Below are 57,365 nucleotides of genomic sequence, written 5' to 3' on the forward strand. Positions count from 1 at the left end.
GCTACGCCATCTCGTCGTGGGAGCGCGGCTACGGCGACATGGTGCTGCGGCCGGATCTGACCACCCTGCGCCTGGTGCCGTGGCTGCCCGGTTCGGCGCTCGTGACCGCTGACCTGTACCGGCCGCCGCAGGTGGGGGAGGCGATCGGGGAGCCCGTCGCCGTCTCGCCGCGGCAGGTGCTGCGCCGGCAGTTGGACCGCCTGGCCGAGCACGGCCTGGTGCCGTTCGTGGGCACGGAGCTGGAGTTCCTCGTGTTCGAGGACGGCTATCGCGCCGCCTGGGCCAAGAGGTACCGCGACCTGACTCCGGCCAGCGACTACAACATCGACTACGCCCTGCTGGCGTCGACGCGCATGGAGCCGCTGCTGCGCGAGATCCGCACCGCCATGGACGGCGCGGGGATGTACTGCGAGGGCGTGAAGGGCGAGTGCAACCTGGGTCAGCAGGAGATCGCATTCCGCTACGCGCATGCGTTGACCACCTGCGACAACCACTCCGTCTACAAGAACGGGGCCAAGGAGATCGCGGACCGCCATGGGAAGGCGCTGACCTTCATGGCCAAGTTCAACGAGCGCGAGGGCAACTCGTGTCACATCCACCTGAGCGTGCGGGGCGTCGACGGCTCGGCGGTGCTGGCGGATTCGGGTCGGCCCAACGGGTTGTCGGAGTTGATGGAGCACTTTCTGGCGGGCCAGCTGGCGGCGATGCGCGAGTTCACCCTGCTGTTCGCCCCCAACATCAACTCCTACAAGCGGTACGCGGCCGGCAGCTTCGCGCCGACGGCGGTGGCGTGGGGGCTTGACAACCGCACCTGTGCCCTGCGCGTCGTCGGGCGGGGACAGGCGCTGCGGTTCGAGAACCGCGCACCGGGCGGCGATGTGAACCAGTACCTCGCGGTCGCCGCGATGATCGCCGCCGGCATCGACGGCATCGAGCGGGCGCTGCCGCTGGAGGACGTCTTCACCGGTAACGCCTACGAGAGCGACAAGCCGCGATTGCCCACCACGCTGGCGCAGGCGGCCGAGCTGTTCGCCGGCTCCGCGCTCGCGGAGCGCGCCTTCGGCGCCGACGTGGTGGCCCACTACGGCAACGCCGCGGCGGTCGAGCTGGCCGCGTTCGGGTCGGCGGTGACGGACTGGGAGCGCGTGCGGGGGTTCGAGCGTGGCTGAGCGTGTGGGTGAGCACGTTCCCGCGGAATCGGTCGGGCGACGGCCGCTGATCGGGATCAGCGGCTACCTGGAGCAGGCCGCGCAGGGGCCTTGGGAGCAGCGCTACGGCATGCTGCCCGAGACCTACCTGGCGGCCGTCGAGGCCGCCGGCGGGGTGCCGGTCATCCTGCCGCCGCAGCCGGCGACGCCGGAGACCGTGGGACGGGTGCTCGACGCGCTCGACGGCCTGGTGCTCTCCGGCGGCGCCGACGTGGACCCTGCGCTCTACGGGGCGCAGGCGGCACCGCACACCCAGTCGCCGCGCCGCGACCGGGACGCCTGGGAGCAGGCGCTGACGACCGGAGCCGTGCAGCGCGACATCCCGCTGCTCGCGATCTGCCGCGGACTGCAACTGCTGAACGTGACCCTCGGCGGCACGTTGCATCAGCACGTGCCGGACATCACGACCACCGACCACGGCGATGCCCCCGGCGACTACGCCCGCACCGAGGTCGCGGTCGTCGACGGCACCCTCGTGCGCGGGGTGCTCGGCGACGGCCGCCTGGGCGTGCACTGCCATCACCATCAGGCGCTCGACCGGGTCGCCGACGGCCTGCTCGTCGCCGCGCGCAGCGACGACGGCATCGTCGAGGCCGTGGAGTCGCGGGACCACCCGTTCGTGCTCGGCGTGCAGTGGCATCCGGAGCAGGACGCCGGCGACCTGCGGCTCTTCACCGCGCTCGTGCACGCCGCAGTATCGTCCGGTCCCGCCCGCCCGCCCGGTCCCGCCCGAGCGTCCGGTCCCGCCCGAGCGTCCGGTCCCGCCCGATCGTCCGGTCCGGCCCGCGCGGCCGTGCAGAGTGCCGCCGCCGGTGGGTGAGTCGTTCACGCTCGTCGACCCGGCGACCGCGGAGCCGTTCCGCATCGTGGAGCTCGCCGATGTCGAGCGCCTGGACGAGGTGGTCGCCCGGGCCGTCCAGGCGCAGCGCGGCTGGGTGGCGCTCGCGCCCGCCGATCGGGCCGCGGCCCTGCGGCGCTTCGCCGCGGTGGTCGACGCCCACGTGGAGGAGTTGGCGGCGCTGGAGGTGCAGAACTCCGGGCACCCGATCAGCAGCGCGCGGTGGGAGGCGGGGCACGTGCGCGACGTGCTGCTCTACTACTCCGGCGCCCCGGAGCGGCTGATCGGCGCCCAGATCCCGGTGGCCGGCGGCATGGACGTCACGTTCCACGAGCCGCTCGGCGTCGTCGGCGTGATCGTCCCGTGGAACTTCCCGATGACGATCGCCGCGTGGGGGTTCGCCCCCGCGCTCGCCGCCGGCAACGCGGTGGTGTTGAAGCCGGCCGAGTGGACGCCGCTCACCGCTCTGCGGCTGGGCGAGCTGGCGCTGCAGGCCGGGCTGCCGGAGGGACTGCTGGAGGTCGTGCCCGGACGAGGCGACCTGGTCGGCGAGCGCCTGGTCGCGCATTCGGACGTCGCCAAGATCGTGTTCACCGGCTCCACCGCGACCGGCCGGCGCGTGATGGCCGGGTGCGCCGCGGGCGTGAAGCCGGTCACGCTGGAGCTCGGCGGCAAGAGCGCGAACGTGGTCTTCGCCGACGCCGACCTGGATGCCGCCGCGGCCGCCGCACCGTCGGCGGTCTTCGACAACGCCGGCCAGGACTGCTGCGCCCGCAGCCGCATCCTGGTGCAGCGCGACGTGCTGACGGACTTCCTGGAACGCCTGGAGCCGGCGGTCACGGCGGTGCGGGTGGGGCCGCCGATCGAGGAGGCGACCGAGATGGGCCCGCTCGTCGCGGGCGCGCACCTGGAGCGGGTTCGCTCGTTCGTTCCCGACGATGCGCCGGTCGCGTTCCGCGGCAGTGCGCCGGACGGCCCGGGATTCTGGTTCCCGCCCACGGTGCTGCTGCCGGAGCGGCAGGACGACCCGGTGCTGACGGAGGAGATCTTCGGTCCGGTCGTCGCCGTGCTGCCGTTCGACACCGAGGCCGACGCGATCCGCCTGGCGAACGCCACGGAGTACGGCCTGTCGGGGTCGATCTGGACGCGGGACCTCGGCCGGGCGATCCGCATGGCCCGCGCCGTGCGTTCCGGGGCGCTCAGCATCAACTCCAACTCCTCGGTCCGCTACGGCACACCGTTCGGCGGGATGAAGCACTCCGGACTGGGCCGCGAGCTGGGCCCGGACGCGCCGCTGGCCTTCACCGAGACGAAGAACGTCTTCTTCGCCGGCTGACTCCCTGACTCGGCAGACTCGACAAACCCCACAGACAGGACGCATCCGATGCCCATCGAACCGATCGACCTGACCGCGCGCCTGCGGGGCCGGGTCGCCGTGATCACCGGTGGTGCCAGCGGCATCGGGCTGGCCACCGCCGAGCGGCTCGCCGCCGAGGGCGCCCGCGTGGTCGTCGCCGACCTGGACGACACGGCTGGGCGCGCCGCCGCCGAGCGTGTCGACGGCTACTACGTGCGCGCCGACGTGTCGGTGAAGGCCGACGTCGATGCGCTGTTCGATGAGGTCGCTGCCCAGTTCGGCTCGGTCGACATCGCCTTCAACAACGCCGGCATCTCGCCCGCGGACGACGACTCGATCGAGACAACCGAGCTGGATGCGTGGGACCGCGTGCAGCGGGTGAACCTGACGTCGGTGTACCTGTGCTGCCGGGCGGCGCTGCGCCACATGGTGCCGCAGGGGCGCGGGTCGATCATCAACACCGCCTCGTTCGTCGCCGTGCTCGGCTCGGCGACCAGCCAGATCTCCTACACCGCCTCGAAGGGCGGGGTGCTGGCGCTCAGCCGCGAGCTGGGCGTGCAATATGCCCGGCAGGGCATACGGGTGAACGCGCTCTGCCCCGGCCCCGTCGACACGCCGCTGCTGCGGGAGCTGTTCGCCGCCGATCCGGAGCGGGCAGCCCGCCGCCTGGTCCACGTTCCCGTCGGCCGGTTCGCGCAGCCGGCCGAGTTGGCTGCCGCGGTCGCCTTCCTCGCCAGCGACGACGCGTCGTTCGTCACGGCCTCCACGTTCCTGGTCGACGGCGGGATCTCCTCCGCCTACGTCACACCGCTCACCGACGCATGAACCGCTTCATCGGTGACGTGATCACGAACCCCCTCGGCCGCGTCGCCGTGGAGGTGCTCATCGCGGTGGTGGTCGCGCTCGTGATCACCGTCGTGGTCGGTGCGGTCTTCCGCGCGGTAGCTCGGCGTCGCGGCTGGCCGGACCAGGCCGTCGGCCGGCTGCGCCGCCCCTTCCGCGTGCTGCTGATCCTGATCAGCGCCTGGATTGCGGTCGACGTGGCGCTGCCGAAGTCGATGCGCCGGGGAGTACCCAGCGACGGCCTGGACATCGACCGGATGTTCTCGATCGCGACCATCGCGGTGGGGGCGTGGTTCGTCGCGAGCGTCGTCAGCTTCCTGGTGGAGCTCGGCCTCTCCCGGTATCGCACGGACGTGGCCGACAATCGCGTCGCCCGCCGCATCCGCACGCAGGTGCTCGTGATCCGCCGTGTGGCGATCGCCGCCATCGTGGTCATCGCGGCCGCAGCGATCCTGCTGACCTTCCCCTCCGCCCAGGCTGCCGGAGCGAGCCTGCTCGCCTCCGCCGGTCTGCTGTCGGTGATCGCCGGCGTCGCGGCGCAGTCGACGCTCGGCAACGTGATCGCCGGCGTGCAACTGGCCTTCTCGGGCGCCATCCGCGTGGACGACGTCGTGATCGCGAACGGCGAGTGGGGCCGTATCGAGGAGATCACCCTGACCTACGTGGTCGTCCACATCTGGGACGACCGCCGCATGGTCCTGCCCTCGACCTATTTCACGACCACGCCGTTCGAGAACTGGACCCGCACCGGCAGCGAACTGATGCAGGCGGTGGAATTCGACCTGGACTGGCTGGTCGATCCGGGCGCGATGCGGGAGGAGATGCACCGGATCCTCGACCGCACGACCCTCTGGGACGGGCGGGTGTCGGTGCTGCAGGTCACCGACGCGGTCGGCGGATTCGTGCACGTGCGCATCCTGGTGACCGCGATCGACGCCCCCACCCTGTTCGACCTGCGGTGCTTCGTGCGCGAGGAGATGGTGCGCTGGCTGCACGAGCACAGCCCGCAGTCGCTGCCGAGGACGCGATTCATGTCGGTCGAGCCGAGCCCGAACGCGCCCCCACGGCGGTCGTCCCGAGCCGACTCCGAGTCGGAGGACCGGTCGCTGTTCAGCGGCGACAAGCGGGCGGAGCAGCGGGCACGGAACCTGACCGGACCGATCACGGTGCCTGATCGCGACGACCTGCCGTGACCGACCTTCCTGACCGCCGAGGAATTCAGGCGATCTCGCAGATCAGCACCGAATCCGGCCCGATTTCACCTGCGTTGCTCGCGATCGCCTGAATGCTTCGGAACTCAGGCAGCGCGAGCGGGGTGACGCCAGCAGGTCAGCGGGGGTCCTTGGCCGGCTTCGGGCCCTTGGCCGCCTTCGGCTGCTTCTTGGCGATCGGGTCGTCGGCGCGCAGCGACTCGATGCGAACGGTGCCGAGCGCGACGACCAGGGTCAGGCCCCACGAGATCCAGGTGAGGATCGTGCGCCAATCGGTCGGCGCCTTGCGCTGCTGACGCAGCGCGGAGGTACCGGAGATGACCGCGGAGATGATGGAACCGTTCAGGAGGTATTTCCGCAGGCTGCCCATGATCGGGCAAGGGTAGGGGAGGACCCGCGGTCGAATGCTGGACAGAAGCTGACAAGCGGATGTGCGGCAGGGCCGGTCGGGTCTGCGGGAGTGCCGCCCAGCGCCGCGCCCCGCCGTACCCGCCTCACGGATCGGTAACGGCCGGGCGAGCCTGACCGATCGGGCAGTACCGTTCCCGCCGTGCCAGCCTCCTCCGCCGATGCCCTGCGGCAGGCGGCGCTCGCCCACTTCGCCACGCACGGCTTCGAGGGCGCCTCCCTGCATCGCATCGCGGAGACGGCGGGGCTCTCGAAGTCGATCGTGCTGTACCACTTCGCGAGCAAGGAGGCGCTGCTGGAGGCGGCGCTGCGGCCCGCGGTCGACGACCTGCGCGACCTGGTGGGCCTGGTGCAGGCACGCAGCACATGGGCACCGCCTTCGTGGGCACAGCCGTCGCGGGCGCAACTGCTGGACGCGTTCGTCCAGTTCCTGTTCACCCACCGACTGGCGGCTGCGACGCTCGTCTACTCCGGCCGAGCCATCCCCGCTGTGCCCATCGTCGCCGAGGCCGACGCGCTCATCAGGCGGCTCGCGACATCGCTGGCGCCTGCGCACGCCGACGACCTGGATGCACTGCGCTTCGGCATCGCGCTCGCCGGCGCCACCTTCGCGCTGCTGTCGGCCGACCGGTGGTCCACCGCTTCGATGTCCGAGCACGATCTGCGGATCGCGATGACCCAGGTGCTCGCCGGCCTCGTGTTCGGATCCGAGTCGGCACCCACGCCCGAGCCCGTCCCATGACCGCGCTGCTGCACCGCCTCGGCCGGGCCGCGCTCACCGCCCGTCGCCGCATCCTCGCGGCGTGGGCGCTGATCTTCATCGCCTTCGTCGTCGGCGGGTTCGGCTTCGGCGGCGCACTCGCCAACTCCTTCACCATCCCGGGAACGGAGTCGCAGACCGCGCTCGACCGGCTCGCAGCCGTCTTCCCGCAGGCGGCCGGCGGCAGCGCCCAGGTGCTGCTCATCGCCCCGAGCGGCTCCCGCATCGACGATGCCGCACCGAAGTCCGCCATCGCCCGCACCGTGAAAGCCGTCTCGGCCATCTCGGGCGTGCAGAACGCGTCCAGCCCGTTCAGCGCCTACGCCACGCGGGCGGTCAGCCCCGACCACCGAGCGGCCATCGTGAGCGTGCAGTTCACGAAGATCGACGAGCAGGTGCCGGGCGCCACCGTCCGCGCCCTGACGAGCACCGGGTCGATCGCACGCGACGCGGGCCTGCGCGTGTCGTACAGCGGGCAGGTCTTCCAGACCGACTCCGTGGCGGTCAGCCCGACGGAGGGGCTCGGGGTGCTGTTCGCCGCCGTCGTGCTCGTGATCACTTTCGGCGCCCTGGTGCTGGCCGGTCTGCCGCTGATCAGCGCGATCATCGGAGTGGCCCTCTCGCTGGCCGCACTCCGCATCATCGCGCTGTTCGCGACCGTCTCCACCTCCGCGCCCACCCTGGCCCTGATGCTGGGCCTGGCGGTCGGCATCGACTACGGCCTTTTCATCGTCTCGCGCCACCGCGAGCAACTGGCCCGCGGCATGACGGTGGAGGAGTCGCTGCCGGCCGCCGTCGCCACCGCCGGCACCGCGGTGGTCTTCGCGGGCACGACCGTGATCATCGCCCTGCTCGGGCTGCTGGTGGTCGGCATCCCCTTCCTCAGCATCATGGGGATCGGTGCGGCGTTCGCGGTGCTGGTCGGCGTCGCCTCGTCCATCACGCTGTTACCGGCGCTGCTGGCCATCGGCGGCACGCGATTCGTGCCGAAGCCCGGCTCCCGCGTCGCCCGGCGGGCCCTCGCGATGCAGGACGGGGGCCGCGGCCGCACGCTCGGCGCGCGTTGGGTGGCGATCGTGCAGAAGATGCCGGTGGTCGCCGTGCTCGCGGTGGTCGGGGTACTCGGCCTACTGGCCGTTCCGGCCCTCTCCCTGCGACTCAGCCTGCCGAACAACGGTAGCCAACCGGTCGGCACGCCCGCCCGCAGCGCCTACGACCTGACGACGAAGTACTTCGGCGAGGGCCGCAACGGCCCACTGCTGCTGCTGGTCGACATCACGCAGGACGACGACTTCGGCACGCACCTGGATCGGGTGCGCGACCGCATCGCCGCCCTGCCCGACGTGGTGGCGGTCGGCCGGGCCACTCCGAACGCCTCCCTCGATACCGCGATCGTGCAGGTCGTACCGGGGTCCGGACCCGACTCGCCGCGCACCGAGCAGCTGGTGCAGCGCATCCGCGCCCTGGAGCCCGCCTTCCAGCGCGAGTATCACCTGCCGGTCGCGGTCAGCGGCGCGACGGCGGTGGGGATCGACATCTCCGACCGGCTCGGACAGGCGTTCCTGCCGTTCATCCTGGTCGTGGTCGGGCTGTCCGTCGTGCTGCTGATGATGGTGTTCCGGTCGCTCGTGGTGCCGTTGAAGGCGGCGATCGGCTTCCTGCTGTCGGTCGGCGCCAGCCTGGGCGTCACCGTCGCGGTCGTGCAGTTGGGCGCCGGCGCCGGACTGCTGCACACCGAGCCGGGGCCGCTCCTCAGCTTTCTGCCGATCCTCGTGATCGCGATCCTGTTCGGGTTGTCGATGGACTACGAGGTGTTCCTGGTCTCCGGCATGCGGGAGAGCTGGGTGCACGGCGGCAACGCCCACGATGCCGTGCGGAAGGGCTTCACCGGCGGCGCGCGCGTCGTCACCGCCGCGGCGCTGATCATGCTGTTCGTCTTCGCCTCGTTCGTGCCCGAGGGCGGCAGCACGATCACGCCGATCGCGTTCGCGCTGGCATCCGGGATCCTCTTCGACGCGTTCCTGGTGCGCATGACCCTGGTCCCCGCGGTGATGACCCTGGTCGGCCGGGCCGGCTGGTACCTGCCGAAGTGGCTGGACCACATCCTGCCGTCCGTCGACATCGAGGGGGCCGGCCTCGTGCGGCAGCGCGCCGACGAGCAGTGGGCGGCCGGCGAGTCCGCTTGGGCGCTCAGCTGCAGCAACCTGCTGCCGGCGGTCGGCTACACCGGTCGGCCGCTGACGCTGCACGCCTCCGCGGGCCGAGTGACCGGACTCGCGGTGCCCGCTGCCGCCCGTCGCGGCGTGGTGGCGACCCTGACCGGCCTGATCGCGCCCGCCGGCGGTCACGTGCAGGCGGCGGGGTACGCCAGCCCCGGCGCGGCGACCCAGGTGCGGCGCGTCGCGGCGGCCGTGTTCGACGACGGGAGCGCGGGCGGCGAGTCGATCGGCGCGCTGATCGCCGAGCGCCTGCGGTACGCGCCCCGCGCGCGACGGGTCGGCTCCGTCGAGTCGTGGCTGAGCCGGCTGCCGGTCGGTCGCGCCGGGCTGCGCACCCGCTTCGACTCGCTGGTCGCCACCGACCGGCTGCTCGCCCTCGCCGCCGTTGCGCTCGCGGGCGGCGCCTCCATCGTCGTGGTGGACGTCGGCGACATCGGAGCGGAGGCGGAGGAGCGACTCGCGGCCGCCATGACCGCGCTGCTCGACCCCGGCACCGCCGCGGTGCTCGTCACCGTGCCACGCACCGCTGACTCCCGCACGCTGCCCGCCGCCAGGACCGCTCCACTGCAGAAGGTCATCGCATGACGCGCACCCGTGTCCGCATCGCCCGGCTCGCCGCCATCGCCGTCGTTCCCGCGATCGTGCTCGGCGTCTTCGTCGGCGCCCTCGCCTCGGCGGACGCCGGCACCGCATCGGTCCCGGCCGCCGTCGTCAACCAGGACGCGCTCGTGCAGACGACGGGGTCCGACGGCAAGGCCATGACGGTGGCGGCCGGCCGCCTGCTCGTGACGGGCCTGACCAAACCGCAGTCATCCGGCGGCGGCGTGAAGATCGACTGGCGCCTCTCGAACGCCGCACAGGCCGCCGACCTGCTGCGCACCGGCCAGGTGTACGCCGTCGTCACGATCCCCGCGGGCTTCTCCCGCTCGGTGCTGTCCCTCAGCACGGCGGCGCCCAGGAGGGCCGACATCGCGATCCGCACCGACGACGCGCACGGCTACGTCGTCAGCCAGCTCTCGCCCGTGCTCGCCGGCGCGCTGACCACCACGCTCGGGTCCACGCTGTCGCAGAACGTCGTCAAGGGCCTCTACGGCGGGTACGGGTCGCTGAAGACCTCCCTGGTGAAGGCCGGGAAGGGAGCCGCGCGGCTCGGCACCGGCGGACGCACGCTGGCCGACGGCCTCGGCGACGCGGCGACGGGCGCCGACGGCCTGGACTCCGGTGCTGCGCAGCTGAGCGACGGCGCCAGCACGCTCGCCGCCGGCGGACGCTCCCTCGGTGCCGGGCTGGACAAGGCGGCCGATGGCGCGCGATCGGCCACCTCCGGCGCCAAGCAGTTGAGCAGCGGGCTCAGCACCTACGCCGCGGGGGTGGACCGCCTCGCAGCCGCGCTGACCGCGCCGGGCGAGACCTCCGCGGGCGCCGGGCTGCAGACGTCGGCCGCGTCCATCGGGCAGATCCTTGCCACCGACACCACCTTGAGCGCCGCGACCCGCGCCGAGCTTGCGGCGGATCTGCAGCGGTTGACCGGAGTCGGCACCGCGCTGAGCGCAGCGGCCGCCGGTCGGCAGCAGCTCGCGACGCAGGTCGGGGCGCTGGCGACCGGTGCGCAGCGGCTGCAGAAGGGGGCCTCCTCCTTGACCGGCGGACTCCGCTCCCTCTCCAGGGGCATCGGAACGAGTGCGGACGGCGCGCGCTCCCTCGGCTCCGGAGCCGAGGGCCTCGCGACCGGCGCGGACGGGCTGGCCGCAGGCGCCGGCAGCCTGGCGGACGGCCTGCGCTCCAGCGCCACCGGCGCCGAGAAGCTGGCCGACGGCGCGCGGTCACTCGGGACCGGTCTGCAGTCCGGTGCCGAGAAGGTCCCGACCGCGACGGGGACCACGCTGACGAAGATCGCCCGGATCGTCGCCGACCCGGTGGGGTCCGTCGCCACCCGGCAGCACGAGGTGGCGAGTCCGGGGCGCGTCGTCTCGGCGCTCATCCTGCCGGTCGGGCTGTGGATCGGAGCAAGCGCCGTGGTCCTGCTGTTCGGATCGGTCCGCCGGCGGCTGCTGACGACCGGCGTCGGTACGGGCCGCCTGGTGCTGGCCGCATTCGTTCGCGGCGGGGCGCTCGGGATCGTGCAGGCGCTGCTGCTGATCGCCCTGCTGCAGCTCACGCTGCCGCTCGCCTGGCCCGCGGCGGGGACTGCGGTGCTCGTGGCGGCCGTGGCTGCGATCGCGTTCTTCGCCGTCCATCAGCTGCTCGGGACCCTCTTCGGCCGGGCGGGTACCGTCCTGTCGATCGTGCTGCTCGGGCTGCAACTGGTCGCCGTCGGTGGCCTCTATCCGATCGAGGTGGTCGGCGGTCCGTTCCAGGTGATCAGCCCCTGGCTGCCCCTGACCGCGGCCGTCACCGCGATGCAGTCGGTGGTCACCGCCGCGGGCGGATCGGCCGTTCCATCGGGGATCGCCCTGCTGCTGCTCTATACCGTCGTCGCCCTGGCGCTCACGGCCGCGGTGACGGCCCACCGCCGCTCTTCGCCGGCGTTCTTCGCACCGCGAGCACTCCCGGCCGGCACCTGAGCACCGATCGCCTGGCCGACGGCGCTGACGACCGAGCACCTGACCGCTGCGCCTGACCGCTGCGCCTGGCCGCCTAGCATCGTCAGGTGGCGTCCGGCGCATTCACGAAGCGGCGGGCGGAGGCACCACCGGGCTTCTTCGAGGCCGAGGCGGCGGGCCTCGCCTGGCTCGCCGAGGCCGGCGGCGCTCGGGTCGCCGGCGTGCTGGCGGTCGCACCCGGCCGCATCGACCTCGAGGTGCTGACAGCAGCTCGTCCCTCTGCAGCGCACGCCCGCCAGTTCGGCCGCGCCCTGGCCGCGACCCACGACGCCGGTGCCGCAGCATTCGGCGTGCCGCCGCCCGGACTCGACGGACCCACCTACATCGGCAACCAGGGCCTCACGACCAGGCGCGAGGGCTGGCCGCAGTGGGGTGCCTTCTACGCCGCAGAGCGGGTGCTGCCGTACGCGCGCCGGGCGGCCGACCGGGGATCGCTCGGCGGAGGGGAGCTGCGACTCGTGCAGCAGGCGTGCGAGCGCATCACCGCGGGCGACTTCGACGACGACGCCGCGCCGGCGCGCATCCACGGCGACCTGTGGAACGGCAACGTGCAGTGGACCGCCGACGGCGCCGTGCTGATCGACCCCGCCGCGCACGGCGGTCATCGCGAGACGGACCTGGCCATGCTCGCGCTGTTCGGGTGCCCGCACCTGGACGACGTGCTCGCCGGATACGAACAGGCGCATCCGCTGGTCGACGGTTGGCACGACCGCATCGAACTGCACCAGCTGCATCCGCTCGCCGTGCACGCCGCCAGCCACGGCCCGACGTACGCCGCACCGCTCATCGACGCCGCGAACAGCGTGCTGCACTCCTGAGCCGGCCGCTCGTGCGGCGTCTCCTCCGGCGACCCCGATCGGTCGTGGCCTACCCTGGAACCGCACCGCCGCCCGCCGTGGTGCTGCACCATCTGCCGCCGCCCAGAACCGACGGCGCCGCGGCCCGTGAAGCGGAGCACCCCCATCGACACGGAGCACCCGATCGAGCACGAGACGAGCCCCTCCGACGGCGCGGGTGACGACTCCGGCGGCGAACACTACTCGTTCGTCGTCATCTCCAACCGCCTGCCGGTTGACCGGGCGACGAAGCCGGACGGAACGCAGGACTGGAAGCCGTCGCCGGGCGGCCTGGTGACCGCGTTGGAGCCGGTGATGCGGTCCAACGACGGTGCGTGGATCGGCTGGACCGGCCTCGCCGACGATCCCACCGCCCCGTTCGATGCGGACGGCCTGCGCCTGATCCCGGTGGAGCTGCACGCCGACGAGGTCGAGCAGTACTACGAGGGCTTCTCCAACGACACCCTCTGGCCGCTCTACCACGACGTGATCGCCCAGCCCAGCTACCACCGTCCCTGGTGGGACAGCTACAAGGAGGTCAACCGCCGGTTCGCCGCCGTCGCGGCCGACATCGCCGCCCCGGGTGCCACGGTCTGGGTGCAGGACTACCAGTTGCAGTTGGTGCCCAAGCTGCTGCGCGAGGCGCGGCCCGACCTGACCATCGGCTTCTTCAATCACATTCCGTTTCCGGCATACGGCATCTATTCGCAGTTGCCGTGGCGCGCCCAGATCGTGGAGGGGCTGCTCGGCGCCGATCTGATCGGCTTCCAGCGCCGCGCGGATGCCGGCAACTTCGCCCGCGCGGTGCGTCGCCTGTTCCACCTGCAGACCAAGGACGGCCGCATCGCCCTGCCCGCGGCGGGGAGCGGCGTCTGGCCGAACTCCGGCTCCGAGCGCGGCCGCACGGTGCGGGCCCGGCACTTCCCGATCTCCATCGACAGCGCCAGCTACGTCGCCCTGGCGAAGCGCGCCGACGTGCAGGCCCGCGCGGCGCAGATCCGGCGCGACCTGGGCAACCCGAGCACGATCATGCTCGGCGTCGACCGACTGGACTACACGAAGGGCATCGGGCATCGCATCGCCGCCTACGCGGAGTTGCTCGCGGAGCAGAAGCTGGACGTGGACGACACGGTGCTGGTGCAGATCGCCAGCCCCAGCCGCGAGCGGGTGGAGTCGTACCGGTCGCTGCGCGACGAGATCGAGCTGACGGTCGGCCGCGTGAACGGCGACTTCGGCACCATCAAGCACAGCGCCATCAACTACCTGCACCACGGCTATCCGCGGGAGGAGATGGTGGCCCTGTTCCTGGCCGCCGACATCATGCTCGTCACCGCCCTGCGGGACGGAATGAACCTGGTCGCGAAGGAGTACGTGGCGGCCCGCCACGACGACGACGGCGTGCTGGTGCTCAGCGAGTTCGCGGGCGCCGCCGACGAGCTGCGGCAGGCGCTGCTGGTCAACCCGCACGACATCGAGGGGCTGAAGCGCGCCATCCTGAACGCGGTGCACATGCCCCGCTCGGAGCGCCGGCAGCGGATGCGGGCCCTGCGGCGCCGAGTGCTGGAGCACGACGTGGAACGCTGGTCCACCGAGTTCCTGTCCGCGCTGCGCCGTGCGCGCGAGGAACGTCACCTGACGGTCACTTCGGTGCCCGAGGATCAGGGCCTCGAGGATCAGGGGCTGACGGATCAGATGTCGGGGAGCGAGGGCTGACGTGCAGGGGGACGGGGACGGAGTGGTACAGGACGAAGTGATCCAGGGCGGTTCGGGCGGCAGTGCCATGGGGCGCCGGCAGTTGAGCGACGCCGTCGCTGCGCTCGCGGCGCGGCCCCGACTGTTGATCGCGCTCGACTTCGACGGCACCCTGGCCCCCGAGGTGGACGATCCGCTGAAGGCTCGCGCCCTGCCCGCCGCGCGGCGGGCGGTGGAGCGGCTGAGCGCCCTGCCTGCCACGCGTGTCGCCCTGGTGTCCGGGCGCTCGCTCGACGACCTGGAGGCGGTCGCGGGCTTCGGCGACGAGGTGCTGCTGGTGGGCTCGCACGGCATCGAGCTGCGCCTCGACGGCCCCGACGACGACCTCGCACTGGACACGCAGGAGCAGGCGTCGCTCGCGGTGCTCGAGGACGTGCTGGAGCAGGTCGCCGACACCCTGGACGCGGTGTGGCTGGAGTCCAAGCCCGCCGGCTTCGCACTGCACACCCGGCTCGCGACGGAACGGAACAGCCGCGTCGCCCATCTGGTGGCGGCGCAGGAGGCGCGGGCGGAGGTGGACGACCTCAAGGTGCGCATGGGCAAGAACGTGATCGAGTTCTCCGTGCGCTCTGCGACCAAGGGCGAGGCGGTGGAGCACCTGCGCCGGTACACGCGCGCGGACGCCGTCTTCTACGCCGGCGACGACGTCACCGACGAGGACGTGTTCGTAGCGCTCGGCCCCGCGGACATGGGAGTCAAGAGCGGCGACGCCGAGACCGCAGCGGGCTTCCGGGTCCCCGGCCCCGAGGACGTGGCACGGGTGCTCGCCCAGCTGGCCGACCTGCGGGCAGGTACCGTCGGGCGGTGACCACGAGCCGGGCGACGACCCTGCGGGTGATCTTCGCGGGCGATCGCGGTCGCCTGCTCGTCGGGCTGCTCTTCGCCGAGTTCGGCACCGCCGTGCAGACGGTCGCCGAGGCGGCGGTGCTGCCCCTGGCGTCGAAGGAGTTGCACGGCGCCGCCTACTACGGCCCCACCGTTGCGGCGCCCACGCTGACGGCGATCGTCTTCATCGTGCTCGGCCCGGCGCTCACCGCCCGGCTGGGTCCGGCTCGCGCACTGCTCGCATCCACCGTCGTGTACGTCGCCGGCGTGCTGCTGGCCGTGCTCGCGCCCACCATGGCATTCGTGCTGATCGGCCGCCTGGTGCAGGGCGCGGCGATCGGACTGCTGGCCGGATTCGGGCTGAGCGCGATCGGCACCCTCTATGAGGACGCCCTGCGCCCGCGCGTCATCGGCCTGTTCTCGCTCAGCTGGCTGCTGCCGAGCCTGCTCGGGCCGGTGCTGAACGCCGCGGTGGCGGGCGTCGCCGGGTGGCGAGGAGCGATGGCGTGGCCCGCGCTCGTGGTGCTGGCCGCGCGGATCGTCATCGGTCGCCGGGCGGCGATGCTGCCCGACCCGGACGCGCCGGCGCGGGTGCCGGCCGGCTCGGCCGTCCTGGTGCTCGGCGGCCTGATCCTGGCCACGATCGCGCCCGGCCTGCCTGCGCCGCTGCACCTCGGTGTCTGGGCGGCGGGACTCGTGACCGCGTTCGCCGGCGGCGTCCTACTACTGCGGCGACTGCTCGGCGGCACCGGCGTCGGCCTGCTACTGATCGGCGTCGTGGCGGGGCTGAATATCGGATTCTTCGGCGGCGAGGGGCTGCTGTCGCTCGGCGTGATCGCGGTGACCGGCGGCGGGGTGCTCGGCGCCAGCATCGCGTACACGGCGGGCGCCGCATCCTGGTCGATCCTGGGGCTGCGGCCGTCAGGGGAGCGCCTGCGGCGCTACACCGGCGCGATCGGCAGTACGGCGATCGCGATCGCGGCTGCTCTGCTGGCGACGGTGACCCTGTCCGCGGCGAGCGGCGCGGCCGCGCTCGGCGTCGTTGTCGGCGCCTGGGCGGTCGCGGGATTGGGGATGGGGCTGGCCTACCCGGTGTTCGCGGCGCGTCCGTTCGACGGCGTCGAGTCCGGGCGGGTGCCGACCGTGTCGGCGGCGGTCGCATTCGCTCAGACGGCCGGGGTCGCCGTCGCGGGCCTGCTCGGCAGCGGCTTCTACTCCGTCACCGCGCAGACCCTGCCGGCGTCCGCGGGAGTCGGCATCGGCTACCTGCTGATCGCAGCCGCCACGGTCGCGACGCTGTCCTGCGCCGTGATCCTGCTGCTGCGCCCGCGCCCATCCGCTTCCGGCGTCGCGCCCCTGCCTGCCTGACCCGCCCCGCCTCCTCCCTCAGCCGTCTCGACAGCAGGACCACGTCTCGTGAGCAGGCTGCTGGTCGACCAGCGACCTGCGGTCGGGACCTGGACCTGCTGTCGGAACAGGGGAACGGGGAACGGGGAACGGGTGATGGGGATCGGGAGGTGGGGGAACGCGGAGCAGCTGCGCTGCGCCGGGACGGCGACGTGGGGCCGATACCCTTGAAACATGCTGGAAACCGATGCGGGACGGCCCCGGGACGACGCGCCGCAGGCCGCCGCGCTGCTGACCGAGTTGTCGACCGCCGCGCTGGCCGACGCCCGGACGGCCGCGCAGCCGATCGACATCAAGCCGCGCTCCCGGATCGTCACCGACGGCGTGGAGGCGATGACCTCGCGGGGCATGCTGCGCGCCGTCGGCATGGGCGACGACGACTGGGAGAAGCCGCAGATCGGCATCGCCAGCTCGTGGAACGAGATCACCCCCTGCAACCTGTCGCTCGACCGCCTGGCCCAGGCCGCCAAAGAGGGCGTGCACCGCGGCGGCGGCTACCCGCTGCAGTTCGGCACCGTCAGCGTCAGCGACGGCATCTCGATGGGCCACGAGGGCATGCACTTCTCCCTCGTATCCCGCGAGGTGATCGCCGACTCCGTCGAGACCGTCATGCAGGCCGAGCGCCTGGATGGGTCCGTGCTGCTGGCCGGCTGCGACAAGTCGCTGCCCGGCATGCTGATGGCCGCGGCACGCCTGAACCTGGCCAGCGTCTTCGTCTACTCCGGCTCCATCGCGCCGGGCTGGACCAAGCTCTCCGACGGCACCGAGAAGGAGCTGACCATCATCGACTCCTTCGAGGCGGTCGGAGCGGTCAAGGCCGGCAAGATGAGCGCGGAGGACGCCTACCGCATCGAGTGCAACTTCGCGCCGGGTGAAGGTTCCTGCGGCGGCATGTACACCGCCAACACCATGGCGTCGGTCGCGGAGGCGCTCGGCATGGCGCTGCCGGGGTCCGCGGCCCCGCCCTCGGCCGATCGCCGCCGCGACGCGCTGGCCCACCGCTCGGGCGCCGCCGTCGTCAACCTGCTGCGCCTCGGCATCACCACCCGCGACATCCTGACCAAGGACGCGTTCGAGAACGCGATCGCCGTCGCGATGGCGTTCGGCGGCTCCACCAACGTCGTGCTGCACCTGCTCGCCATCGCCCACGAGGCGGAGGTGGAGCTGACCCTGGCCGACTTCAACCGCATCGGCGATCAGGTCCCGCACATCGGCGACCTGAAGCCCTTCGGCCGGTTCGTGATGAACGACGTGGACCGCATGGGCGGGGTGCCGGTCGTCATGAAGGCGCTGCTCGACGCCGGCCTGCTGCACGGCGACGCCCTGACCGTGACGGGCAAGACGGTCGCGGAGAACCTGGCGGGGATGGACATCGCCCCGCTCGACGGCACGGTGCTGCGCACCCTGGACAACCCCATCCACGCCACCGGGGGCCTGACGATCCTGACCGGCTCGCTCGCCCCCGAGGGCGCCGTGGTGAAGACCGCCGGCTTCGACGCCAGCGTCTTCACAGGCCCCGCCCGCGTCTACGAGCGGGAGCGTGCGGCGATGGACGCCCTGACGAACGGCGAGATCACCGCGGGCGACGTGGTCGTCATCCGCTACGAGGGCCCCAAGGGCGGCCCCGGCATGCGCGAGATGCTGGCGATCACCGCCGCCATCAAGGGCGCCGGCCTCGGCCGGGATGTACTGTTGCTGACCGACGGCAGATTCTCGGGCGGCACAACCGGCCTGTGCATCGGCCACATCGCTCCGGAGGCGGTGGACGCAGGTCCGATCGCCTTCCTGCGCGACGGCGACCCGATACGGGTCGACATCGCGGCCCGCACGATCGACCTCCTGGTCGACGAGACGGAGCTGACCGCCCGCCGGAACGGCTGGGCACCGCTCCCTCCCCGCTACACCCGCGGTGTACTCGCCAAGTACGGCAAGCTCGTGCAGTCCGCCGCCGTCGGTGCGATCACCGGCTGACCCGACGCAGACAAAAGGTCCACTCATGTCCCTCCCGACCTCCACGCCGCTGCCGTCCGCCCTGCGCTCCGCCGCGCACCGCGTGCAGTCCGCACTCGCTTCACCGCCCGACCCCCGAACCGACATCCACTCGACCCGCGGGCCGGAGCCGGAGGTGCTCACCGGCGCGCAGGCGGTCGTCCGCACGCTCGAGTTGCTCGGCGTCACGGACGTGTTCGGCCTGCCCGGTGGCGCGATCCTGCCGGTGTACGACCCGCTGATGGACACCGAGAAGATCCGGCACATCCTGGTGCGGCACGAGCAGGGTGCCGGCCACGCCGCCGAGGGCTACGCCGCCGCCTCCGGCAAAGTGGGCGTCGCCATCGCCACCTCCGGTCCCGGCGCCACGAACCTGGTCACCGCCATCGCCGACGCGTACATGGATTCGGTGCCGCTGCTGGCGATCACCGGCCAGGTGTTCTCCACCCTGATGGGCACGGACGCGTTCCAGGAGGCCGACATCGTCGGCATCACGATGCCGATCACCAAGCACAGCTTCCTGGTGAAGACGGCCGAGGACATCCCCGCCGCACTCGCGGCCGCGTACCACATCGCGGGGACCGGGCGGCCTGGCCCCGTGCTCGTCGACATCACGAAGGACGCCCAGCAGGCGTCCGCGCCGTTCATCTGGCCGGTCGCGCTTGACCTGCCGGGCTACCGCCCCACGCCCAAGGTGCACGGCAAGCAGGTGCAGGCCGCGGCCGCCCTGCTCGCCGCCGCCGCGCGCCCCGTGCTCTACGTGGGCGGCGGCGTGATCCGCGCCGAGGCAGCCCCGGAGTTGTTGCAGCTTGCGGACGTCACCGGTGCGCCGGTCGTCACCACCCTGATGGCGCGCGGTGCATTCCCCGACACGCATCCGAGCAATCTCGGCATGCCCGGCATGCACGGCACGGTGCCCGCGGTGCTCGCGCTGCAGGAATCCGACCTGCTGATCGCCATCGGCGCCCGGTTCGACGACCGGGTGACCGGCAAGGCGTCGCTGTTCGCCCCGGATGCGAAGGTCGTGCACATCGACATCGACCCGGCCGAGATCGGCAAGATCCGCCAGGCCGAGGTGCCGATCGTCGGCGACGCGAAGGAGGTCTGCCGCGATCTCGCGCAGGCGTTCCTGGCGGCCACCGCGAACGACGCACGGGCCACCCCGCAGGATCGCTACGCGACCTGGTGGACCCGGCTGCAGGGCCTGCAGGCGGAGTTCCCCCTCGGCTACAGCGAGCCCGCCGACGGCCAGCTCTCCCCGCAGAAGGTGATCGAGCGGATCGGTCGACTCTCCGGACCCGAGGCGGTCTACGCCTCCGGCGTCGGCCAGCACCAGATGTGGGCGGCCCAGTTCATCCGCTACGAGCGCCCCAACTCGTGGTTGAACTCCGGCGGCGCCGGCACCATGGGCTACGCCGTGCCCGCGGCGATGGGCGCCAAGGTCGCGCAGCCCGAGCGCGTCGTGTGGGCGATCGACGGCGACGGCTGCTTCCAGATGACCAATCAGGAGCTCGCCACCTGCGTCATCAACGAGATCCCGATCAAGGTCGCGATCATCAACAATTCGTCGCTCGGCATGGTGCGCCAGTGGCAGACCCTGTTCTACGACGGCCGCTACTCCAACACGCACCTGAACACCGGGCACGGCACCAAGCGCATCCCCGACTTCGTCAAGCTGGCGGAGGCATATGGCGCACTCGGCATCCGGGTGGAGTCCGAGGACGAGGTCGACGCCGCGATCCAGTTGGCGCTCGCCACCAACGACCGACCCGTCGTGATCGACTTCGTCGTCTCGGCCGACGCCATGGTGTGGCCGATGGTGCCGCAGGGCGTCAGCAACTCCTACGTGCAGTACGCGCGGGAGCACGCTCCGGTGTGGGACGGCGACGAGGCGCCCGACGGCCAGGACGCCGACCTGGCGACCCCGCCGCTGCCCGTGCCCGACGGCGACGCCGTGCGCGGCACCACGCCCGCGCCCCAGGCATGAACCACGTCCTCTCGCTGCTCGTCGAGGACAAGCCCGGTCTGCTGACCCGCGTCGCCGGCCTGTTCGCGCGCCGCGGCTTCAACATCGAGTCCCTCGCCGTCGGCAAATCCGAGGTGCCCGGGCTCTCCCGGATCACCGCGGTGGTCGACGTGGAGGATCTGCCGCTGGAGCAGGTGACCAAGCAGCTGAACAAGCTGATCAACGTCATCAAGATCGTCGAGCTCGACCCCGCCTCCTCGGTGCTGCACGAGCACGTGCTGATCAAGGTGCGGGTGGACGGCACGACGCGCAGCCAGGTGCTGGAACTGGTCTCCCTGTTCCGCGCCGCGGTCGTCGACGTGACCACCGACGCCCTGGTCATCGAGGTCACCGGCGACACCACCAAGACCGCCGCACTGCTCAAGGTGCTGGAGCCGTACGGCGTCCGCGAGCTGGTGCAGTCCGGCCTTCTGGCGATCGGCCGCGGACCCCGCAGCATCACCGAGCGCGTCCCGCGCCCCTGATCACGCGCCCGACGCGCACCGACTGAAGCAGCCTCACCCCGTCTACCCACCAAGGAGCACACCATGACCGAGATCGTCTACGACGGCGACGCCGACCTCAGCCTCGTCCAGGGCAAGAAGGTGGCCGTCATCGGCTACGGCTCGCAGGGCCACGCCCACGCGCAGAACCTGCGCGACTCCGGAGTCGACGTGGTCGTCGGCCTGCAGGAGGGCTCGAAGAGCCGCCCGAAGGCGGAGGACGCCGGCTTCCGCGTCGAGACGCCGGCCGAGGCGTCGGCCTGGGCCGACCTGATCGTCGTGCTCGCCCCCGACCAGGTGCAGCGCCACGTGTACGCCGACGCGATCGCCCCGAACCTGGCCGACGGCAAGGCCCTGCTCTTCGGACACGGCTTCAACATCCGCTTCGGGTACATCCAGGCGCCAGCCGGCGTCGACGTGATCATGGTCGCCCCCAAGGGCCCGGGCCACACCGTGCGCCGCGAGTTCGAGGCAGGCCGTGGCGTACCCGTCATCGTCGCCGTCGAGCAGGATGCCTCCGGCTCGGCCTGGGACCTGGCCTGGTCCTACGCCAAGGCGATCGGCGGCCTCCGCGCCGGCGGCATCAAGACGACCTTCACCGAAGAGACCGAGACCGACCTGTTCGGCGAGCAGACCGTGCTCTGCGGCGGCGTCTCCCAGCTCGTCCAGTACGGCTTCGAGACCCTGACCGAGGCCGGCTACCAGCCGCAGATCGCCTACTTCGAGGTGCTGCACGAGCTGAAGCTGATCGTCGACCTGATTTGGGAGGGCGGCATCGCCAAGCAGCGCTGGAGCGTCAGCGACACCGCCGAGTACGGCGACTACGTCTCCGGCCCCCGCGTGATCGACCCGCACGTGAAGGAGAACATGCAGGCCGTGCTCGGGGACATCCAGGACGGCACCTTCGCCAAGCGCTTCATCGCCGACCAAGACGCGGGCGCCCCCGAATTCCTCGCGCTCCGCAAGAAGGGCGAGCAGCACCCCATCGAGGAGGTCGGCCGCGAACTGCGCAGCCTCTTCGCCTGGCGCTCCACCGATGACGACTATGTGGAGGGCTCCGTCGCGCGCTAGCGCGGACTCCGCCGTCCACATAGTCGTCTGCGACGACACTGTGCTTATTCAGGGATGCGCAAGCGCATCCCTGGCCGAAGCCTCCGTCGCGCGCTGAAGCGCCGGACTTCGCCCTCGACATAGTCGTCTGCGACGACACTGTGCTTATTCAGGGATGCGCAAGCGCATCCCTGGCCGAAGGGCCCGTCGCGCGCTGAAGCGCCGGACTTCGCCGGTCACGCCGTCTGCTCGGATTCGCGACGCCTGACCACGTTCGCGCGTGGGCAGTTGTCCTGAACCAGGGCAGAAGGGGCCGGTAAGGCGGGTGGCGGCGCCCCTCGGACCGGGGGAGGCGGGCGCCGGAAGCGGTTGCTACCGTCGGATGGTCGGTCGTACCCCGATCGACGCCCCTACCCGACGCACTGAATTCGTCCTGGGCAAGGGGTGCACCCGACCCAGGGAGATCACCGTGCCGCAGATCCGGCGTGCCGGCGTGCCCGGGTTCAGAGCGTCGACGGGGCGTGGAACCGCGATCGTCGGCGTCCTCGTCCTCGTGCTCGCTCTGGGCTTCGCCCAGCCGGCCGTCGCTGCCACCGCAGCAACGCCGCGCTCCGCGGAGAGCGCCGCGACGGCGCAGATCCAGCGCGTCGGCGCCGGGATCATCGGGCTGCAGCACCGCGCCGACGTCGCCCGGCACCGCGTCGCCCTCGCCCGCACGGAGGTCCGGTCAGCACGGACCGCAGCCGCCCAGGCCGCTGAGACCGCCGCCGCCCTGCAGGCGCAGGCCGCCGCAGCCGGCGCACTCACCCGCGACTCCCGCCACCGCGCCGGCATGCTGGCCGTCAGCCTCGCCCGGAGCGACATGAACTCGATGCCGGCGCAGCTGATGCTCGACAGCCGTGGCGCCGACGGGGTCCTGCAGGGCCTCAGTAACCTGTCCCAGCTCGCCGTGCAGAGCCACGCCGTGCTGACGGCGGCCGAGGCCGACCAGCAGCGGGTCACCGACTTGCGCATCGCCGCCGTCCAGACCGTCCGCGATGCCGCGAACCGCCTGGACAGCGCGACCAGATCCTTCCACCGGGCGCAGCGCGCGTCGAAGGCCGCGCTCGACGCCGTGCACGCGCAGGAACGCCTGGTCGAGCGCCTCATCTCCAAGCTGGTCGATCTGCGCGTCGCCAAGGCCCAGGACTGCCGTACGTCCGCCGACACGGCAACGGTGTGCGCCGTCAGCACCGCGGCGCTGTCCGCCGACCAGCACAGCCCGGGTGCGCGAGCGATCCGGTTCGCCCGCAAGCAGATCGGCGAGCCCTACCGGCTCGGCGGCGCCGGGCCGGACGTCTGGGACTGCTCCGGGCTGACCATGGGCGCGTACGCCTCGCTCGGTATCGACATCGGCCCGCACTCGGTCAGTGCGCAGTTCCTCGCCGCGAGCGGGGCCGACGAGCTGGTGCCCTTCGCAGAGGTGCAGCCCGGCGACCTGCTCTTCTTCACGGCCGCGGACGGCGACATGGACCACGTCGCGCTGTACTCGGGCGACGGAATGATGATCGAGGCGCCGCACCCGGGTGCCTCCGTCCGCGAGGTGCCGTTGCGCTTCGGCGGGCTGGTCGCGCAGGTCGCCCACATCCGCGGCTGACCCGCCCCACCCGTCCGCAGGTCAAGAGACCGACCGGAGAAGTCCCTGAGAAGCTGCTGCTCGGTTCCTTGAGGGTCACGGGAGTTTAACGAGCGTGTACCGAGATGGAAACATCCGGTGTCCCGCCGGCTTCTAGCGTCGTCGCATTGATCGGCGTCCGGCCGGTCGCGGACCGCGAATGGATGGCTGGCCATGGTCGACACCGCCTCGAAGGAGCAGGAGCAGGGGTCGCCGCAGCGCGACTTCTCGCACGAGCAGGAGGGCTACAAGAACGGTCTGAAGCCCAGGCAGCTGCAGATGATCGCCATCGGCGGGGCGATCGGCACCGGTCTCTTCCTCGGTGCCGGCGGCCGCCTCGCCTCCGCCGGACCGTCGCTCGCGATCGTCTACGCCGTCTCCGGCGTCTTCGCGTTCCTGATCCTGCGCGCGCTCGGCGAACTGGTGCTGCACCGCCCGTCGTCGGGATCGTTCATCTCCTATGCGCGGGAGTTCCTGGGCGAGAAGGCCGCGTTCGTCTCCGGTTGGATGTACTTCCTCAACTGGGCGATGACCGCGATCGCCGACGTGACAGCCGTGGCTCTGTACGTGCAGTTCTGGAAGGCGTTCACCTCGGTGCCGCAATGGCTGCTGGCCCTCATCGCCCTGCTCGTCGTCCTCGGCGTGAACCTGGTGTCGGTCAAGGTCTTCGGCGAGTTGGAGTTCTGGTTCGCGCTGATCAAGGTCACCGCCCTGGTCGCGTTCCTCGTGATCGGCGTCGTCGTACTCGCCCTGCGCTTTCCGCTGCACGAGGGCGGCCACGCCATCACGACCGGATTCGGACTGCTCGCCGACCACGGCGGCATCTTCCCGAGCGGCCTGGTCGCCACCGTGCTCGTGGTGCAGGGCGTCGTGTTCGCCTACGCCGGCATCGAGCTGGTCGGCACCGCCGCCGGCGAGACGGCCGACCCCGCCAAGATCATGCCGAGGGCCATCAACTCCGTCGTCTTCCGCATCGCGGTCTTCTACGTCGGGTCGATCGTGCTCCTGTCCCTGCTGCTGCCGTACACGGCCTACAAGGCGGGCACGAGCCCGTTCGTCTCGTTCTTCCGCAGCCTCGGCGGCAGCCAGACGGGCGAGATCGCCGCGTCGCTGATGAACTTCGTCGTTCTGACCGCTGCGCTCTCCAGCATCAACGCGGGCCTCTACTCGACCGGCCGCATCCTTCGGTCCCTCTCCCAGTCCGGAGCGGCACCGAAAGTGCTCGGCCGGATGAACGCCTCCGGAGTTCCGTACGCCGGCATCCTGCTGACGGCGGCGGTCGCCCTGATGGGCGTCATCCTGAACCTGTTCGTGCCGTCCAAGGCCTTCGAGATCGTGCTGAACATCTCGGCGATCGGCATCGTCTCCGGCTGGGGCACGATCATCCTCTGCCAGATGCAGCTGCGGAAGTGGTCGCTGGACGGCCGAGCGAAGCGTCCGTCGTTCCGTATGCCGTTCGCGCCGTACACCTCGTGGGCGACCCTGGTCTTCCTGGTGGTGGTCCTCATCCTGATCGGCGTCGACTTCCCGACCGGCACGCTCACCATCGGCGTGTTCGCCGTCATCGCGGTTCCTGCGCTGATCGTGGGCTGGATGCTCTCCCGCAAGCGGATCTTCGAGATCGCCGCCGCCCGCGACGGTGTCACGGGCCCGTTCCCGGTCGTCGCCAGCACGCCGGGCATGGCGGCACAGCAGGCCCGCAACAAGGACGGGGACAAATCGGATTCGGACGCGGAGCGCGACCACCACGAACCCTGAGTTCGCAGCCGACCTGCGAGGTCACCGCAGGCGCCGAAGAACAGACTCCGCTCTGCACCCGATCGGCGTGAGCGCTTGCATGCAGCCCCGAGCCCGCGTCGCCCTCATGGGCGCAGGCGCGCGGCAGACCAGCCGTCCCCGCTTCGCCGGTACTGCAGCCGCAGGTGTTCGCGCGACACGTCGCCCTGCCAGAACTCGATCAGGTCGGGGTGGAGTGCCCACACCGTCCAGTCGTCGGCGACCGCGTCGGGCTCGCGTCGTAACCGGTCCGCAGCCGCCTCGACCGTCGCGTGCAACTCCACGATGTTGTTCAGCGGCTCGCTCTGCCCGCCGGCGAGGGCGACCGCGCGGGCCGATGCGCTGCGGGCGGCGAAGTCGGCTCGGCGCACCGGCTCCGGCTCCGTCGTGACACTCCCGCGCAACCGGATCGCCCGCGCCTGCGCCTGCCAGGAGAAGGTCAGCGCGGCCACCGGGCGGTCAGCCAACTGTCGGCCCTTGGCACTGGACGCACTGCTCGCGAACGTCCACGATCCGTCGTCCGTCACGTCCTTCAGCACCAGCACCCGCGCGTCCGGGACGCCCGCCGCATCCACGGTCGAGAGGGTCACGGCGTGCGGCTCCGGCACGCCAGCATCCACCGCGGCCGCGAACCAGTCGGCGAACAGTCGAACCGGGTCCGCGGGCGGTGTGTCGGCGTCGAACGGCGGCGGCGAACCGGTCAGGCTGCGCGCGCTGCCAAGGGCTGCGCGCAATCGATCGAGTGCATCGTCCACGGACAGATCGTCCCACCGACCCTGAGCCCGAGCCCGGTGTCAGCGACGCGGGGCACGACCGAACGGGAACGCGGCGAACGCGGCCAGACCGGCCAGGGCCACCTGCGCGGCCAGGCGCGGCCAGAACGCGATCGCGACCGGACCGAAGCGCTCCGGGTCCTTTGCCGCGTACGCGTTGGCCGGGAACACCGCCGCGAAGAAGACGATCAGGGCGGTCCCGGCCGCCACGCGGGTTCTCGAGTTGAGCAGGCCGATCGCACCGGCGATCTCGCACACGCCGGTGATCCGCACGAGCGACACCGGTGACAGCAGGCCGCGGCCCCGCAGTCGCGGCGGGATCATCGCGGCCATGCCGCGCGTCCCGGCCGGCACGAAATGGAACGTGCCCATCCCGACCAGCCCGGCCGCCATCGTCGCGCGCACCCTCGCAGCAGCAGCGGGCACGGTGGGCATTGCCCCACTGAACCGGGCCGCGATGTGCGCTCCCTGAACCCCGCCGCGTACAGTGCGGCCATGGCGGTGAGCGACGTGTTCCAGAAGATGGGCGACGAGCAGTTCGTCTCTCTGACCACCTTCCGCAAAACCGGCGCGCCGGTCGCCACGGCGGTCTGGGTCGCCCGCGACGCGGACGCGCTCGTGGTCACCACCGGCGGCGGCAGCGGCAAGATCAAGCGCCTGCGCAACGACGCCCGCGTGGAGCTTCGCCCGTGCACCCGGATGGGCGCGGTGGCCGACGACGCTCCGGTCGCCCACGGCCTGGCCGAGGTCGTCGACGACGAGGCCGGCGGCGAGCAGTTGCGGCAGGCGATCGCTGCGAAGTACGGGCTGCAGTACAAGGCGTTCGCAGGGGCCGGACGCATCGCCTCCGTGGTGCGCTCCGACCGCGCTCCGAGCGTGATGATCCGCATCACCGAGCCGCCCGCATCGGGCGGCCCCACCGCGTGAGCACCGGCCCAGGCGACAGTCCCGCCGGTGGTCCCGCCCCTTCCCGGTCGAACGGCGCGCCCGATGCCGACGAGCCGGGGCCGAGCGAGCCCGAGCCGGAGGAGGTCGAGGAGGCGTTCCGCTGGAACGGCGACGAGGCCGATCGACGCATCGCCCGACCCGCACCGCGTCCCGTCCCGGCCCTGCACGTTGAAGAGGAGCACGAGCCGGGTGGCAGTGCGGCAGGACTCGTCGCGTTCGGCGTCGTCGCCGGGGTGCTGCTGCTGGAGGCGGTCGGCTGGGTCCGGGCCATCCTCGGACCGATCAGCGGCACGATCGACGCCGGTTCCGGTTCGCCAGCCGAGCTGGTCAGCTTCGCCCTGAACATCGTGGTGCGCATCACCGCCGTCGCCGCGGCGCCGGTGTGGCTCGGCTTCGTGCTGTGGCGCATCCCGGCCGGCGCGCGACGCGTGGCCGCCCTCGCGATCGGTGCCCTGGTCCTCATCCCGTGGCCCGCGCTGGTGCACGCGTGACCGCGGCGGTGGCGCGACCGGCCGGGTCGCGCCGGGCGACGCTCGGCGTGCTGCTGCTCGGCGCGATCTGCTTCGCGTGGCAGGTGAAGGATGCGGTCATCAACCTGGTCGCGCTGCTCGGCCTGTCGGCGGCCAGCGGTCGGTCGCTCACCGCTTTCGTCTGGGTCGTGCTGGTGCTCGGCTTCGTGATCCCGATCCTCGCCTTCGTGATCGCGATCGCCGTGACCCGGCAGCGTCCGCCTCTGGTGCTCGCGGGCGCCCTGCTGGTCGCCTTCTGCGCCGCCGAGGCCCTGTCTCTCAGCGTCCTGTCCCTGTTCCAGAGCGCCCTGGTCACCCAACTCGTCGCCTGAGTGATCTGTCGGAGCCGAGCGGCTCTCCGGCTCGGAAGGGTGGGTCGTCGGGGAGTTCGACGGGTGTGCGTGTTTTCACTGTGAGTGCTGGTCGGACGAGTCGGTTGCCGCCCCATTTGTCGTGCCAGCGGATGGTCCCGTCGGGGAAGGTCTGGACGTCGAAGTAGCCCTCGTCCTTCATCTGGTGACTCTTCCGGCAGAGGACTTGCAGGTTGTCGTGTCGGGTCCGTCCGTCGTGTTCGACCCGGATCACGTGGTCAATGTCTGCTCGGTGGGCGGGCAACCCGCAGTCGTCACCGGTGCAGGAGGGGCTGCGCAGGTGGAGAAGTTTCTTCAACCCGGCCGGGATGTAGCGCTCATGGGAATCGATGCCGAGGATCGAGTCATCGATCGGGTCGACCGCTACGCGGGTCCATGTTCTCGTGTGTCCGATGACCTGTCGCGCGGTTTCCGCGTCGATCGCTCCCGTCCCGGCGAGCTCCGCGGGTGCATTCCCGCTACCGGTCGCGGTGTCGGCGGGCACAACGACGAGGACGGTGGCCTGCACTGCTTTCCGGTGCGGTGCCTTCAACGACCCGATCCGTTCCATCGGGTACGCGGGATCGCCCATCTCGGCTGCGGGGACTTCGAGCCCGTGCAGGACCACATCGGTAGCCACGTCGGCCATCAATTGGCCGAGGGTGCGGTGTTCCCCGTCCCGCCCGTGCAGGTCGATGGCGGCTTGTCGGATCCCGTCGTACATGGCGGCGATGTCAATCGCGGTGGAGTGCACTTCCAGGACGGCCATCCCGTCGCTGTCGGGTCTGGCGCTGACCCACCGTCGGGTCGCTGCCTGTTCGTGGCGTTCGATCGCCCCATCCGGGTCGAGCCGGTCCCGGAGGAGCCCGAGTCGCTTCTCGACCACCGTCGCCTTGACGGTCTGGACGAGGTCGGCGGCCTTCGCGTCGAACTCGGGTAGTGCAGCCACCTTCAATCCGACCGTCTGGCGGGCCGCGGCGCGGATGGCTTCTTCGGAGGCGAGCCCGTCGAGGAACACCGCCCACGTGGTGGGGAGCTTCTCCCGCGCAGTGCGCCCATCATCGATGCGCCGCTCTATGGTCTGTCGGGAGACGCGGAGCACGTTGGCCTGGTGCAGGTAGAACGCCCGCACCGCCGCATCATCCGGCCGCAAGGCCCGCCCGGTCTCGGCTTGCTCCTCGATGAGCATCGCGTCGAACCCGGCCAGCATCACCTGCAACCGCATCGCCTCGGCCGTGTTCACCACTCGATCCACCTGCTCCAACGCCGACGTGAACAGAGCCTCACGCGCGTCGAAGGCAGCGAAGCCCGGCCCTGTCGGAGTTGGGTCGCTCCGCCCCTCGTCGGGCGGGTCATCTGCTCCCGCCTGTTGGTCCATATTCGAAACTATACCATATAGCTGTGTTCTAGAATAGAACACGTATTCCAACGTTGGAAGACCTGCTCAACCCACGAATCGACCGCCTAGGGTGACCGGCGTGAAAGCGGTGCACTTCGGTGCGGGCAACATCGGCCGGGGGTTCGTCGGCGATGTGCTCGCCGCCAGCGGCTACGAGGTGGTCTTCGCGGACGTCGACCAAGGTCTGATCGATGCACTGCAGGCGGAGGGCTCGTACACCGTGCGCCAGGTCGGCCGCGAGCACGCGCATCGCGTCTCCGGTATCCGGGCGGTGCACAGCACGGCGGAGCAGGAGCAGTTGATCGACGAGATCGCGACGGCGGACCTCGTCACCACCGCCGTCGGCGTGCGCAACCTGCCGGCCGTCGCCCCGGTGATCGCCCGAGGGATCCAGCGCCGCGTCGAGACGGGGGAGGACGTGATCGAAGGCGACCGCAGGCTGGCGGTCATCGCCTGTGAGAACGCGATCGACGCGACCGGCTTCCTGGAGTCGGAGGTGCGGCTGAACCTGCCGGAGTCCGAGGCCGACGCACTGTCGGCCGTCGCCCTGTTCGCGGGCACGGCGATCGACCGCATCGTGCCCGGCCAGCCCGCCGGAGCGGGTCTGGACGTCACGCTGGAGCCCTTCTTCGAGTGGATCATCGACCGCACGCCGTTCGCGGGCGCCGAGCCCGAAATCGCAGGCGTGCATTGGACAGACGACCTGGCGCCCTACCTCGAACGCAAGCTGTTCACCGTCAACACCGGCCACGCCGTCGCCGCCTACCAGGGCTTCGTGCGGGGCATCCACGCCGTCACCGATGCGATGGCCGACCCGGCGGTGCTGGCGGAGGTGCGGGCCGCCGTCGCCGAGACCCGGGCGCTGCTGATCGCCAAGCACGCCCTGCACGACACCGAGCAGGCGGCCTACGGCGACACGAGCATCGGCAGGCTGGCCAACCCCGACCTGCCCGACACCGTCGAGCGGGTCGGCCGCGGACCGCTCCGCAAGCTGGGCCGCGACGACCGCCTGATCGGGCCGGCCGCGCAGTTGGCCGAACGCGGCCTGCCCCGCGACGCGCTGCTGCGGGCGGTCGCCGCCGCCCTGCGCTTCGATGTGCCGGACGACCCCGAGAGCGCCGAGCTGCAGCGCATCCTGCGCAACTCCTCACCCGCACAGGCGCTGCGCCGGGTGACGGGCATCCCGGTAGACCACCCCCTGCACGACCAGCTGCTCGCGGTGTTCCAGGGCGCCCGTACCGAGTGAGCGGCCCGCAGCCGCACCAATAGACTGCGTTTCGCTCCAGCCGCGCCGGGAGACCCGCGGCCTCACCTCGCGAAAGAGTCAGATCATCGTCGTGTCCACCGAGACCGTGCGCCGCCCCGTCGTCGTCATCGCCGAACAGCTCTCGCCCGCCACCGTCGAGGCGCTGGGACCCGACTTCGACGTGCGCGAGGTGGACGGCACCGACCGGCCCGCGCTGCTGACCGCCCTAGCCGATGCCGACGCCCTGCTGGTGCGCTCCGCCACGAAGGTCGACGCCGAGGCGATCGCCGCCGCGCCCCACCTGACGGTCGTCGCGCGCGCCGGCGTGGGCCTGGACAACGTGGACGTGCCGGCTGCCACGACCGCGGGCGTCATGGTCGTGAACGCGCCGACCTCCAACATCGTCTCCGCCGCCGAGCTGGCCATCGGACACCTGCTGGCGCTCGCCCGGTTCCTGCCCGACGCCCACGCGTCGCTGAAGGCGGGGGAGTGGAAGCGGTCCAAGTTCACCGGCGTCGAACTGTTCGACAAGACCATCGGCATTGTCGGCCTGGGGCGCATCGGCACCCTGGTCGCGCAGCGGCTGGCCGGCTTCGGCGCCACGCTCGTCGCCTACGACCCCTACGTCACTCCGGCGCGCGCGCAGCAGCTCGGCGTCGTCATGCTCTCGCTGCCGGAGGTGATGCAGCAGGCCGACTTCATCACCATCCACATCCCGAAGACCCCCGAGACCACCGGCCTGATCGGCGGGGCGGAGTTCGCCCTGGCCAAGCCTGATCTGCGGATCGTGAACGCCTCCCGCGGCGGCATCATCGACGAGGGCGCGCTCTACGAGGCGCTCAGCACGCACCGCATCGCGGGCGCCGCGCTCGACGTGTTCACCGCCGAGCCGCCGACGAACCGTGCCCTGATCGATCTGCCGAACCTGCAGGTCACCCCCCACCTCGGCGCCTCCACCGACGAGGCCCAGGAGAAGGCGGGCATCGCCGTCGCGAAAAGCGTGCGACTCGCGCTCGGCGGCGAACTGGTACCCGACGCGGTCAACGTGGCCGGCGGCGTGATCGACCCCTACGTGCGGCCCGGCATCCCGCTGACCGAGCAGCTGGGGCAGGTCTTCGCGGCGCTGGCGGACGGACCGGTCACCGCCATCGACATCACGGTGCGCGGCGACCTGAACGACTACGACGTCAGCGTGCTGAAGCTCGCGGCATTGAAGGGGTACTTCTCCGGCGGCGTCACGGAGCAGGTCTCGTACGTGAACGCGCCGCTGCTGGCGGAGCAGCGCGGCATCCAGGTGAGGCTCCTCACCGATCCGGTCAGCGAGGACTACCGCAACGTCGTGGCCCTGCGCGGGGTGACCACGGACGGCCGCACCGTGTCGGTCGCGGGCACCCTGACCGGGCCGAAGCAGACGCCGAAGATCGTCGAGATCGACGGCTACGACGTGGAGGTGCCGATCGCCACCCACCACGTCGTCTTCACCTACGTGGACCGGCCCGGGATCGTCGCCCTCTACGGGTCGCTGTTCGGCGATGCCGGCGTGAACATCGCGGGTATGCAGATCGCCCGTCGTACCGCCGGCGGCACGGCGCTCAGCGTGCTGACCATCGACTCGCCCGCCCCGGCCGGTGTACTCGACTCCATCCGGCACGGAATCGACGCGGCGACCCTGCACGCAATCGATCTGGTCGGCTGAGCCGGCATCCGGCCACGGGATCGCGCGTCGATGCCGAATCCGACCGCGTAATCCGTCTGTCACACGTTCGAGTTACGCTCCCTGCGGGCGCCTCGTCAGCAGGCGCGAAGGTCGTCGGCACACGGTCGTGCCGGTCCCCCGAGAGGAGACGTGTCGTGTCCGAACCGCTCATCAAGCAGGTCGCCGCCGATATCGATTCGCAGGGGAAAGGCCTGAAGCCCGGCGCCATCGGGCTGATCGGCAGCGTCGTCGTGGGGGTCGCCTCCACGGCTCCGGCCTACAGCCTCGCGGCGAGCCTGGGATTCGTCGTCGCGACCGGAGGCGGTGAGCTGCTCGCCGGCGTCAAGGCGCCCGCGATCATCCTGCTCGCGTTCGTGCCGATGTACTTCATCGCGCAGGCCTACAAGGAGCTGAACGAGGCGGACCCCGACTGCGGGACGACCTTCACCTGGGCCTCACGCGCATTCGGCTCGATCACGGGCTGGATGGGCGGCTGGGGCATCATCATCAGCGACATCATCGTGATGTCGAACCTGGCCTACATCGCCGGGCAGTACAGCTTCACGTTCATCGGCGGCTTCGGGCTGCCGGCGGTCGCCGCGCTGGCGAGCAACGTGTGGCTCTCCACCATCGTCGGTCTGCTGTGGATCGCGGTGATGACCTACATCTGCTACCGCGGCATCGAGGTCTCGGCGCGTCTGCAGTACGCACTGCTGGGGTTCGAAGTGGTGCTGCTGCTGCTGTTCGCGATCATCGCCCTCGCGCGGGTCGCGGGCGGCGACGGCGAGTCGTACTCCGTCGGGTTCTCCCTGGACTGGCTGGACCCGGTCGGGCTGGATTTCGGCGGCGTGATCGCTCCCGCCCTGCTGACGGCGATCTTCATCTACTGGGGCTGGGACAGCGCCGTCGCCGTGAACGAAGAGACCTCCAACCCCGCCAAGACCCCGGGACGTGCGGCGGTGCTCTCCACCGTGCTGCTGCTGCTCACCTACCTGCTGGTCACGATCGCGACGATCTCGTTCGCGGGAGTCGGCACCAAAGGCATCGGGCTCGGCAACCCGGACAACTCGGGCGACGTCTTCTCGGTCATGGCGCCCGCGGTGTTCGGCGGCGGCGTGGTCGGCCACATCCTGCAGGTGCTCTTCGCCGCGACCATCCTGACCAGCGCCTCCGCCTCGACGCAGACGACGATCCTGCCGACCGCGCGCACGTCGCTGTCGATGGCGGTGCACAAGGCGCTGCCCAGCCACTTCGCGCGCATCCACCCGCGCTTCCTCACTCCGACCTGGTCGACCATCGGCATGGGCGTCGTCTCGGCGGCGCTGTTCCTGGCGTTCACCCTGATCAGCCAGGGCCTGCTGGCCTCGCTCATCGCCTCGCTCGGCCTGATGATCGCCTTCTACTACGGCCTCACCGGCTTGGCCTGCGTGTGGTTCTACCGCAACACGCTGCTCAGCAATGTGCGCAACTTCGTCTTCCGCGGCCTCTTCCCGTTCCTGGGCTTCGTGATGCTGGCCGTCATCTTCGTCTACGGGCTCATTCAATACGCGGCGCCGGACTGGACGCAGGATCCGACCACCGGCAAGGACGTGACCATCTTCGGCATCGGAGCGACGGCCGTCGTCGGTGTCGTCGGCCTGCTCATCGGGTTCGTGCTGATGGGCATCTGGTGGTTGCGCAACGCCTCCTACTTCCGTGGTGAGGTCATCCCCCGCGGGGCGTTCCTGGAGGACAAGCCGCTGGACGGGCCCGCTCCCGTCGCCTGACTCCGCTCGTCTCGCCTGTCGGGTCTGTCAGACATGTCGGGTCTGTCGGGCGAATCGGGGTCGGGCGAGGCCGCCGTTCGGCCTCGGGCAGCGGGAGTCAAGCTGCCGCGGGTACCTTCGGATTTCGAACTTCGAGGAGGACCCGATGGCCTCGGCCAGCACAGCGTCGACCACCAGAGCCGCAGCCGGCCGTTTCGGCGGCACGCAGGTGAGCGCGCTGGCACTCGGTCCGCAGCAGCGCGCCGCGGCGCTCGCGGTGCTGCGCGAGACCGAGGTGGACGTGCTGGTCGTCGGCGGTGGGATCGTCGGCGTCGGCAGCGCGCTCGACGCCGCCACCCGCGGGCTGACAGTGGGTCTGCTGGAAGCCCGCGACTGGTCCTCGGGCACCTCGAGCCGATCGTCCAAGTTGGTGCACGGCGGCATCCGGTACCTGGAGCAGCTGAACTTCGTGCTCGTGCGCGAGGCCCTGGTAGAGCGCGGACTGCTGATGCAGCGCATCGCACCGCACCTGGTCAAGCCGATCCGACTGCTCTATCCGCTCACCCACCACGTGTGGGAGCGGTTCTACATCGGCATCGGCATGACGATGTACGACGCGTTCAGCTGGACCGGCGGCCGCCCGCCCGGTGTGCCGCATCACCGCCACCTGACGCGCACGCAGCTGTATCGCGCCATTCCGGGGTTGAAGAAGGACGCCATGATCGGCGGCCTCACCTACTGGGACGGGCAGGTCGACGACGCCCGCTACGGCGCGACCGTGGCCCGTACCGCGGCGCACTACGGTGCGCAGGTTGCGACCCGCGTGCGCGTCGAGGGCTTTCTGAAGGTCGGCGAGCGGGTGGTCGGCGTGCACGCCCACGACCTGGAGACCGGCGAGCGCTTCGACGTGCACGCCAAGCAGGTCGTGAACGCCACCGGGGTGTGGACGGACGACACGCAGTCCCTCGCGGGCGAACGCGGCCAGTTCCACGTGCGGGCGTCCAAGGGCGTGCACCTGGTCGTGCCGCGCGACCGCATCCGCTCCAGCCTCGGCATGATCCTGCGCACCGAGAAGAGCGTGCTGTTCGTGCTGCCGTGGGGCCGGCACTGGATCCTCGGCACCACCGACACCGACTGGAACCTGGACAAGGCGCATCCCGCCGCGACCGCGGCCGACATCGACTACATCCTCGACCACGTGAACGACGTGCTCGCCACCCCGCTGACCCGCGAGGACGTGGAAGGGGTCTACGCCGGCCTCCGGCCCCTGCTGTCCGGTGAGAGCGAGTCGACCAGCCAGTTGAGCCGCGAGCACGTGGTCACCCATCCGGTGCCCGGCCTGGTCGTGGTCGCCGGCGGCAAGTGGACCACCTACCGCGTGATGGCGAAGGACGCCATCGACGCCGCGGTGGACGCGCTGGACGGGCGCTCGCCCGAGTCGGTGACGCAGGACGTCGCCCTGGTCGGCGGCGAGGGCTACCGCGCCCAGTGGAACCGCCGCGACCTGATCGCCAAGCGCACCGGCGTGCATCGGGCCCGCATCGAGCACCTGCTGAACCGGTACGGCACCCTGGCCGAGGAGGTGCTCGGCCTGATCGCGGACCGGCCCGAACTGGCTGAGCCCCTGCCCGGCGCGGACGACTACCTGCAGGCGGAGGTCGTCTACGCGGCCGCCGCCGAGGGCGCCCTGCACCTGGACGACGTGCTCGCCAGGCGGACCCGGGTGTCGATCGAGGCATGGGACCGGGGCCTGTCTGCAGCACCCGTCGCCGCGGCGCTGATGGCCGAGGTGCTCGGCTGGGATGCCGAGCAGCAGCAGCGCGAGGTCGACGTGTACGTCGAGCGGGTGCGCGCCGAGCGCGAGAGTCAGCTGCAGCCGGACGACTTCTCGGCCGATCGGGTGCGCCTAGCGGCGCCGGAGATCATCCAGGCCGTCTGAGCGCTGGCCGTCCGAGGGCGAGCGGCCTGAGAGGAGGAGCATCCCGTGCCCGACTACATCCTCGCCATCGATCAGGGCACCACCTCCACCCGGGCGATCATCTTCGACCACGCCGGCTCGATCGTGCAGACCGGCCAGTTGGAGCACGAGCAGATCTTCCCGAGGGCGGGTTGGGTCGAGCACGACGCGGAGGAGATCTGGCGCAACACCCGCGAGGTGATCGGTCAGGCCCTCTCCCGTGCCGACATCACGCGGCACGACATCGCCGCGGTCGGCATCACGAACCAGCGTGAGACGACCGTGGTGTGGGACAAGGCCACGGGCAAGCCCGTCTGCAACGCGATCGTGTGGCAGGACACCCGTACGCAGGACATCGTCGAGCGACTGGCCGAGGACGGCGGCGTGCAGCGGTTCAAGGACGTGTGCGGACTGCCGCTGTCGACCTATTTCGCCGGGACGAAGCTCGCCTGGATCCTCGAGCATGTCGACGGCGCTCGCGAGAAGGCAGAGAACGGCGAGCTGCTGTTCGGCACCACCGACACCTGGGTGCTGTGGAACCTGACCGGCGGCACGGACGGCGGCGTGCATGTGACGGATGTCACCAATGGGTCGCGGACCATGTTCATGGATCTGGACACCCTCTCGTGGCGCGACGACATCCTGGCGGCGTTCGACGTGCCGAGGTCGATGCTTCCCGAGATCCGATCCAGCTCCGAGATCTACGGGACGGTCGAGGCGTCCAGCCTGCTTCGGGAGGTGCCGATCGCCGGGATTCTGGGCGACCAGCAGGCGGCGACCTTCGGCCAGGTCGCCTTCACGCCGGGCGAGGCGAAGAACACCTACGGCACCGGCAACTTCCTGATCTTCCCCACCGGCACCGAGAAGGTGATGAGCGAGCACGGCCTGCTGACCACCGTCGGTTACAAGCTGGGCGACGGCGAGACGCACTACGCGCTCGAAGGCTCGGTCGCGGTGACCGGGTCGCTGATCCAGTGGCTGCGCGACAACCTGGGCCTCGTCGGCCAGGCGTCCGAGATCGAGGCGCTCGCCAGCACCGTCGACGACAACGGGGGCGCGTACTTCGTGCCCGCCTTCTCCGGCCTGTTCGCTCCGTACTGGAAGCCGGATGCCCGGGGCGCCCTGGTGGGGCTGACGCGCTACGTGAACCGGGGGCACATCGCTCGGGCGGCGTTGGAGGCGACCGCGTTCCAGTCGCGCGAGGTGCTGGAGGCGGTGAACGCCGACGCCGGCGAGGCGCTCACGGAGTTGAAGGTCGACGGCGGCATGGTCGGCAACGACCTGCTGATGCAGTTCCAGGCCGACATCCTGGGTGTGCCGGTCGTGCGGCCGAAGGTGGCCGAGACCACGGCCCTCGGTGCCGCGTACGTCGCCGGCCTGGCCGTCGGGTTCTGGAAAGACCTGGACGAGCTCGCGGGGCACTGGCAGGAGGACACGCGCTGGGAGCCGTCGATGGGCGAGGAGGAGCGCGAGCGCCTGTACCGCAACTGGAAGAAGGCGGTCACCCGCACCTTCGACTGGGTCGACGACGACGTGCGGTGACGCCCGGCGGCGCCGAGGCGCAGTGAAGCCGGGCGGTGACGTGCCGCCGGTAGCCTTGAGCGGCGTCGGGCGGGTGTCCCGGCGCTGCTGAGGGGCATGGCATGCCGAGAACGATCCGGGTCGCGGTGGTCCCCGGTGACGGCATCGGACCCGAGGTCACCGAGCAGGCGCTGCGCGTGCTGCAGGCGGCGGCCGGCGACGACGCCGAGATCGTGTCCACCCACTTCTCCCTCGGCGCCGACCGGTTCCTCGCGACCGGGGACGTGCTACCGGATACGGAACTGGCTCGCCTGGCCGAGCACGACGCGATCCTGCTCGGCGCCGTGGGCGGCGTTCCCGGCGATCCGCGGCTGAAGGACGCCAATATCGAGCGCGGGCTGCTGCTGAAGCTGCGGTTCTCGCTCGACCACTACGTGAACCTGCGGCCGACGATCGTGTACCCGGGTGTGACGAGTCCGCTGGCCGATCCGGGCCAGGTGGACTTCGTCGTCGTACGGGAAGGGACCGAGGGTCCCTACGTCGGCAACGGCGGCGCCATCCGGGCCGGTACCCCGCACGAGATCGCCACCGAGGTGAGCGTCAACACCGCCTACGGCGTCGAGCGCGTGGTGCGCTACGCCTTTCAGCTCGCCGCGCGCCGCCGCAACGCACTGACGCTCGTGCACAAGACGAACGTGCTCACCTTCGCGGGATCGCTCTGGCGGCGGATCGTCGACGCGGTCGGCGCCGAGTTTCCCCGTGTGACCGTCGACTACCTGCACGTGGACGCCGCGACGATCTTTCTGGTCACCGATCCGGGTAGGTTCGACGTGATCGTCACGGACAACCTCTTCGGCGACATCCTCACCGACCTGGCCGGCGCGATCAGCGGCGGTATCGGTCTGGCGGCCTCGGGCAACATCAACCCGTCCGGCGCCTTCCCCTCGATGTTCGAGCCGGTCCACGGGTCGGCGCCCGACATCGCCGGGCGGGGCATCGCCGACCCGACCGCCGCCATCCTCTCCACGGCCCTGCTGCTCGACCACCTCGGGCTGACCGAGGCGGCGGGCAGGGTCACGGTCGCCGTCACCGCCGACATCGCCGGGCGGCAGGGCCGGATCCGCTCGACCGCGCCGGCTCGCTCGACGGCGCAGATCGGAGACGCGGTTCTGGCCGCGCTGACCGCCGGCGCTCGCAGCTCCTCCGACTGATCACTCCGACGAGAAAGGTCGCCGCACATGACCACGACGTTCCCGCTCGCGTTCACCACCACGCCGTCTCGCGCCGTTCGCGCCGAGGCCGAGCGCGAGGCGATCCTCGCGAGCCCCGGCTTCGGTGATCACTTCACCGACCACATGGTCTCCATCCACTGGACCGTCGCCGAGGGCTGGCACGATGCGCAGGTCAACCCGTACGGGCCCTTGCAGCTCGAGCCGGGCGCCGCCGTGCTGCACTACGCCCAGGAGATCTTCGAGGGACTGAAGGCGTACCGGCACGCCGACGGCTCCGTCTGGTCGTTCCGGCCCGACGCGAACGCGCAGCGGATGCAACGCTCCGCCGTCCGGCTGGCCCTGCCCCAGCTGCCGGAGGCGGACTTCATCGCCGCCGTTGAACAGCTGGTCGCGATCGACAGGTCGTGGGTGCCGACGGCGCCGGAGACCAGCCTGTACGTGCGGCCGTTCATGATCGCGTCGGAGTCCTTTCTGGGCGTGCGCGCGGCGCAGGCCGTGGACTTCCACGTCATCGCCTCGCCGGCCGGCGCCTACTTCCCGAACGGGGTGGCGCCCATCTCGATCTGGCTCGCGACGGAGTACTCCCGCGCGGGCCGCGGTGGCACCGGTGCCGCCAAGTGCGGCGGCAACTACGCCTCCAGCCTGCTGCCACAGGCGGAGGCCTACGCAGAGGGCTGCCAGCAGGTGCTGTTCCTCGACGCGGAGGAGCGCACCTTCGTGGAGGAGCTCGGCGGCATGAACGTCTTCTTCGTGCACGCCGACGGCACGGTGGTGACGCCGGCCTTGTCGGGCTCGATCCTGGAGGGCGTCACCCGATCCAGCGTGCTTGCTCTGGCTGAGGACCGCGGCCACCCGGTGCAGGAGCGACGCGTGCCGATCGCGGAGTGGATCGAGGGCGTCCGCTCGGGCGAGATCACGGAGGTGTTCGCGTGCGGCACCGCCGCGGTGATCACGCCGATCGGCCGATTGAAGGGCCCGGGCTTCGAGGTGGGCTCGGTCGACGCACCCGCCGGCGCGCTGACGATGTCGATCCGCGAGGAGCTGACCGATATCCAATACGGCCGCCGCTCCGATCCTCACGGCTGGATGCGCCGCCTCGCCTGACGCTCTGTGCCTGGATGCGCGTCACCTGCGTCTGCGCGCGCACGGGCACGCGTCTTGACCCTGGGCACGCGGGACTTCATGTTCGAAGTAGATGAATATCTACCTCGACCGATACGCTGATGCGATGAGGACCATCACCGTGGCGCAACTGCGGCAGAACCCGACCGAGGCGATCAACGCGGCGCAGAGCGGCGAGCCGTTCTTCGTGACCAAGCACGGTCGCGTCGTCGCTCGCCTGATGCCTCCCGAACGAGATCCTTGGGTCAAGTTCGAGGACGTGCGGGATCTCTTCACCTATCGGGATGATGTGTGGGCCGCCGAGATCGAGGCGGAGCGAAATGCAGACCGCATCGACCCGACCGTCTGAACTCGTCCTGCTCGACACCGGAGTGCTCGTGTCGGACACACTCGAGTTGTCTCCGAGTACGAGAACCGCCATTGCCGCGCTCACCCTCGCTGAACTCGAATTCGGGGTCAGTGCGGCGGCCGTGCGCGGCCAGGCGCTGGAGGTCCGCGTGCGTTCGGCCCGACTGGCTGCCGCACACGCGAAGTACGGCGACGGGCTGCCGTTCGACGGGGCGGCGGCGATCGCGTACGGCTCGATCACGACTGCAGTGCTGCGGCGTGGCCGCAACCCTCGGGCGCGGTCCGTCGATCTGCTCATCGCGGCGGTGGCCCTCAGCCGTGGGGCTGCGCTGGTCACCACGCAGCCGGACGAATTCGCCGGGCTCGATGATCTGTTGGAGATCCGCGGAGCTTGATGGCGACTGCGCGACGCATGCTGTCGGCGAGGCTCAATACCATCACCGGATGACCCGCACGACCTACGGCGTCTTCCGCTATCTCAGTGCGGAGAACGCGCCCCTCTACCGCGAGGTCATGCGGGAGTTCGTGCGCGCGAAGGAGCGATTCAAAGTCGCGCTGCGGCCGGAGGAGGTCGTCGACGCGCTCGACGGCGCGCACGCCGAGGCGGTGCCGGCGGCGCTCGGGCAGCTCGAGCAGTGGGGCAACATCCGCTCCGACCCCGACACGAGCCGAGTCACCACGGTCGCCGATTTCCAGCGGGTCCGGGTGATGTACCAGTTCACGCCCGAGGGGGATCGCGCTGCGCTGGAGGACCTGCGGCAGAGCGCCAGGGCGGTCCGTGCGTTCACCGCCGAGTATGCCCGCTACGCGACGGTGGCCTCGGGGCGGGCGGCGGAGGGCCCGCGCCGCGCGCAGTCGGCGGTCGACGCGGCGCAGCGCGCACTCCGTGAGGCAGGGGCGATGCAGCGGCAAGCCGCCGATCGGCTGCGGGCGGCGCAGGCTGCGGCGGCCGCGATCGAAGACGAGGTGGAGCGGGCCCGCGCCGCGATCGACGCACTGCGCGACCTCCGTGCCTCCGATACCTACACAGGGCTGCAGGCGGCGAGGCAGGAGGCGGACCGTGCGGCGGGAGAGGCCGACCGGCGGCGCGATCAGGTCGCCGCGGTGCGCACGGCGATCGGTGCGGAGCAGGCCGCGAACGCGACACGCACCCGTACCCGGCAGGCCGTCGACGACGCGCAGGCGTGGCTGGCCGCAGCCCGCGCGGAGGCAGCTGCGCTTGAGGATACCGCCGCGCGCGCCGCGAAGGCGTGGGTGGAGGCCGCGCGGTCGTCGCTCGGCGGCGCTGTCGAGTTGCGGCTGGCCGACCGCGACCGGCCAGCCGGTGGTCTGCGTGCGCGGCCAGCCGAGCGCGGCGTCTCGGCGCCTCCTGAGGCTGCTCGCTGACTCCGGCGCGACGCTGCGGTACCACGGCGACTTCGACTGGGGCGCCATCCGGATCGCGAACCGCATCATGGAACGGTTCGGTGCCGTGTCCTGGCGCTACGGCACGGAGGAGTACCGAGCAGCGGATATGGGTGGTCGGCGCCTCTCCGGTCTCCGTGTGGAAGCGGTCTGGGATACCGACCTCGCCGACGTGATCGCCCTCCGCGGCACCCGGATCGAGGAGGAGCAGGTGCTCGCCTCCCTCCTCCCCGACCTTGGACGGAAGATTTCGTGAGCGGGGCCGACGGTGCTGCTAAACTGCATGCATGGTGAGTATGACCATCCGCAACCTTCCGGCAGTGACCCGCGATCGGCTGGCCGAGCGCGCGGAGCGGGCCGGGCAGTCGCTGCAGGAGTACATGCGCGCATTGCTCGTGGACACGGCTACGGCACCGACCGTCGACGAATGGCTCGAAGCGGCGCGAGCGACAGCACGGGGCTCTGGCGTTCGTCTGTCGGCCGAGGAGTACGTCGCCGCCGCTCGCAGCGGACGCAGCGGGGTTGAATGAGCCACGTCGTCGCGGATGCGTCGGTGCTTGTTCCGCTGACCGTCGATGACGGCGAGCGAGGGGCGCAGGCCGCCGCTGCGCTTCGGGGACATCGACTTCTTGCCCCGCAGATCGTCCGTTTCGAGACCCTCCAGGGCGTCTGGAATCTCGAGCGGCGGTCGGTCATCTCGGCCGCGCATGCCGTCCGCGCCGTGCAACTGTTCTCGGAGCTGCGCATCGAGCTCTTCCCGATCGACGGGCTGGTCGACCGGGTGTGGCAGCTTCGTCACAACGCGACCGTGTACGACGCGAGCTACGCCGCAGTCGCAGAACTCGCTCGGGTGCCGCTGATCACCTTCGACGCCCGACTTGCCCGAGTGCCCGGTATCCGCTGCGAGATCGTCGTTCCCGCCTGACCTCAGACCGTGATGCCCAGCCGAGAGAGGGCGCGGTCGGCCAGCGGCTTGCCGCCGGTCTGGCAGGTGGGGCAGTACTGCAGCGAGTTGTCGGCGAACCGTACCTGGCGCACCGTATCGCCGCAGACCGGGCACGGTTCACCGGTGCGGCCGTGCACGCGCATCGAGGCCTTCTTCTCGCCCTTCAGCTCCGTCGCGGGCAGGCCGTCCGCCCGGGCGATGGCCGCTCGCAGGATGCTCTGGGTCGCGGTGAACAGGCGCGAGACCTCCTCCGGCGTCATGGCGGCAGGCTTGAACGGCGACATCGTGGCGGCGTGCAGGATCTCGTCGGAGTAGGCGTTGCCGATGCCCGCGATCCGCCCCTGGTCGCGCAGCACACCCTTGATCTGCGCGCGCCCCGCGGCGGCGAGCACGGCCGCGAAGGCGGCTTCGTCGAAGGAGGGGTCGAGCGGTTCGGGCCCGAGGGTCGCGATGCCCGGTACGTCGGCCGGGTCGCGCACCACCCACAGCGCCAGACCCTTCTTCGTGCCGGCCTCGGTGATCGTGATGCCGGAGCCGTCCTCCAGCACGATGCGCGCTGCGGCGGCGGTGCGGGCGGTCCGGTTCAGGACGGGCAGATGATCGGACCAGCGCAGCCACCCGGCGCGGGCCAGGTGGATCACCAGGTGCAGGCCGGAGTCGACGCGCAGGTCCAAGAACTTGCCGTGCCGTGTGACGTCGTCCACGATCGTGCCGCCGAGCTCGGACACCGCCGGGTCGAACGTCTTCAGCGCGGCGAACGAGAGCACCTGCAGGCTGCCGATCCGACGCCCGACCAGCTTGGCGGCGAGGTCCGTCGCAAGCGCTTGCACCTCCGGCATCTCCGGCATGCCGCCATTCTGACGCGCTTCCCCTGACCGCGCGCCCCTTCCCCCTGCTTGAACCCCACCTCAGTTACGGAGACCCACCTCAACTACGGAGACCCCCCAACTACGGGGATCTCGGGCGACACGCCGAGTTCGCGGCCGGATACTCCGTAGTCGTGCATGTTTCTCCGTAGTTGGGGAGCCACAGGTGTCGGAGGGGAGGAGGGAGGCATCTGAGGGCAGGGCGGCCGCCTGCACCCCCGCCTAGGGTTGGGAGGTGAAGATCGCGCGGTTCACCTCCGGGGGCAGCGACCCGCAATTCGGGATCATCGACGACGACGAGCTGGTCGTGCTGACCGGCGACCCCATGTTCTCCGGCTTCGAGACCACCGAGGAGCGCGTGCCGATCGCCGAGGCGAAGCTGCTCGCGCCGGTCATCCCGCGCTCCAAGGTGGTCTGCATCACCGCGAATTACCCCGACGATCCAGAAGCCGAACCCGGCGACCGGCCCGTGTTCACGATCAAGCCGAACACGACCGTGGTCGGTCCGGGCGACCCCATCCGGATCCCGCCCATGCAGGGCCGTGTCGCGCACGAGGGCGAGTTGGCGATCGTGATCGGCGCGGTCGCCAAGAAGGTGCGAGCGGAGGACGCTGAGGCCGTGATCTTCGGCTACACGATCGCCACCGACGTGACCGCGATCGACGAACTGCTGGCCGACGGGCAGGCGGACCGCGCCAAGGGCTATGACACCTTCTGCCCGGTCGGGCCGGTGATCGAGACCGAGCTGGACCCGCGCGGCGTGGACATCATCACCACGGTCGACCGCGAGGTGCGTCGCTCCGGCAACACCCGCGACATGATCTTCGGCATCCCCGACCTGGTCGAGTACGTCTCGAACGTGTTCACTCTGCTGCCCGGCGATCTGATCCTGACCGGCTCGCCCGCCGGGTTCGGCGAGTTCGTCGCGGGTCAGACCGTGGAGGTGCAGATCGGCGGCATCGGCCGGCTGGTCAACCCTGCGCGGCTTCGCGACTGAGCGCCAACACGGATGGCGCACCGGGGTGTGACCGACCGGGGTGCGGCGCTCCAGGCGCAGCTGCCCGGTCTGGCGGTGGCGCTCGCCGCTGTCGGTGTGGCCTTATTCGTCCATCTGGCGATCCCGGCCGTTCCGCAGCTGACGGTCTGCGTGGTGCTCGGCGTCGTCGCCGCGCAGGTGCCACGTACCCGCCGCGCGCTCGATGGACTCCTCCGCCCCGGCATCGCCACCGCGGCGAAGCGCTGCATGCGCCTGGGCGTCGTCCTGCTCGGTCTGCAGTTGGTCGTCGGCGACCTGCTGCGCCTCGGCTGGCTCACGATCCTCGCGGTCATCGGCGTGACGGTCGTCGCCTTCGCCGGCACCTACCTGATCGGGCGCATCGCCCGCCTGCCGGGCCGCGAGCCCCTGCTCTTCGCGGCCGGCTTCGCCATCTGCGGCGCATCGGCCGTCGGAGCGATGGCGGCCGTGACGCGGAGCGACCCCCGCGAGCAGTCGCGGCCCGTAGCCCTGGTCACCCTCTGCGGCACCCTCGCGATCGTCGTGCTGCCGCTGCTCGGCACGGCGTTCGGGATGACCCCCACCGAGTTCGGCCGTTGGACCGGCGCGAGCGTGCACGACGTCGGCCAGGTCGTCGCGACGGCGCAGCAGGCGGGCGGCGCCGCCCTCGCCGTGGCGATCGTCGTCAAGCTGCTGCGGGTACTGCTGCTCGCTCCGCTCGTCGCGGTGACCGGCCTGGTGCTGCGCCTGCGTGGCGGAGCGGAGGGGAGGCGCGCGCCGATCGTCCCGCTGTTCGTCGCCGGGTTCATCCTGGCGGTCGCGCTGCGCAGCCTCCTGCCACTCCCACTGGGCGTGCTGTCCGCGGCGCAGGTACTGCAGACGATCCTGCTCGGGATGGCCCTGTTCGGCCTGGGTGCCGGCATCCGCTTTGCGGAACTGGCGAGCACCGGCGTCCGCACGGCCGTCGCCGGCCTCGCCGCGTGGGGCCTGATCGGCGTGGTCGCCTACGCCGTGGTCGCGCGCTGACCCGGCTCAGTCGCCCATCGAAGGCGTGAGTTTCATCCGCATCGTCGCGGTGTCATCCGTCCAGATTGCCGCGTCCGCGCGGACGACCACCACCGTGTCGACCAGCCGCGCGGTGCGGATGCGCACGCCCTGCTCGCGGGCGAGCTGTCGCGCGGTCTTCCGCACGACCGAAGCATCCTCATCCGACCGCACTCGCCTGACCGACTGCTGCTGCTCGATCGTTTCGGCGAGCATCGCCGCTGCCAATCGCTCCGGAGTCATGGTGCCGGCAGTCTGCTACGCCGCCGACCGTCGTCCAGTAGCGCAGCCGCCGGCCGGCGGAGGGGGAGGGGGGAGGCTCATCGGTACACTTTCGGGGCCATGCCGAGCGCCCATCCCGTCACGACCGCGAGCGGCAGCGACATCCGGGTGCGGTTCTGTCCGTCGCCCACCGGCACGCCGCATGTCGGCCTCGTGCGCACCGCCTTGTTCAACTGGGCGATGGCGCGGCATGCCGGCGGCACATTCGTGTTCCGCATCGAGGACACCGACGCCGCCCGCGACTCCGAGCAGTCGTTCGATCAGCTGCTGGATGCGCTCACCTGGCTGGGGCTCGACTGGGACGAGGGCGTGCGCATCGGCGGGCCCCACGGCCCCTATCGGCAGTCGCAGCGCGGCGAGATCTACGCCGACGTCATCCAGCGGCTCACCGCGGGCGGAGCGCTGTACGAGAGCTACCTGACCGCCGACGAGATCGAAGCGCGCAACCGCAGCGAGGGCCGGCCCGTGCAGCAGGGCTACGGCAACTGGGAGCGCGACCTCTCCGACGCGGACCGGCAGCGCTACCGCGACGAGGGCCGGCAGCCGGCGCTCCGCCTGCGCGTGCCCGACGAGGACCTCTCCTTCGACGACCTGGTGCGCGGCCCGATCACCTTCGCGGCGGGCTCCTTCCCCGATTTCGTGCTCGTCCGGCCCGGCGGCCAGCCCCTGTACACGCTGGTCAACCCCGTCGACGACGCGCTGATGGGCATCACTCATGTGCTGCGCGGCGAAGACCTGCTCTCCTCCACTCCGCGCCAGATCGCCCTGTACGCGGCGCTCATCGACATCGGCGTGGCCCGTGAGATTCCCCGGTTCGGGCATCTGCCGCTCGTGCTCGGCGAGGGCACCAAGAAGCTGTCCAAGCGCGACCCGGAATCCAACCTGTTCCTGCACCGCGAGCGCGGCTTCATTCCGGAGGGGCTGCTGAACTACCTGGCGCTGCTCGGCTGGTCGCTGGCGCCCGACCGCGACGTGTTCGGCCGCGACGAGCTGGCGGCGGCCTTCGAGATCGGTCAGGTCAATCCGAATCCCGCCCACTTCGACCTGAAGAAGGCCGAGGCGATCAACGGCGACCACATCCGGTTGCTCGATGTCGGCGACCTGGCGGCCCGGATGCTGCCGTATCTGCAGCTGGCCGGACTCCTGCCCGAGCGGCCGAGCGCTGCCCAGCACGAACTGCTGCTAGCACTCACCCCGTTGGTCCAGGAGCGGATGCGGCTGCTGGGGGAGGCGCCCGGCCTGCTCGGCTCGTTCTTCGTCGAGGCGGCGGACCTGGTCCTCGAGCCGGAGGCGCTTGCTGCGCTGCCCGCCAATGCCGCGGAGGTGCTGCAGGCCGCCATCGACGCCCTCAATCACGTGGACGCCTGGCACGCCGAGGCGATCCAGGCGTCCCTCCAGGCCGCACTCGTCGACGGCCTGGGACTGAAGCCCCGGATCGCGTTCGGCCCGCTGCGCGTCGCGACCTCGGGCCGCCGCGTCTCCCCGCCGCTCTTCGAGTCGCTGGCGCTGCTCGGCCGCGCGGAGTCACTGACGCGCTTGACGGCATTCGCCGCACGCACGCGGGCCTGACCGCGACGCCGTGGAGGCACGACACCCGCGGGTGGACTACTCTGATGCGTCGGCCCGTACGGGCCCACCTGCGGACCAGCCCTGAGGTTCACCACCCCGGGGCGCCGCGATGGGGTGTGGTGTAATTGGCAACACGGCTGATTCTGGTTCAGTTGTTCTTGGTTCGAGTCCAGGCACCCCAGCACTGACTTCGTTGAGTTCTCGCGGAATTCCGGCTTCCTTCCGCCCCACTGAGTGGGTCAATTCGAGTCTGGCGACCAGCTTGGTGATCAGACCCTCCGCCGACGCGGTGCCGGTCGGATCCCGCGTCCCGCCGGGGACAGATATCGGTCAGAACCAGATGGTCTACACGCCGCCCGCCCTGACCCCGGCGATGAGTCCGAAACCAGGTCGGTCCCCTCGTTCAGGCCTTGAGTCCTGGCCGGGACGAGGATCGCGCTCCCCGGGGCGCGATAAGCCCTGCAGGTGAACTGACCGCGCGGTGGGTGGTGGAGCCGTTCAGCTCCGACGTCTTCGGGTGCCTGTCGCGATGTCGGCGGAGTCGTACGCTTGTCGTGCGAGGTGAAGCGTCGGAACGCCTCGTACTGCATGGCTTCCGTGGCGCGTTCTTCGTACGCGCATTGGAGCTGTTCATGTCTGATCCCACTCGCAAGCCCACTCTCGTCATGGGCGCTGGTGGCAGCGTCGGCAAGCACGTCCTCGACGGGTTGCTGGCTCGGGATGTTGCTGTGCGGGCGTCGTCGCGGAAGCCGCAGGCGGGTCGATTTCCTATGGGTGTGGAGGTGGTCGCCGCCGACCTCGGCGATCCCGCAAGCCTCACCGTGGCATTCGACGGAGTGGGCCAGGTCTTTCTGTATGCGAACCACCCGGGGGTGGACGGGGTGATCGCCGCTGCTCGAGCTGCTGGCATCGAGCAGGTCGTGCTGATGTCTTCTGGCAGTGTGATCCACCCCTCCTCGAAAGGGAACGCAATCACCGAAGAGCACCGCGAGGTCGAGAAGGCCTTCTCTGCCGCGCCCGACCTGAGAGTGGTGCCGGTCCGACCCCTTGTGCTGGCCACGAACGCACTGGGCTGGTCGTACCCGATCAAGGCAGGGGCGGTTCTTCCCCTGTACAAGCCGGACGCAGTCACTGCGCCGATCCATGAGAAGGACATCGCCGCGGTCGTGGTCGCAGTGCTGACCGGCGCGGAAAGCGTCGCGGCGAGTGGACTGCTGACCGGCCCCGCGCGGATGTCCCAGCGCGAGCAGGTCAACGCGATCGCCGCCGCTACGGCCCGGGACATCGCGGTGGAGGAGCTCGGGCGAGAGCAGGCGTTGGCGCAGTTCACTCGGTTCATGCCGGCGGGGGAGGCGGAAGCAGTGCTGCAGTTCCTCGACGACGCTGCTGCCGGCAACTCGCCCGCCACAACCACGGTTGAGGACGTGCTTGGACGGCCCGCGATCGGATTCGACGTCTGGGCGGCCGACCACGCCGCCGACTTCACTTGAAGCGCGGAGGCACTGAGCGAGGCCGAGCAGGGGAGCGACCCGCTCCCGAGTGATGTCAACCCTGCGAGCGCCTCGATCCGGTCGGCTCGAGGCGACCGTTCTCGACAAGGGTTCCGCCCTGTTTGACTCGCCTCAGCACGGGGACCACTTCGACGTGTCCGACCGCGGAGAGGGCTCCGACTTTCATAGTCACGTAGTCGTAGAGAGCGTCGGTGTCGCGACAGGTGACCGCGAGCATCAGGTTGGCGTTTCCGGTCATCGCCGCGGCGAAGCCTGTCTCGGCATGGCGCGAGAGCGCTTGCGCGGTTGCCTCGAGTGCCCCTGGCGGAACGGTGAGCCAAATGAACGCAGTGGTGTTGAAGCCGAACTGTTCCGGCGTGAGGTCGATCTCCGTGGCGACCGAGCCCGTGGTGAGGAGTTCCGTGAGGCGCCCTGCCACGCGCGACGTGGGCCATCCGGTGGCCTTGGCCAGAGCCGTCACACTCGATCGACCGTCGGCAGCGAGCTGAGTGAGCAGCGCCCCGTCCTCCGGAACAAGTCGCGCTGGGGTGGTCCTTTCGGTTGCGGCTCCCCTGGGCGAGGCGCCCTCGAAAAGTGCGGTGACCTGTGCAGGAGTGAGCGGGTCGTCGAATGCCAGCCATTGGGTGCCAGCACCGGTGTAGGTGTGCATGACGGTAGAGGCGTCGAAGCCGAGGATGTGGGCGACTCGAGGAAGTCGTTCAAGCAGGGCAGTGCCGCCGTTGTCGGTCGTGGTTTGGATCGCGCAGAGGACCTCGGCGCCTCCCGAGGCCAGGCCGACTCGGGAGACGTCGGGACGCGCTGCGATGCTTCGGGCGATCGTGTCCGCCGTGCCGGGGCGGCAGAGGATGCGCACGAACCAGCTCTGGCCGCCGACGGCTCGGACGTCTGGAAGGACCATCACCCGGAGGGCCCCCGCTTCGCGCAGTGCGCGGTATCGGCGCGCCACCGTCTGCTCCGAAACGCCCACCACCTCGCCGATTCGACGGAACGGGATCCGCCCGTCCCGCTGCAGGCAGTGCACGATCTGCCGGTCTATACGGTCCACGTTGGAAGATTAATGCGTCTCAGGCCAGCTGGTGGAGGATCTAGCGCAATCACCATGATCTGCTGGGCCGGATTAGTTCTTCTCCGGAGACTTGCGTGGACGCTGGACTCCCGGCGCGGAAGGAGGACGGCGTGAGTTCGTCACCGCCGAGTAATCGGCTCGAACCGCAGGTTCGAAGGGTTGCGACGGTCGTGATCGTCGGCGGTCTGGCCGCGATCTTCGACACCACCATCGTCAGTGTCGCGCTGCACACACTCGCGGGACAGCTGCATGCCGCGGTGGCCGCGATCCAGTGGGTGAGCACCGGGTATCTCCTCGCGTTGGGAGTGACGATTCCGTTGGTCGGGTGGGCCCAGGGCCGGTTCGGCGGCAAGCGGGTGTGGATGTTCGCGTTGCTCGTCTTCCTGGCCGGCTCGATCGCGTCCAGCTTGGCGTGGAACGCGCCGAGCCTGATCGCCTTCCGAGTCGTGCAGGGGATCGGCGGTGGCCTGATGGCGCCGCTGATGTCGACCCTGGTCATGCAAGCTGCCGGGGGCAAAGCGCTCGGCCGAGCGATGTCGGTCGTGAGTCTCCCGGCGAGCCTCGGACCGATCCTCGGCCCGGTTTTGGGCGGGACCATCCTGAGCTTTCTCGACTGGCGGTGGCTGTTCTGGGTCAACGTCCCGTTCTGCGTGGTCGGCTTCATCCTCGCCTGGATCCTTCTACCGGCCGACACCCTGCTCGCTCGTGCACGACTGGACGTCCTGGGGTTCGCCCTTCTGTCCCCGGGCATCGTCGGCATCTTGTACGGAATCAGCAACGCCAGCAGATCCGGCGGCTTCACGCGACCCGACGTCCTCGTCCCAGCGATTCTCGGCATCGTGCTGCTGGGCGGATTCGCCCTCCATGCCAGCCGGGTTGGTGAGCGCGCGCTCATCGACGTGCGTCTGTTCACCCGTCGCGCCGTCACCTCCTCCTCAGCGCTGCTGTTCCTTTCGGGTGGCGCGCTGTTCGGGGCCATGCTGTTGCTGCCTCTTTACTTCCAAGAACTGCGGGGCGCGACCGCCTTCACCGCCGGTGTGCTGCTGATCCCGCAGGGCATCGGAACGCTGCTCAGCCGATCGGCCGCGGGACGCCTGACCGACAGCATCGGCCCCAAGTGGGTCAGCTTCGTCGGCTTCGTGATCGTGGGCGCCGCGACGATCCCGTTCGCCCTGGCTACCTCCACCAGCAACGAATGGGTTCTTGCTGGCGTGCTCCTCGTCCGCGGATTCGGGTTCGGTGCGGTCACAACCTCACTGTTCGCCGCCGCGTTCGTGGGCCTCGACCGCACGGAGGTTCCCCACGCGAGCATCATCACCCGGATCGCCCTCCAAATCGGCGGCTCCTTCGGGGTCGCGATTCTCGCCGTGACCCTGGACAGACCTCAAGCCATCAACCTCGGGCGCACTGATTCATCCGTCGCCGCATTCGATCAAGCGTTCTGGTGGTCCATCGGCTTCACCGCCGTCGCTGTCGCCCTGACGCTCGCCATCCCTACCCGATCACGAGCCTCCGTGAGCGGGTCCGCGGTCGCTGACACAGCGAAGACTCCGTAACGAGTGTCGGCCGGCGGGGATTTGGTGTTCCGCAAAGATATGAGAATCGGCTAGCGAAGAATCTCGATAAGGAGAATCCAGGCGTAATAAATTGAAATGGCGAACGCGCACACGAGCTCGATCAGCACCCAGTACAGACCACCGCCGGCTCCGACCACAAGCGAGATCCCCCCGATGACAAGCGGCACAGTCGACACGAGTGCCAGAAGAAGGTTCTGTATCGTCCACTTCATCAAGAACTCGGCCCCGTGACGACGTAAGACGACGATCAGCATGACCCCGGTCACGACGACGCCGATGATCGAAAGCTCGATACCGAGCGAGAGCCTGGGTTGCCCGGGTGCCAGTGTCACCATGCAGATGAGCATCAGCGAGAACAGCAATGTGATCGACTGACCAGCCAGGGACGGCAGATGCTTCTCGGCGATGATCTGCTTGATGTTGATCGACACCGCCACGAAGATCAGACCAAGTAATGCCGCGGCCGCCCCAAGGACAGCTCCGAAAAGGTCGTGCCACTCGGCCGGCTGATAGGCGGTCATGGACGACACCCCACGATCATAGGGACGCTCGACCACCCGCCGCGGCGGGCAAGACGATGCCCCGAGAGTGCCGAAGATGGTCGAAACCTTCGGCGCACGCGGCACCATCCGCCGCTACCTCGGGCAAGACATGTCCGCGGGCTAGGCAGACACTCCTCGGCTCACAGCCGTCAGCAAAAGCGCTTCCTATCGCTTTCGTCCGACAGTCGGACCGATCCCGTCCGCCAGCCAGTTGACCGATTGCTGCGCGGCGGGGAGCGGACATCCGCATGCGGCTATGCGGCTGTACCTGACGCTGAAGTCGAGGGACAAGCCGAACGCACGGGAGCGACGCGGCCGTAGTGCGGAGGCCGTCGGCGCAATCACCGTTGGGCCGCGCCGTGCAGCGGGACCGCCAGGTCGCTTCTCCCTGTCCGCGGTGTGTATCCGCTCTCTCACCGTCGGATCCGGTTCACGCCGACGCCGTGCGAATCCGGACCTCGCGCTCCATGCGATTCTCATGACGCTGGCGGCCCTTGATCGCTTCGAGGTCCCGGCTTTTCGGCGGCGCGGCCGTCACCAGCTGGTCGAGCATTCGCCGGGTCGCATTCGCGATGTCGTCGATCGCCTGCTCGAACGCGGGAGTGTTCGCGCGGGACGGGTGCGTCGACCCGCTCACCTTGCGGACGAACTGGAGAGCGGCCTCCCGCACTTCGTCGTCCGTCGTCGGCGGTTCGAAGTTGTGAAGGCAGCGGATGTTCCGGCACATGCCTCCGACGATAAGCCGTGTCGTCGAGCACCACCGGCTCAGAGCCGCCCAACCCGCCGGAGCCGCCGAACCGGTGGGACACGATCGTGTCGGACGGAGGAATCAGGCCCAGTCCTCACTCTCCCGACCCGCCGGTGGACGTCTACGGTGTCTCCATCCGCTTCACTCGGTCGACCAGGAAGGGTGCGAGTAGCAGCGATGGCCCAGGGAGACCGCACAACGATCGCCCCGATCCTCGTGGCCGAGTTGCTCGTCGAGGGCGGGCGGATGCCGGTCTACGTGCATGTCATCGACCACCCCGACGCGCGCATCCTGGTCGACACCGGCATGACTGAACTGCACCCCGCGGTGGCGGACATGGATCCCCGCCTCACACCGCTGAGCGAGCAGGCCATCGACCTCGCCAGCATCGACATGGTCGTCAACACCCACCTGCACTTCGATCACTGCGGCGGCAACCACCTGTTCGCGGGCCGGCCGCTCTACGTCCAGCGCCAGGAGCTCGACGACGCGCTCAGTGAAGACGATTACACGATCCGGGAGTGGGTCGGGGCGCGCGGCGTGCAGTACGTGCCGGTCGAGGGCGAGCTCGAGCTGCTGCCCGGGCTCCGACTCCTTCCAGCGCCCGGGCACACCCGCGGGTCGCAGGTCGTCGTCGTCGAGACGGAGGCGCGTCCGGTCGTGATCGCAGGCGACACGGCAGTCTTCTTCGGCGACCTGGACGAGCCGCGCACCGAAGGGCAGCATCGGGTGCGCGCGCTCAACCCGGAGTCGGTCTGGCTCGCGCACGCGCACGACCCATGGCGGCCCCCGGTGCCGGGAGCTTCGCGGTTCACCTGACGTGTCGCCCTCGGCGGGTCCGTCCTCCCGTCTTCCGAACCGAGGTGTGGCCACAGTCTCGCCGTCCGGTCAGGGCTGGTACGTGCTCGGTACGTGATGCATGACCGGTTAGGGCGGTTCCCAGTCGCGGTCAGAGTCGTCGTTCAGGGCGGTATCGCTGACCAGGCCGCGATCATGAACCGCGATCGCCTTGAGGCGATCTAGCCGCAACTGGCGTTGCCGGCACGGGTTCGGCGTCTTTAGGAGGACCGCTTCCCGACGCTGGCCGCGACGGTTCGCCTGTGAGCGGTCTCGACCTGCAGCGTCGCGTGACCTGACCACGGTGAAAGAACTGCGAGAGCTCGGCCTGCGCGGTTCCCGTGAGCGCTGCGAAGCAGCACGGCCTTCGATCGGCCCGCGGAGCGCGGTGAGTGAACTCAGCGGAAGTCGCGGGAGGTGTGGCGGGCGCCGATCGGGAGGCGTTCGAAGCGGTCGGCGACGATGTTGATCACGCCCTCGGGAGAGCGTTCCAGGATGCCGCGCACGATCATCGCGGGTGCCTCGCGGGCGACCCGCCGGTAGCGCTGCCACACCCCGACCGAGGCGATCACGTTGATCATCCCGGTCTCGTCCTCGATGTTCAGGAACGTGATCCCGGAGGCGGTCGCGGGCCGCTGCCGGTGGGTGACGACCCCGCCGATCTCCACCCGGCGGCCCGACTCCGCACGCTTCAGCGCCGCGCCGGTGAGCACCCCGCGCTTCGCGAGGTCCGCCCGCACGTGCGCGACGGGGTGGTCGTCGGGGGAGATCCCGGTCGCCCACAGGTCGGCGGCGACCCGGTCCATGCCCGTCGTCTCGGGCAGCAGCGGCGGCTGCACGACGATCGAGGTGTGCGGCAGGGTGTCCGGCCGCTCCTCCGCCGCGGATCCGGCGGCCCATAGCGCCTCCCGGACGCTCATCCCGAACCCCTCGAATGCACCGGCGGTCGCGAGCGACTCGAGCTGCGCGCTCGTCAGCCCGATCCGGCGGGCGAGGTCGCGCAGGTCCCGGTAGTCGCCGTGCTCGGTCCGCTCGAAGACGATCCGCTGCGCGAGCGTCGCGCCGATGCCGTTGATCGCCGCCAGTCCCAGTCGCACCGCGTGCTGCGCGTCGCGCCGATGCAGGGCGTTCTCCACCGGCGCCGCAGGGTCGAATGCGCCGACCGGCGGCTGCTCGCCGAGGCAGGCGGCCGTTCCCTCCTGAACGGCACCGTCGATCCGCTCCATCCCCGCCTCGGCGAGGGACCGGTTGATGTCCGGCCGCCGCACGACCACACCGTGCCGGCGGGCGTCCGCGGTGAGGGAGGCGGGGGAGTAGAAGCCCATCGGCTGCGCCCGCAGCAGCGACGCGAGGAACACGCCCGGGTAGTGCAGCCGCATCCATGCGGAGGCGTACACGAGCAGGGCGAACGACAGGGAGTGGCTCTCCGCGAAGCCGAAGTTCGCGAACGCCTGGATCTTCGAGTAGATCTCATCGGCCGAGTCACCGGTGATCCCGTTGCCGGCCATTCCGGCGTACAGCTTGTCCTTGAGTGACTCGATCTTCTCGATCCCGCGCTTCGACCCCATCGCGCGGCGCAGCAGGTCCGCGTCCTCGCCGGTGCAGCCACCGACCGCCATCGCCACCTGCATCAGCTGCTCCTGAAAGATCGGCACCCCCAGCGTGCGCTTCAGCACCGGCTCGAGCAGCGGATGGAGGTAGGTGACCGGCTCGTCGCCGGTTCGCCGCCGCACGTACGGGTGGACGGCGCCGCCCTGGATCGGTCCGGGGCGGATCAGGGCGACCTCGATGGCGAGGTCGTAGAACCTGCGCGGCTGCAGGCGAGGCAGCGTGCCCATCTGCGCCCGCGACTCGACCTGGAACACCCCGATCGAGTCGGCGCGGCACAGCTGGTCGTAGACGCCCTGCTCCTCCTTCGGGATCGTCTCGATCGTCCAGCGCTCGCCGATGTGCTGCGCGGCCAGGTCGAACGCGTACTGCAGCGCCGCGAGCATGCCGAGGCCGAGCAGGTCGAACTTCACGAGCCCCATGTAGGCGCAGTCGTCCTTGTCCCACTGCAGCACCGTGCGCCCCTGCATGCGGGCGTGCTCGATCGGCACCACCTCGCCCACCGGGCGGTCGGTGAGCACCATGCCGCCGGAGTGGATGCCGAGGTGCCGCGGCGCCTTCAGCACCTGCTCCGCCAACTCGACGACCGGCGCGGGGATGTCGTGGTCGTCGGAGGAGGTGACCGCGCCCCAGCGCTCCACCTGCCGGCTCCACGCGTCCTGCTGCCCGGTGGAGGCGCCGAGTGCTTTGGCCATGTCGCGCACCGCGTTCTTCGGCCGGTAGGTGATCACGTTCGCGACCTGCGCCGCGTTCCGCCGACCATAGGTCGCGTAGACGTGCTGGATCACCTCCTCCCGCCGATCGGAGTCGAAATCGACGTCGATGTCGGGCTCCTCGTCGCGGAGGGAGGAGAGGAAGCGCTCGAACGGCAGGTCGTAGTAGATGGAGTCGACCGCCGTGATGCTGAGCAGGTAGCAGACCGCGGAGTTCGCCGCGCTGCCGCGGCCCTGGCAGAGGATCCCGCGCGACTTGGCGAAGTCGACGATCCCGTGCACGATCAGGAAGTAGCCGGGGAAGTCCTTCTCCTCGATCACCGCGAGTTCCCGCTCGATGCGGGCCAGGTCCGCCGGGGTAGCCCTCGGGTACTTCGTCGGGACGGCGTCGTGCACGAGCTGCCGCAGCCATGTCATCGGCGTGTGGCCCTCCGGCACGGGCAGCTTCGGCAGGCCGGGCTTCAGGCTGCGGAGCACGAAGCGGGTCTCGTCGGCGACCTCGACCGTCGTCTCGACCGCGCCCGGGTAGCGGATGAACCGCGTCTTCTGCTCGGCGCCGCTGCGGAGGTGGCTGACGGCGGCGGGCAGCCAGCCGTCCATCTCGTCGAGGCTGCGTCGGGCCCGCACGGCGGCCAGCGCGGTGGCGAGTCGGCGGCGCTCGGGAGAGGCGGCGTGTGCGTTCGACGTGGCGACCGTGCGGAGACGTCGGGCCTGCGCGAGCGCGGACAGGGCGTCGTTGGCGGAGCCGTCGAGCGGTCCGCCGGTGTCGAACAGCTCGACCACGACTCCGTCGCGGCCGAATACCTCGACCAGGCGGTCGAGCTCGCGGCCCGCCGCACCGGCGTCGAGCCCTGCGGGGGTGACGAGCGCCTGCCGCACCCGCCCCTTGCGGCAGCCGGTGAGGGCGATCACCTTCCCGGCGAGGCGATCGGCGATCATCGCCTCGTCGTACTCGGGTCGCCCCTTCTCCGCCTCCGCGGCGAGCTGTCTCGACCGCCTGTCGGCGGTCGACCCTGCCACTGTGTTCGTCGGGTCGGCGCAGTACAACTGCGCCTCCGTGATCACGCCGGACATGGCGTGGTAGCCGGCCGCGCCGCGGGCGAGCAGCAGCAGGTGAGAGCCCTCCGGGTCCGGCACGCCCTGCTGCGGCGCTCCGAGGCCCAGCGACAGCTCGGCGCCGAAGATCGTGTGCACGGGATGCTGCTCCGCCGCCTCCGCCATGCGCACGGAGCCGTAGAAGCCGTCGTGGTCGGTGAGGGCGAGCGCGTGCAGGCCGAGCCGGCTCGCCTCCTCCAGCATCTCCTCCGGCCCCGAGGCGCCGTCGAGGAAGCTGAAGTTCGAGTGGGCGTGCAGTTCGGCGTAGGGCACCGCCTGCGGGTCGTGCTCGGGGGGAGGCGTGACGGGCCGATAGGGGTGTCGCTTCAATGACCAGGCGGGGGAGTCGCCGCCGTCCGCACCGGCCGGCGGGCCGCCCGGGCGCCGCGAATCGCTGAGCCGGCGCTCGAACTCCGACCACGGGATCGGCGGGTTGCTGTACCCCATACGCATAGTATCGAACTCGTGTTCGA

At 70.6% G+C, this 57,365-nt stretch carries 50 protein-coding genes, 1 tRNA gene and 1 pseudogene (1 of these 52 only partly in view); 41 read left to right on the forward strand and 11 right to left on the reverse strand.

The window, feature by feature from the left end:
- The 5 genes in view from ACFE7H_RS01060 to ACFE7H_RS01080 are tightly spaced (at most 48 nt apart) and all read left to right on the forward strand, a layout consistent with a single transcriptional unit that may run on beyond the window.
- Positions 1-1,169: the 3' portion of a glutamine synthetase family protein gene (locus ACFE7H_RS01060; protein ID WP_375399684.1), read on the forward strand. 232 nt of this gene lie to the left of the window's left edge; only the last 1,169 of its 1,401 coding nucleotides appear in the window; the start codon falls outside the window, past its left edge; its stop codon occupies positions 1,167-1,169.
- Complete coding sequence (locus ACFE7H_RS01065) at positions 1,162-2,028, forward strand: gamma-glutamyl-gamma-aminobutyrate hydrolase family protein (protein WP_375399339.1); 867 nt, start codon at positions 1,162-1,164, stop codon at positions 2,026-2,028. The genes ACFE7H_RS01060 and ACFE7H_RS01065 overlap by 8 nt, the downstream gene beginning before the upstream one ends.
- Positions 2,021-3,382: an aldehyde dehydrogenase family protein gene (locus ACFE7H_RS01070; protein ID WP_375399340.1), complete on the forward strand. Its 1,362-nt coding sequence runs from the start codon at positions 2,021-2,023 to the stop codon at positions 3,380-3,382. Before ACFE7H_RS01065 ends, ACFE7H_RS01070 begins: the two co-directional genes overlap by 8 nt.
- Positions 3,383-3,430: 48 nt before the next feature.
- Entirely contained in the window at positions 3,431-4,228 is a 798-nt protein-coding gene (locus tag ACFE7H_RS01075) for a 3-oxoacyl-ACP reductase (protein WP_375399341.1), read from the forward strand.
- Positions 4,225-5,439, forward strand: a complete 1,215-nt coding sequence (locus tag ACFE7H_RS01080; protein ID WP_375399342.1) for a mechanosensitive ion channel family protein — start codon at positions 4,225-4,227, stop codon at positions 5,437-5,439. Before ACFE7H_RS01075 ends, ACFE7H_RS01080 begins: the two co-directional genes overlap by 4 nt.
- Positions 5,440-5,575: 136 nt before the next feature.
- On the opposite strand, the gene ACFE7H_RS01085 is transcribed toward ACFE7H_RS01080, so the two are convergent.
- Positions 5,576-5,827 (reverse strand): hypothetical protein, encoded by a 252-nt coding sequence (locus ACFE7H_RS01085; protein ID WP_375399343.1) that lies wholly within the window; start codon positions 5,825-5,827, stop codon positions 5,576-5,578.
- Positions 5,828-6,007: 180 nt separating this feature from the next.
- Here ACFE7H_RS01085 and ACFE7H_RS01090 point away from each other — a divergent pair, with 180 nt between their 5' ends.
- From ACFE7H_RS01090 to ACFE7H_RS01150, 13 genes are all read left to right on the forward strand, one after another.
- Positions 6,008-6,607 (forward strand): TetR/AcrR family transcriptional regulator, encoded by a 600-nt coding sequence (locus ACFE7H_RS01090; protein ID WP_375399344.1) that lies wholly within the window; start codon positions 6,008-6,010, stop codon positions 6,605-6,607.
- Positions 6,604-9,429, forward strand: a complete 2,826-nt coding sequence (locus ACFE7H_RS01095; protein ID WP_375399345.1) for an MMPL family transporter — start codon at positions 6,604-6,606, stop codon at positions 9,427-9,429. The genes ACFE7H_RS01090 and ACFE7H_RS01095 overlap by 4 nt, the downstream gene beginning before the upstream one ends.
- Positions 9,426-11,408 (forward strand): YhgE/Pip family protein, encoded by a 1,983-nt coding sequence (locus ACFE7H_RS01100; protein ID WP_375399346.1) that lies wholly within the window; start codon positions 9,426-9,428, stop codon positions 11,406-11,408. The genes ACFE7H_RS01095 and ACFE7H_RS01100 overlap by 4 nt, the downstream gene beginning before the upstream one ends.
- A gap of 86 nt (positions 11,409-11,494) precedes the next feature.
- Positions 11,495-12,265 (forward strand): fructosamine kinase family protein, encoded by a 771-nt coding sequence (locus ACFE7H_RS01105; RefSeq protein WP_375399347.1) that lies wholly within the window; start codon positions 11,495-11,497, stop codon positions 12,263-12,265.
- A gap of 126 nt (positions 12,266-12,391) precedes the next feature.
- Entirely contained in the window at positions 12,392-13,996 is a 1,605-nt protein-coding gene (locus ACFE7H_RS01110; RefSeq protein ID WP_375399348.1) for a trehalose-6-phosphate synthase, read from the forward strand.
- Position 13,997: 1 nt separating this feature from the next.
- The gene (gene otsB / locus ACFE7H_RS01115) at positions 13,998-14,843 is read left to right on the forward strand and encodes a trehalose-phosphatase (protein ID WP_375399349.1); all 846 of its coding nucleotides are present in this window, start codon (positions 13,998-14,000) and stop codon (positions 14,841-14,843) included.
- On the forward strand, positions 14,840-16,228 hold the full coding sequence (locus ACFE7H_RS01120; protein ID WP_375399350.1) for an MFS transporter: 1,389 nt from the start codon (positions 14,840-14,842) through the stop codon (positions 16,226-16,228). The genes otsB and ACFE7H_RS01120 overlap by 4 nt, the downstream gene beginning before the upstream one ends.
- A 372-nt stretch (positions 16,229-16,600) precedes the next feature.
- Positions 16,601-18,238 carry a dihydroxy-acid dehydratase gene (ilvD, locus tag ACFE7H_RS01125; RefSeq protein WP_375399685.1) on the forward strand — a complete coding sequence of 546 codons (1,638 nt, stop codon included), beginning with the start codon at positions 16,601-16,603 and terminating at the stop codon, positions 18,236-18,238.
- 25 nt (positions 18,239-18,263) lie between these two features.
- On the forward strand, positions 18,264-20,243 hold the full coding sequence (locus tag ACFE7H_RS01130; protein WP_375399351.1) for an acetolactate synthase large subunit: 1,980 nt from the start codon (positions 18,264-18,266) through the stop codon (positions 20,241-20,243).
- Complete coding sequence (gene ilvN / locus ACFE7H_RS01135; RefSeq protein WP_375399352.1) at positions 20,240-20,746, forward strand: acetolactate synthase small subunit; 507 nt, start codon at positions 20,240-20,242, stop codon at positions 20,744-20,746. The genes ACFE7H_RS01130 and ilvN overlap by 4 nt, the downstream gene beginning before the upstream one ends.
- Before the next feature lie 63 nt (positions 20,747-20,809).
- On the forward strand, positions 20,810-21,835 hold the full coding sequence (gene ilvC / locus ACFE7H_RS01140; protein WP_375399353.1) for a ketol-acid reductoisomerase: 1,026 nt from the start codon (positions 20,810-20,812) through the stop codon (positions 21,833-21,835).
- A gap of 448 nt (positions 21,836-22,283) precedes the next feature.
- Positions 22,284-23,450 (forward strand): C40 family peptidase, encoded by a 1,167-nt coding sequence (locus ACFE7H_RS01145; protein ID WP_375399354.1) that lies wholly within the window; start codon positions 22,284-22,286, stop codon positions 23,448-23,450.
- Positions 23,451-23,642: 192 nt separating this feature from the next.
- The gene (locus tag ACFE7H_RS01150) at positions 23,643-25,226 is read left to right on the forward strand and encodes an amino acid permease (protein WP_375399355.1); all 1,584 of its coding nucleotides are present in this window, start codon (positions 23,643-23,645) and stop codon (positions 25,224-25,226) included.
- A gap of 104 nt (positions 25,227-25,330) precedes the next feature.
- On the opposite strand, the gene ACFE7H_RS01155 is transcribed toward ACFE7H_RS01150, so the two are convergent.
- On the reverse strand, positions 25,331-25,999 hold the full coding sequence (locus tag ACFE7H_RS01155) for a pyridoxal 5'-phosphate synthase (protein WP_375399356.1): 669 nt from the start codon (positions 25,997-25,999) through the stop codon (positions 25,331-25,333).
- Positions 26,000-26,038: 39 nt separating this feature from the next.
- Entirely contained in the window at positions 26,039-26,452 is a 414-nt protein-coding gene (locus ACFE7H_RS01160) for a hypothetical protein (RefSeq protein ID WP_375399357.1), read from the reverse strand.
- Between the two features lie 60 nt (positions 26,453-26,512).
- Between ACFE7H_RS01160 and ACFE7H_RS01165 the strand changes: the two genes are divergently transcribed.
- Genes ACFE7H_RS01165 through ACFE7H_RS01175 form a run of 3 tightly spaced genes read left to right on the forward strand, consistent with a single transcriptional unit; the run spans position 26,513 to position 27,806 of the window.
- Complete coding sequence (locus ACFE7H_RS01165; protein ID WP_375399358.1) at positions 26,513-26,944, forward strand: PPOX class F420-dependent oxidoreductase; 432 nt, start codon at positions 26,513-26,515, stop codon at positions 26,942-26,944.
- A complete protein-coding gene (locus tag ACFE7H_RS01170) occupies positions 26,941-27,456 on the forward strand; it encodes a hypothetical protein (RefSeq protein WP_375399359.1) in 516 nt (171 codons plus the stop codon). The genes ACFE7H_RS01165 and ACFE7H_RS01170 overlap by 4 nt, the downstream gene beginning before the upstream one ends.
- Positions 27,453-27,806 (forward strand): hypothetical protein, encoded by a 354-nt coding sequence (locus ACFE7H_RS01175; RefSeq protein ID WP_375399360.1) that lies wholly within the window; start codon positions 27,453-27,455, stop codon positions 27,804-27,806. Before ACFE7H_RS01170 ends, ACFE7H_RS01175 begins: the two co-directional genes overlap by 4 nt.
- Here ACFE7H_RS01175 and ACFE7H_RS01180 read toward each other — a convergent pair.
- Positions 27,787-29,202 (reverse strand): DUF222 domain-containing protein, encoded by a 1,416-nt coding sequence (locus ACFE7H_RS01180; protein ID WP_375399361.1) that lies wholly within the window; start codon positions 29,200-29,202, stop codon positions 27,787-27,789. The genes ACFE7H_RS01175 and ACFE7H_RS01180 overlap by 20 nt on opposite strands.
- 100 nt (positions 29,203-29,302) lie before the next feature.
- Here ACFE7H_RS01180 and ACFE7H_RS01185 point away from each other — a divergent pair, with 100 nt between their 5' ends.
- The 13 genes from ACFE7H_RS01185 (at position 29,303) to ACFE7H_RS01245 (ending at position 42,419) form a co-directional block, all read left to right on the forward strand.
- A complete protein-coding gene (locus ACFE7H_RS01185; RefSeq protein ID WP_375399362.1) occupies positions 29,303-30,469 on the forward strand; it encodes a mannitol-1-phosphate 5-dehydrogenase in 1,167 nt (388 codons plus the stop codon).
- Positions 30,470-30,575: 106 nt separating this feature from the next.
- The gene (gene serA, locus ACFE7H_RS01190; RefSeq protein WP_375399686.1) at positions 30,576-32,165 is read left to right on the forward strand and encodes a phosphoglycerate dehydrogenase; all 1,590 of its coding nucleotides are present in this window, start codon (positions 30,576-30,578) and stop codon (positions 32,163-32,165) included.
- Between the two features lie 155 nt (positions 32,166-32,320).
- A complete protein-coding gene (locus ACFE7H_RS01195) occupies positions 32,321-33,931 on the forward strand; it encodes an APC family permease (RefSeq protein WP_375399363.1) in 1,611 nt (536 codons plus the stop codon).
- Between the two features lie 145 nt (positions 33,932-34,076).
- Entirely contained in the window at positions 34,077-35,849 is a 1,773-nt protein-coding gene (locus ACFE7H_RS01200) for a glycerol-3-phosphate dehydrogenase/oxidase (protein WP_375399364.1), read from the forward strand.
- A 45-nt stretch (positions 35,850-35,894) separates the two neighbouring features.
- A complete protein-coding gene (gene glpK, locus ACFE7H_RS01205) occupies positions 35,895-37,409 on the forward strand; it encodes a glycerol kinase GlpK (protein ID WP_375399365.1) in 1,515 nt (504 codons plus the stop codon).
- 101 nt (positions 37,410-37,510) lie between these two features.
- On the forward strand, positions 37,511-38,599 hold the full coding sequence (locus ACFE7H_RS01210) for a 3-isopropylmalate dehydrogenase (protein ID WP_375399366.1): 1,089 nt from the start codon (positions 37,511-37,513) through the stop codon (positions 38,597-38,599).
- Between the two features lie 27 nt (positions 38,600-38,626).
- On the forward strand, positions 38,627-39,724 hold the full coding sequence (locus ACFE7H_RS01215) for a branched-chain amino acid aminotransferase (RefSeq protein ID WP_375399367.1): 1,098 nt from the start codon (positions 38,627-38,629) through the stop codon (positions 39,722-39,724).
- 124 nt (positions 39,725-39,848) lie between these two features.
- Positions 39,849-40,091, forward strand: coding sequence for a type II toxin-antitoxin system Phd/YefM family antitoxin (locus tag ACFE7H_RS01220; RefSeq protein WP_375399368.1), 243 nt, complete (start codon positions 39,849-39,851; stop codon positions 40,089-40,091).
- A gap of 28 nt (positions 40,092-40,119) precedes the next feature.
- Entirely contained in the window at positions 40,120-40,485 is a 366-nt protein-coding gene (locus ACFE7H_RS01225; RefSeq protein WP_375399369.1) for a PIN domain-containing protein, read from the forward strand.
- A 49-nt stretch (positions 40,486-40,534) separates the two neighbouring features.
- A complete protein-coding gene (locus ACFE7H_RS01230; RefSeq protein ID WP_375399370.1) occupies positions 40,535-41,476 on the forward strand; it encodes a DUF2397 family protein in 942 nt (313 codons plus the stop codon).
- On the forward strand, positions 41,424-41,750 hold the full coding sequence (locus ACFE7H_RS01235; protein WP_375399371.1) for a DUF2399 domain-containing protein: 327 nt from the start codon (positions 41,424-41,426) through the stop codon (positions 41,748-41,750). Before ACFE7H_RS01230 ends, ACFE7H_RS01235 begins: the two co-directional genes overlap by 53 nt.
- A 31-nt stretch (positions 41,751-41,781) precedes the next feature.
- Positions 41,782-42,024, forward strand: coding sequence for a hypothetical protein (locus tag ACFE7H_RS01240; protein ID WP_375399372.1), 243 nt, complete (start codon positions 41,782-41,784; stop codon positions 42,022-42,024).
- Positions 42,021-42,419 carry a type II toxin-antitoxin system VapC family toxin gene (locus tag ACFE7H_RS01245; RefSeq protein WP_375399373.1) on the forward strand — a complete coding sequence of 133 codons (399 nt, stop codon included), beginning with the start codon at positions 42,021-42,023 and terminating at the stop codon, positions 42,417-42,419. Before ACFE7H_RS01240 ends, ACFE7H_RS01245 begins: the two co-directional genes overlap by 4 nt.
- A 2-nt stretch (positions 42,420-42,421) precedes the next feature.
- Here ACFE7H_RS01245 and ACFE7H_RS01250 read toward each other — a convergent pair whose 3' ends face one another.
- Positions 42,422-43,288 (reverse strand): Fpg/Nei family DNA glycosylase, encoded by an 867-nt coding sequence (locus ACFE7H_RS01250; RefSeq protein ID WP_375399374.1) that lies wholly within the window; start codon positions 43,286-43,288, stop codon positions 42,422-42,424.
- A 253-nt stretch (positions 43,289-43,541) separates the two neighbouring features.
- Here ACFE7H_RS01250 and ACFE7H_RS01255 point away from each other — a divergent pair, with 253 nt between their 5' ends.
- The gene (locus ACFE7H_RS01255; RefSeq protein WP_375399375.1) at positions 43,542-44,303 is read left to right on the forward strand and encodes a fumarylacetoacetate hydrolase family protein; all 762 of its coding nucleotides are present in this window, start codon (positions 43,542-43,544) and stop codon (positions 44,301-44,303) included.
- Positions 44,304-44,315: 12 nt separating this feature from the next.
- Positions 44,316-45,326 carry a YeiH family protein gene (locus ACFE7H_RS01260; RefSeq protein WP_375399376.1) on the forward strand — a complete coding sequence of 337 codons (1,011 nt, stop codon included), beginning with the start codon at positions 44,316-44,318 and terminating at the stop codon, positions 45,324-45,326.
- Between the two features lie 6 nt (positions 45,327-45,332).
- Here the strand turns inward: ACFE7H_RS01260 and ACFE7H_RS01265 are convergent, their stop codons facing one another.
- Positions 45,333-45,587: a hypothetical protein gene (locus tag ACFE7H_RS01265; protein WP_375399377.1), complete on the reverse strand. Its 255-nt coding sequence runs from the start codon at positions 45,585-45,587 to the stop codon at positions 45,333-45,335.
- A 99-nt stretch (positions 45,588-45,686) separates the two neighbouring features.
- Here ACFE7H_RS01265 and gltX point away from each other — a divergent pair, with 99 nt between their 5' ends.
- The 3 genes from gltX (at position 45,687) to ACFE7H_RS01280 (ending at position 48,685) form a co-directional block, all read left to right on the forward strand.
- Positions 45,687-47,195, forward strand: coding sequence for a glutamate--tRNA ligase (gltX, locus tag ACFE7H_RS01270; RefSeq protein WP_375399378.1), 1,509 nt, complete (start codon positions 45,687-45,689; stop codon positions 47,193-47,195).
- 110 nt (positions 47,196-47,305) lie between these two features.
- Positions 47,306-47,377 (forward strand) — tRNA-Gln (locus tag ACFE7H_RS01275).
- 303 nt (positions 47,378-47,680) lie between these two features.
- Positions 47,681-48,685, forward strand: coding sequence for an SDR family oxidoreductase (locus ACFE7H_RS01280; protein WP_375399379.1), 1,005 nt, complete (start codon positions 47,681-47,683; stop codon positions 48,683-48,685).
- 55 nt (positions 48,686-48,740) lie between these two features.
- Here ACFE7H_RS01280 and ACFE7H_RS01285 read toward each other — a convergent pair whose 3' ends face one another.
- Together ACFE7H_RS01285 and ACFE7H_RS01290 are read right to left on the reverse strand one after the other, a co-directional pair.
- Positions 48,741-49,604 (reverse strand): Lrp/AsnC family transcriptional regulator, encoded by an 864-nt coding sequence (locus ACFE7H_RS01285; protein ID WP_375399687.1) that lies wholly within the window; start codon positions 49,602-49,604, stop codon positions 48,741-48,743.
- Positions 49,605-49,628: 24 nt separating this feature from the next.
- Positions 49,629-49,751: pseudogene (locus ACFE7H_RS01290) on the reverse strand (AsnC family protein); the annotation flags it as partial.
- 131 nt (positions 49,752-49,882) lie between these two features.
- Here ACFE7H_RS01290 and ACFE7H_RS01295 point away from each other — a divergent pair.
- The gene (locus ACFE7H_RS01295; protein WP_375399380.1) at positions 49,883-51,328 is read left to right on the forward strand and encodes an MDR family MFS transporter; all 1,446 of its coding nucleotides are present in this window, start codon (positions 49,883-49,885) and stop codon (positions 51,326-51,328) included.
- A 50-nt stretch (positions 51,329-51,378) separates the two neighbouring features.
- Here ACFE7H_RS01295 and ACFE7H_RS01300 read toward each other — a convergent pair whose 3' ends face one another.
- Together ACFE7H_RS01300 and ACFE7H_RS01305 are read right to left on the reverse strand one after the other, a co-directional pair.
- On the reverse strand, positions 51,379-51,870 hold the full coding sequence (locus tag ACFE7H_RS01300) for a hypothetical protein (RefSeq protein ID WP_375399381.1): 492 nt from the start codon (positions 51,868-51,870) through the stop codon (positions 51,379-51,381).
- A 451-nt stretch (positions 51,871-52,321) separates the two neighbouring features.
- Positions 52,322-52,618: a DUF2277 domain-containing protein gene (locus ACFE7H_RS01305; protein WP_375399382.1), complete on the reverse strand. Its 297-nt coding sequence runs from the start codon at positions 52,616-52,618 to the stop codon at positions 52,322-52,324.
- 198 nt (positions 52,619-52,816) lie between these two features.
- Between ACFE7H_RS01305 and ACFE7H_RS01310 the strand changes: the two genes are divergently transcribed.
- Positions 52,817-53,458, forward strand: coding sequence for an MBL fold metallo-hydrolase (locus tag ACFE7H_RS01310; protein WP_375399383.1), 642 nt, complete (start codon positions 52,817-52,819; stop codon positions 53,456-53,458).
- Positions 53,459-53,874: 416 nt separating this feature from the next.
- On the opposite strand, the gene ACFE7H_RS01315 is transcribed toward ACFE7H_RS01310, so the two are convergent.
- Positions 53,875-57,339: an error-prone DNA polymerase gene (locus ACFE7H_RS01315; RefSeq protein ID WP_375399384.1), complete on the reverse strand. Its 3,465-nt coding sequence runs from the start codon at positions 57,337-57,339 to the stop codon at positions 53,875-53,877.
- Positions 57,340-57,365: the final 26 nt, after the last annotated feature.

The organism is uncultured Amnibacterium sp. (assembly GCF_964250715.1).
Classification (GTDB): domain Bacteria; phylum Actinomycetota; class Actinomycetes; order Actinomycetales; family Microbacteriaceae; genus Amnibacterium.

What these genes read in the sequence shown, in the direction of transcription:
- ACFE7H_RS01250 (WP_375399374.1), bottom strand. Translation starts at nt 43,288, where the DNA reads ATGCCGGAGATGCCGGAGGTGCAAGCGCTTGCGACGGACCTCGCCGCC.
- ACFE7H_RS01265 (WP_375399377.1), bottom strand. Translation starts at nt 45,587, where the DNA reads ATGACTCCGGAGCGATTGGCAGCGGCGATGCTCGCCGAAACGATCGAG.
- ACFE7H_RS01150 (WP_375399355.1), top strand. Translation starts at nt 23,643, where the DNA reads ATGGTCGACACCGCCTCGAAGGAGCAGGAGCAGGGGTCGCCGCAGCGC.
- ACFE7H_RS01310 (WP_375399383.1), top strand. Translation starts at nt 52,817, where the DNA reads ATGGCCCAGGGAGACCGCACAACGATCGCCCCGATCCTCGTGGCCGAG.
- ACFE7H_RS01240 (WP_375399372.1), top strand. Translation starts at nt 41,782, where the DNA reads ATGGTGAGTATGACCATCCGCAACCTTCCGGCAGTGACCCGCGATCGG.
- ACFE7H_RS01100 (WP_375399346.1), top strand. Translation starts at nt 9,426, where the DNA reads ATGACGCGCACCCGTGTCCGCATCGCCCGGCTCGCCGCCATCGCCGTC.
- ilvN (WP_375399352.1), top strand. Translation starts at nt 20,240, where the DNA reads ATGAACCACGTCCTCTCGCTGCTCGTCGAGGACAAGCCCGGTCTGCTG.
- ACFE7H_RS01075 (WP_375399341.1), top strand. Translation starts at nt 3,431, where the DNA reads ATGCCCATCGAACCGATCGACCTGACCGCGCGCCTGCGGGGCCGGGTC.
- ACFE7H_RS01220 (WP_375399368.1), top strand. Translation starts at nt 39,849, where the DNA reads ATGAGGACCATCACCGTGGCGCAACTGCGGCAGAACCCGACCGAGGCG.
- ACFE7H_RS01245 (WP_375399373.1), top strand. Translation starts at nt 42,021, where the DNA reads ATGAGCCACGTCGTCGCGGATGCGTCGGTGCTTGTTCCGCTGACCGTC.
- ACFE7H_RS01315 (WP_375399384.1), bottom strand. Translation starts at nt 57,339, where the DNA reads ATGGGGTACAGCAACCCGCCGATCCCGTGGTCGGAGTTCGAGCGCCGG.
- ACFE7H_RS01300 (WP_375399381.1), bottom strand. Translation starts at nt 51,870, where the DNA reads ATGACCGCCTATCAGCCGGCCGAGTGGCACGACCTTTTCGGAGCTGTC.
- ACFE7H_RS01095 (WP_375399345.1), top strand. Translation starts at nt 6,604, where the DNA reads ATGACCGCGCTGCTGCACCGCCTCGGCCGGGCCGCGCTCACCGCCCGT.
- ACFE7H_RS01285 (WP_375399687.1), bottom strand. Translation starts at nt 49,604, where the DNA reads ATGGTCCTTCCAGACGTCCGAGCCGTCGGCGGCCAGAGCTGGTTCGTG.
- ACFE7H_RS01260 (WP_375399376.1), top strand. Translation starts at nt 44,316, where the DNA reads ATGGCGCACCGGGGTGTGACCGACCGGGGTGCGGCGCTCCAGGCGCAG.
- ACFE7H_RS01085 (WP_375399343.1), bottom strand. Translation starts at nt 5,827, where the DNA reads ATGGGCAGCCTGCGGAAATACCTCCTGAACGGTTCCATCATCTCCGCG.
- ilvC (WP_375399353.1), top strand. Translation starts at nt 20,810, where the DNA reads ATGACCGAGATCGTCTACGACGGCGACGCCGACCTCAGCCTCGTCCAG.
- ACFE7H_RS01200 (WP_375399364.1), top strand. Translation starts at nt 34,077, where the DNA reads ATGGCCTCGGCCAGCACAGCGTCGACCACCAGAGCCGCAGCCGGCCGT.
- ilvD (WP_375399685.1), top strand. Translation starts at nt 16,601, where the DNA reads ATGACCTCGCGGGGCATGCTGCGCGCCGTCGGCATGGGCGACGACGAC.
- ACFE7H_RS01160 (WP_375399357.1), bottom strand. Translation starts at nt 26,452, where the DNA reads ATGCCCACCGTGCCCGCTGCTGCTGCGAGGGTGCGCGCGACGATGGCG.
- ACFE7H_RS01230 (WP_375399370.1), top strand. Translation starts at nt 40,535, where the DNA reads ATGACCCGCACGACCTACGGCGTCTTCCGCTATCTCAGTGCGGAGAAC.
- ACFE7H_RS01130 (WP_375399351.1), top strand. Translation starts at nt 18,264, where the DNA reads ATGTCCCTCCCGACCTCCACGCCGCTGCCGTCCGCCCTGCGCTCCGCC.
- ACFE7H_RS01215 (WP_375399367.1), top strand. Translation starts at nt 38,627, where the DNA reads ATGACCACGACGTTCCCGCTCGCGTTCACCACCACGCCGTCTCGCGCC.
- ACFE7H_RS01305 (WP_375399382.1), bottom strand. Translation starts at nt 52,618, where the DNA reads ATGTGCCGGAACATCCGCTGCCTTCACAACTTCGAACCGCCGACGACG.
- ACFE7H_RS01080 (WP_375399342.1), top strand. Translation starts at nt 4,225, where the DNA reads ATGAACCGCTTCATCGGTGACGTGATCACGAACCCCCTCGGCCGCGTC.
- ACFE7H_RS01180 (WP_375399361.1), bottom strand. Translation starts at nt 29,202, where the DNA reads ATGGACCAACAGGCGGGAGCAGATGACCCGCCCGACGAGGGGCGGAGC.
- ACFE7H_RS01165 (WP_375399358.1), top strand. Translation starts at nt 26,513, where the DNA reads ATGGCGGTGAGCGACGTGTTCCAGAAGATGGGCGACGAGCAGTTCGTC.
- gltX (WP_375399378.1), top strand. Translation starts at nt 45,687, where the DNA reads ATGCCGAGCGCCCATCCCGTCACGACCGCGAGCGGCAGCGACATCCGG.
- ACFE7H_RS01210 (WP_375399366.1), top strand. Translation starts at nt 37,511, where the DNA reads ATGCCGAGAACGATCCGGGTCGCGGTGGTCCCCGGTGACGGCATCGGA.